Origin of the sequence: Aeromonas sp. LsrichE-8G, assembly GCF_022869435.1 — a bacterium.
GTDB lineage: Bacteria > Pseudomonadota > Gammaproteobacteria > Enterobacterales > Aeromonadaceae > Aeromonas > Aeromonas caviae.
Window position 1 is genome coordinate 1 of sequence record NZ_JALIHH010000069.1, and the last position, 56335, is coordinate 56335.

Genomic DNA, 56335 nt, shown 5'->3' on the forward strand with positions numbered 1-56335 from the left:
ATCCCAGGTCGTTTAGCTCAGCTGGGAGAGCACCTCCCTTACAAGGAGGGGGTCACTGGTTCGAGCCCAGTAACGACCACCATGCTTTAAAAAATGATTTCGATGGGTCGTTAGCTCAGTCGGTAGAGCAGTTGACTTTTAATCAATTGGTCGCTGGTTCGAATCCAGCACGACCCACCATCATTTCAGTCATATCCCAGGTCGTTTAGCTCAGCTGGGAGAGCACCTCCCTTACAAGGAGGGGGTCACTGGTTCGAGCCCAGTAACGACCACCATATTGAAAAGCCCGCAGCGATGCGGGCTTTTTCGTTTCCGTCTCCCATCAGGTTCGCAGTCGATCCAGCTCGCTTGCCAGGGTGGTGGCCGCCTGTTCCAGTGCCTCGCTCAGGCGCTGGCTGGCATTGGCCTCTTGTCCCAGGGTGGTGGCGGCGTCACCGATGCGCATCAGGTTCTGGTTGATGGTGTCGCTCACGGCACTCTGCTGCTCGGCGGCGGTCGCCACCTGGCTGATGTGATCATGGATCTGCTGGATCTGGGTGACCAACTGATTGAGTGCCTCGAAGGCCTGCTCCGTGCCTTCAACCGTGCTCACCGAGCGGGCGATCCCCGTGCTCATCAACTGCTGGCTACTGGTGACCTCGGTTTGCAGGCTGCCGATGAGCTGCCCTATCTCGTCGGTGGATGAGCGGGTCTTGTTGGCCAGCGCCCTCACCTCGTCCGCCACGACGGCAAAACCCCTGCCCATGTCGCCGGCCCGCGCCGCCTCGATGGCTGCGTTGAGGGCCAGCAGATTGGTCTGTTCGGCAATGGCCCGGATCACATCGAGGATGTGGCTGATATTGGTGCTGCGCTGGGCGACCTGGGCGACCGCCTTGTCGGCCTGATGCATGTCCTCGACCAGGGTATGGATCTCGCTGCGGGCCCTGCTCAATGTCTGCTGGGCCGTGCTGACATGGTGGGTCGCCGCTTCTGACTCCTGCGCCGCCTGTTCCGCATAGCCCGCCACGCTGACTGCCGTGGTGCTCATCTCGTGCATGGCGCTGACCACGCTCTCCAGCTCCAGGCTCTGATCATCCAGGCTGCTGCGCATGGCATCGGCCGTCTGCTTCATGCCCCTGGCCTGCTGATGCACCTGTTGCCCAATCTGCTTGCTGCCCTGCACCATGGCCCTCAGCTTGCCGAGGAAGGCATTGAGATGCCTGCCCAGCTCGATGAGCTCCTGGTGGGTGTCGATACGCATCTGCTGGGTCAGGTCGCCTTCATTGCTGGCGAGGTGGGAGACGTGGCGGCTGATGAGGGAGAGGGGCGCCGTGATGGTCTGGATGAACCAGACAAGCAGGCCCAGGGCCACCAGGGTGATGACAACGATGGCAACCAGCTGCTGCTGCTGGGTCGCCTGCAACAGGCTGCCGAGCTGCTGGCTGATGGTGTTGGCCTGGCTGAGGGCGAGGGCCTTGGGCACCTTGATCATCAGCCACCACTGGTTGTCGGCAGCCTCGATCCGTATGGGCTGCTGCAGGATGAAATCGCTGTCGGTATCGGCGGGGTGTCCATTCGGGGCAACCAGTCCGGCCTCTGTCAGGGGGCGCCCCAGTTTGTCCGAATGGCGGTTGCTGCCGACGATGAAGCCCATCTTGCTGACCAGGGTGACCTCGGCCTGGTTGTCATAGAGGCTCTTGCCTAGGTGCTCGGCCAGTTGCTGGAAGATGGGCAGGTTCATGTCGACCCCGGTGATCCCGGCAAACTTGCCATCCTTGAGGACGGGCACCGTCAGGCTGGTCATCAGCATCTTCTGGCCAGGGCTTATCTCGTAGAGGTAGGGTTCCATCAGACAGGGGCGACGAGTCTCGCGACCGCAGAGATACCACTCGCTGTTGCGAATGCCGAATTCATTGCGCGAGGTGTCGAACTTGGCGTCACTGGTGGCGGCATCTATGGTCTGCTGCGCGATGTTTCCGTTCTGTTCCCGGGTGAAGTAGACCTCGAGACTGCCCTTGCCGGCAACTGAATGGCTGGCGCCCGTCTGCCAGTCGGCGTCCTGTCCGTCGTAACCGTTGGGTTCGAACTGGGCGTAGATGGAGCTGATCCCGTTTGCCTGGCGCAGGCGGCTGCCAAGCAGGAGCTCCACTTGCTGGCGGCTCAGCCGCTGGTCCGGCTGGGCCATGCTTCCTTCAAGCTGCGCCGCCATGCCGAGCGGTATCTGATAGGCCTGCTGCAACTGGTCTTCGATCTGCACGGCATACCGCTCTGCCTGGAATTGCAGGGAACGGGAAACCTCCTGCTCCAGGGCGCCACGGGTCTGCGCCATGATGTCATCGCGCAGGCCGTTCAGCGAGGAGGACTGTATCCATGTCATGGCGACGCCACTGGCGAAAAAAAGTCCCAGCGTGAGCAACAACAACTTGGTCTTGAGCGAACGTTGTTTCATTCGACAACTCCTTTTGGCAAGAATGACAACGATATGGTCGGAGCGGGTCCTGACAGTTGTACTGTACTGGATTTGTTGATGGGTTTGTGCACGGCTTCTGGTTATAATTTTGGCCTTCCCGAGCGTTGATGGAACAGTCGCAATGAGCAATGCACTGAGCAGTATTCCGCCGGTAGTCGAGATGGACTACCCCTTCCCGGCCAAACCACAGCCCCTGACTCCCGAGCAGAAGGCGACCCTGATCGCCGAGATCAAGGTGCTGCTCGAGGCGCGCCAGGCCGTGCTGGTTGCCCATTACTACACGGATCCCGAGATCCAGGCCCTGGCAGAAGCCACCGGTGGCTTCGTGGGTGACTCCCTGGAGATGGCCCGCTTCGGTCGCGACCATGCGGCCCAGACCCTGATCGTGGCCGGTGTGCGCTTCATGGGAGAGACCTCCAAGATCCTGAGCCCCCACAAGCGGGTGCTGATGCCGACGCTGGAGGCCGAGTGCTCGCTTGATCTGGGTTGTCCCATCGACCAGTTCTCCGCCTTCTGCGATGCGCACCCCGATCACATCGTGGTGGTCTATGCCAATACCTCGGCAGCGGTGAAAGCACGGGCCGACTGGGTGGTCACCTCCAGTATTGCACTGGAGATCGTCGAACATCTGGACAGTCAGGGTCACAAGATCATCTGGGGCCCGGACCGCCACCTCGGCGCCTATATCGAGAAGAAGACAGGGGCCGAGATGCTGCGCTGGCAGGGTCACTGCATCGTGCACGACGAGTTCAAGGCCAAGGCGCTGCGCGAGCTCAAGGCCCAGAACCCGGATGCCGCCGTGCTGGTGCACCCGGAGTCCCCGGCCTCCGTCATCGAGCTGGCGGATGCGGTGGGTTCCACCAGCCAGCTCATCAAGGCCGCCAAAGAGCTGCCCCAGCAGAAACTGATCGTGGCGACCGATCGCGGCATCTTCTACAAGATGCAGCAGGCCTGCCCGGAGAAAGAGATGGTGGAGGCGCCCACCGGCGGTGATGGTGCCACCTGTCGCAGCTGCGCCCACTGCCCCTGGATGGCGATGAACGGCCTGGTGGCCATCAAGGAGGCCCTGACCGACGGTGCCGAGCGTCACGAGATCCATGTGGATGAGGCACTGCGTCTCAAAGCGCTTGTCCCGCTCGACCGCATGCTGGATTTCGCCGCCGAGCTCAAGCTGAAGACCCTGGGCAACGCTTGACTGACGCTGATGGCAAGATGCAAAGAGGGCTCCCGCGGGAGCCCTCTTTATTTATTCGTCATCTGTATCGTCAGATGATGACGGTGGAGAAGCTGTGCTCCTCGTCGGGCGGGACGGTGATCCCGTCCTCGGCGGTGATGGCCGCCTCGACACAGAGCATGGTGCGATAACCGTCGTCACTCATGTCGGCCATGGCCGCGGCGCCCTCCGCCCAGGGATTCCAGACCACCACGCTGTCGTGGTTGCCGTTGACCACCCGGGTGGTGCGCTCACCATCCTGCACGCTGACCATGGGATCGGGCTGGCGGTAGATGCGATCCATGGCTGCGGTGACGGTCAGCGCTCCCTGTTGCAGTTCGTTTCGGCCGGTCAGCTTGTCCAGATAGGGTTCGCCGAGGCCGGTCACGGTTACCGCTTCCGGCGCACTGATCTGCAGGTAGGTGTGCAGGGCGGCATTGTAGGTGAGCGTTGACTTGCCGGTGTTGCGGGTGGTCAGCACCAGGGAAAGCTCCTTGCCGACCAGTACGTCCAGCTCCAGCTCGAAGGCATGGGGCCAGAGCGTCCTGCTGGCATCGTTGTCACGCAGGGAGAGGTGGACGAGTGTGCCGTCCCCGTGATCGGAGACCCCATCCAGCGTCCACAGGCAGTTGCGTGCGAAGCCATGAGCCGGCTTGCCGCTGCCAACGCGAGCGGGGGAGGGGCCGAACCAGGGCCAGCAGAGGGGAATGCCGCCGCGAATGGGCTTGCTGCCATCCAGTATCGCCTTGTCGCTGAGCCAGAGAGAGGCCGGCTCACCATGGCGTTGGTAACGCAGCACATGGGCGCCAAACAGGCTTATCTCGGCCCTGGCGTGCTCATTGTCTATGGTCAGCAGGGGCAGGCCATCCTGGCTCAGGGTGCAGTGGGCAGTCAGCGTACGTGTCGGTGTCATAAAGGCTCCAGTGCTCGGGGACATTCAGAAAGGGTCCGTGATTCAGAATACAAAAAGGCGGCCATTGGCCGCCTTTTTTCAAGCTACGCGATTGCGCATCCCAAATTACTTGGAGATGTGAGCGATCAGGTCCAGAACCTTGCTGGAGTAGCCCATTTCGTTGTCGTACCAGGAGACGACTTTCACGAAGGTCTTGTTCAGCTGGATACCAGCCTTGGCATCGAACACGGAAGTCTGACGCTCACCCAGGAAGTCGGTGGAAACCACTTCGTCTTCGGTGTAGCCCAGCACGCCCTTCATGGCGCCTTCGGAGGCAGCCTTCATGGCCTGGCAGATTTCAGCGTAGGACGCTTCTTTCTTCAGGTTGACGGTCAGGTCAACAACGGACACGTCCGGAGTCGGAACGCGGAAGGCCATGCCGGTCAGCTTGCCGTTCAGTTCCGGGATGACCACGCCAACAGCCTTGGCAGCACCGGTAGAGGACGGGATGATGTTCTGAGCCGCACCGCGGCCACCGCGCCAGTCTTTGGCAGACGGACCATCAACGGTCTTCTGGGTAGCAGTGGTAGCGTGAACGGTGGTCATCAGGCCGGATTCGATACCGAAGGTATCGTTCAGAACCTTGGCGATGGGGGCCAGGCAGTTGGTGGTGCAGGAAGCGTTGGAAACGATGTCCTGGCCAGCGTAGGAGTCCTGGTTGACGCCCATGACGAACATCGGGGTAGCGTCTTTGGACGGGCCGGTCAGTACGACTTTCTTGGCACCGGCAGCGATGTGCTTGCGAGCGGTTTCGTCGGTCAGGAACAGACCGGTGGCTTCGGCAACAACGTCAACACCGATTTCGCCCCATTTCAGGTTGGCCGGGTCACGTTCAGCGGTAACACGTACGGTTTTGCCGTTGACGATCAGGTTGCCGTCTTTGACTTCAACAGTGCCCTTGAAGCGACCGTGAGTGGAGTCGTACTTCAGCATGTAAGCCATGTAGTCAACGTCGATCAGGTCGTTGATACCAACCACTTCGATGTCAGCACGCTCAGCGGCCAGACGGAAAACGAAACGACCGATACGGCCAAAACCGTTAATACCTACTTTGATAGTCATAATTGGTTACCTAACTGTTCAGTAGTCAAAGAAAATTCCGTTTGTAAATTTACTAGAACTCCCTCGCGAGTCAACCAACAATCTGCGCGAAATTGCGCTATATCATGAAAAACTGTGAAATTTATTTTCGGTTTATGTAACTGGCTACCAACTTTTGTTGAATGCATCATCAGCAAAGTCGGTGGCAGAGAACAACAATAGTGCCTGCCCGGTCACACATCCAGCCGGGGAGATATGTAAAAATGTGCGCGGTTTAGCATGGCCAAAGAGCCACTGTTCAAGTACCAACCATAAAAATTAATCACAAAATAGCGTAGACAGAATCCACAGCGGGAATTCTCAAACTATGACCACCCTGATTGAACAGCTGGCTGCCGCCAAAGGCATTGCCAGTGAGTATGTTGATGCCTGGGGCCAGCCGGCCCTGGTATCGGAAGAGAGCAAGGCCGCCATGCTGGGCGCCATGGGCTACCGCGTCGATGACGAGGCCGCCCTGTCCGAACAGCTTGAGCAGGAGCACCGCCAGCACTGGCTGCGCGCGCTGGATCCCGTGATGGTGGTACGCAGCGGCGACGCCGTTACTCTTGAGGTTCGCCTCCCCATCGAATTCGTCAACGATGCCCTCACCTGGCAGCTCCAGCAGGAGCAGGGTGCAGTGCTGTCCGGTCAACTCACTCCCATCGAGGGTGAGCTGGTCGGGGTGGCCGAGTTCGAGGAGATGGAGTGTCAGGCCTATCGCGTCACCCTGGATGTGCAGCCTGCGCTGGGTTATCACCAGCTCATCCTGCTGGAAGAGGGCAATGACGAGCCGCTGGCCACCATGCGTCTCATCGTCGCCCCCAAGTCCTGCTACAAGCAGGCGCCCATCGCCAATGGTCGCAAGGTGTGGGGCCCGAGCGTCCAGCTCTACTGCCTGCGCAGCCGCCACAACTGGGGCATCGGCGATTTCAGCGATCTCGGCCAGCTGGTTGAGAATGCCGCCGCCTGGGGAGCCCACTTCGTCGGTCTCAACCCCATTCATGCCCTCTATCCGGCGAACCCGGAGAGTGCCAGCCCTTACAGCCCCTCTTCCCGTCGCTGGCTCAACGTCGCCTATATCGATGTGGAAGCGGTGCCCGAATTCGTGGGCAACGATCGCCTGAAAGCGGAAGTGGCGAGCCCGGCCTTCCAGCAGCACCTCACCTCCCTGCGGGTCAAGGACAATGTGGATTACACCGGCGTCATCCAGACCAAGATCGGGATGCTGCGCCAGGTGTTCGACCAGGCCAGCTTCAGCGCCGAGCGTCAGGCTGCGTTCGATGCCTTCGTGGCTGCCGGCGGTGACAGCCTGCAACAGCAGGCAGCGTTTGACGCCCTGCAGGCCCATTTCTATGCCAAAGGCGAGAATGCCTGGGGCTGGCCGGTCTGGCCCGAGGCGCTGCGCGATTACCACAACCCCGAAGTGGCGGCCTGGATGGCCGAGCACCAGCAGGATGTGGCCTTCTATCTCTATCTGCAGTTCCTGGCTGACGAGCAGCTGGCCCGGGCCGATGCCCGCGCCAAGGCCGCCGGCATGGTGATGGGGATCTACCGGGATCTGGCGGTCGGCGTCTCCGAAGGCTCCACCGAGATCTGGGCAAACCGGGATCTCTACTGCCCGAAAGCCTCGGTCGGTGCACCGCCCGACATTCTCGGCCCCCTCGGCCAGAACTGGGGCCTGCCCCCCATGAACCCGAACCAGCTGTTCGAGGCCGCCTACCAGCCCATGGTGGATCTGTTCCGTGCCAACATGCGCTCCTGCGGCGCCCTGCGCATCGACCACGTGATGGCCTTGCTGCGCCTGTGGTGGGTGCCGCCCGGAGAGTCGGCCGCCAAGGGGGCCTACATCTATTATCCGGTGAACGATCTGCTGGGGATCCTGGCCCTCGAGTCTCATCGCAACCAGTGCCTGCTGATCGGCGAGGATCTGGGGACCGTGCCGGAGGGGATCGACGTGACCCTGAAAGAGAACGGCGTCCACTCCTACAAGGTGTTCTTCTTCGAGCGCTCCAAGGACGATGGTGGCTTCATCTCCCCGGCGCACTACGCCGAGCAGGCGATGTCCGCCCTGACCACCCACGACATGCCGACCCTCAAAGGCTTCTGGCACTGCGACGATCTGGCGCTGGGACGCGAACTGGGCCTGTACCCGGATGAAGACGTACTCAAGACCCTGTATGCTGATCGCCACCAGGCCAAGCAGCGGATCCTTGACAGCCTGCATGCTCATGGGGTCATCTCTGGCAATATCAGTCACGACGTGAACTGGGTCGGCATGAATACCGAGCTCAACCACGGTCTGCAACTGCACATGTCCCGCGGCAGCTGTGCCCTGTTCAGCACCCAGCTCGAAGACTGGCTGGAGATGGACAAGCCGGTCAACGTGCCGGGTACCAGCTACGAGTACCCCAACTGGCGTCGCAAGCTCTCCCGGGATCTGGAGGATATCTTCGCCGACGAGGCGCTCAAGAATCTGGCGGGCAAGATGAGCCGGGCCCGTGACGAGGCCAGCCGTTGAGCCTTGAACGCCAACATGTGACTCACTTTCATCCGCTTTGGCTTCGGCCGAAGCGGATGTTCAGCCATCAAAGGAAATGTCGATGCCCGTTGAACGTTTGGTTGCCGCCCGCTGTGCCGATCCCTTCTCCCATCTAGGCCTGCTGGCCAATCCGGATGGGCCAGGCCTGAAACTCACCGCCTGGTTGCCCGATGCACTCGAGGTCCGGGTCAGGGATCTCAAGTCAGGCAAGATAGTTGCCACCCTGACCGCCGCTGACGAAGCGGGCCTCTTTGAAACTGTTTTCACCCGCCGCAAGAATCCCTTCCCCTACCAGCTCATCGCGACCTACGCCGACGCCAGTGCCGACATCATCGACCCCTATCAGTTCCAGGCTGCCGCCTGGGAAGGGCTGGCGGAACTCACCTGGCAACCGGAAAACCTCTACCACACCCTCGGCGCCCAGTTGCGCACCGTGACGCACCTCGGCCAGCAGGTGGAAGGGGTACGCTTTGCCGTCTACGCGCCGAGCGCCACGGCGGTGAGCCTCATCGGCGATTTCAACTTCTGGGATGGCCGCCGTCACCCCATGCAGCGCAGCCAGTGCGGCCACTGGGTGCTATTCGTGCCGGGGCTCAAGGCCGGGGATCGCTACAAGTTCGAACTGAAAGACCCGGCGGGCAATCGCCTGCCCCACAAGAGCGACCCGGTGGGCTTCTACTGCGAGCAGTACCCCTCGTTCGCCTCCGTGGTCTATGACCACGGCCAGTACCAGTGGCAGGACGCCGACTGGCGCGAGAGTCAGCTCAATGACAAGCGCGAGCAGCCCCTTTCCATCTACGAGCTGCACGTGGGTTCCTGGAAGCGTCACTCCAACGGCGACAGCCTGAGCTGGCGCGAGCTGGCGGTGGAACTGGTGGATTACATCAAGGAGATGGAGTACACCCACATCGAGCTGCTGCCAGTCTCCGAGCATCCCTTCAGCGGCTCCTGGGGCTACCAGCCGGTGGGCATGTTCTCCCCCACCAGCCGCTACGGCACGGCCGACGATTTCAAATACTTCGTGGATCAGTGCCACCAGGCGGGGATCGGCGTGATTCTGGATTGGGTGCCCGCCCACTTCCCGTCCGATGCCCACGGCCTGGCCCGCTTCGACGGCACGCCGCTCTACGAGTACGAAGATCCGCGCCGTGGCTGGCACCCGGACTGGAACTCCTACATCTATGACTTCGGTCGCGACACCGTGCGCCAGTTCCTGGTGGCCAGCGCCCTGTTCTGGCTCGACAAGTTCCACATCGACGGCCTGCGGGTGGATGCGGTCGCCTCCATGCTCTATCTGGATTACTCCCGCAACGCCGGTGAGTGGGTGCCCAACGTCGATGGCGGTAACCACAACTACGAGGCGATCAGCCTCTTGAAGTGGACCAACGAGGAGGTGTACGGCAAGTACCCCCACGCCATGACCATCGCCGAGGAGTCCACCGCCTTTGCCGGGGTCTCCCGCCCCACCTTCCTTGGCGGCCTGGGGTTTGGCTTCAAGTGGAATATGGGCTGGATGCACGACACCCTCAGCTACATGCAAAAAGAGCCCATTCACCGTCGCTACCACCACAACGACATGACCTTCTCCATGGTGTACCACTATGACGAGAACTTCATTCTGTCCCTCTCCCATGACGAGGTGGTCCACGGCAAGCACTCCCTGCTCTACAAGATGCCGGGGGACGAGTGGCAGCAGGCCGCCAACCTGCGCGCCTACATGGGCTTCATGTATGCCCACCCCGGCAAAAAGCTCAACTTCATGGGCACCGAGATCGCCCAGAGCAACGAGTGGAATCATGATGCCCAGCTGCCCTGGCACCTGTTGCAGTACCCCAGGCACGGCGGCCAGCAGCGGCTGATCCGGGATCTCAACCACCTCTATCGTCATGAACCTGCCTTGTATCAGGCGGATTATGAACAGGCAGGTTTCCGCTGGCTGGATCACAACGATGCCGACAACAGCATCTTCGCCTGGCTGCGGGCCGACAAGCTGGGGGCCCATCCGCTGGTGGTGGCCTGCAACTTCACCCCGGTGCCGCGCATCGGTTACCGTCTCGGGGTGCCGGCTGCCGGTCGCTATCGGGTGGTGCTCAACACCGACAGCGAGCATTACTGGGGCAGCAACTATGATGTGGGTCTGGTCTTCGTCGCCGAGGCGACCCCCTGGCAGGGGATGGCACACAGCCTGGTGCTGGACTTGCCGCCGCTCGCGACCTTGTTCATCAAACAGGAGTCCTGATGTTTGAAATGGAAAACGGGGTAGATCACCCGCTTGGCGCCCGTCTGGACGAGACGGGCTGCCACTTCTGTGTCTGGGCTCCCCAATCGGACAAGGTGGAGCTCTGCCTGTTCGACGACGAGGAGCAAGAGCTGGCGCGTCTCCCCTTGCCCGGTCGGCGCGGCCAGTACTGGTTCGGCCACGTGCGCGGGGTCAAGGCCGGTCAGCGCTATGGCTACCGGGTGCATGGCGCTCCCCAGGAGGGGTTGCTGTTCGACCCGGACAAGCTGCTGATAGACCCCTACGCCCGGGCGCTCAGCCGTGCCACCCACTGGGACGATGCCCTTTACGAGGGGGACAGCGCGGCCATGGTGGGCAAGTCGGTGGTGGTGGACGATGCCTTCGACTGGCAGGGGGCCGGCAAGCCCGGCATCCCGCCGGAGCGGGTCGTGCTCTACGAGACCCACGTCAAAGGGTTCACCCGCCAGCACCCCGGCATCCCCAAGGCGTTGCAGGGCACCTATCTGGGCATCAGCCACCCGCTGATGATCGAGCATCTGCAGGGGCTGGGGGTGACCTCGGTCCAGCTGATGCCGGTGGCGGCCTTCATGTCCGAGCCCAGGCTCGAGCAGCTGGGGCTCACCAACTACTGGGGCTACAACCCCATCGCCTTCTTCGCGCCCGAACCGCGCTACGGGGCGAAGGATGCGGTGACCGAGTTCAAGACCATGGTGCGCGAGCTGCACCGGGCGGGACTCGAGGTGATCCTGGATGTGGTCTACAACCACACCGCGGAGTCGGGCTTCGACGGCCCCATGCTCTCCCTCAAGGGGTTTGACAACGCGGGCTACTACGCCTTCGAGTCGGGTGCCCATGGTCCGGATTACCATCGCCACGCCAACGTCACCGGCTGCGGCAACAGTGTCAATCTGGATCACCCCAACACCCTGCGGCTGGTGCTCGATGCCCTGCGCTACTGGGTCACCGAGATGCAGGTGGACGGTTTCCGCTTCGATCTGGCGGTCACCCTGGCGCGGGAAGCAGGGGAGTTCGATCCCATGAGCGCCTTCTTCAAGGCCATGATGGCGGATCCCGTGCTGGCGCGGGTCAGGCTCATCGCCGAACCCTGGGACATCGGCCCCTTCGGCTATCGTCTCGGCCAGTTTCCGAGCCAGTGGCTGGAGATCAACGATCGTTACCGCGACACGGTGCGCGCCTTCTGGCGCGGGGATGCGGGCAAGATGGGGGATTTTGCCACCCGTCTGGTGGGCTCGCGGGATCTCTTCCCGAAGAACTGGCGCTCCCCCCACACCAGCGTCAACTACCTCTGCTATCACGACGGCTTCACCCTCGAGGATCTGGTCTCCTACAACCAGCGCCACAACCAGGCCAACGGCGAGGACAACCGGGACGGCCACGGCAACAACCTCTCCAGCAACCACGGGGTGGAGGGGCCGACCCTGGACCCGCGCATCAACAACCTGCGCCAGCAGCAGAAGCGCAACCTCATCGCCACCCTGCTGCTGTCACAGGGGACGCCCCACTTCCTGGCCGGGGACGAGATGGGCCGCAGCCAGCTCGGCAACAACAACGCCTACTGTCAGGACAACCAGATAAGCTGGGTGAACTGGCAACTGCGTCCGGAGGACGAGCGGCTGCTCGCTTTCACCCGCCAGATGATGGCGCTGCGGGCGGAGTCCGGGGTCTTCTCCAACCTGCAACTGAGCGACGACGGCTGGAACGGCAAGGCGACCAGCTGTCACCAGGTGAACTGGTATCACCCGGACGGCCATCAGCTCACCGATCAGGACTGGCACGCCCCCATGGGGCAGGCGTTTGCCATGGACATCGGCATGATCGGCTGCACCGGGGAGCGCTGGTACGTGCTGTTCAACGCCAGCGACTATGACATCCAGTTCCGCCTGCCGCCGCCGGGGGAGGGCATGGAGTGGATCCAGACCATCGACACCGCCACCAACGACGGCCTGCCCTTCCTGCCGGACGACATCAAGCGGCAGGTGGCGGTGGGGCGTGCCCACTCCCTCAAGCTGCTGGAGCGGGTCGCCCTGCCGGCGGCGGTGCTGGCGAGTGAAGGGGTGGTGGCAGCGGATGTTGTCGCCGTGTTGCCAACGGGATCACAGTTCCCGCTGGCGGGGTAGAGCCAGGCGCCCTGACTGGGTATGCTGGGCACCGTTATCAGTGGTGAGGAGCCGGAATGAGCAGTAACAACCCTGAACAGTGGCGCGACAAGCTGAGTGCAGAGCAGTTCCACGTCTGCTGGGAGAAAGGGACCGAGCGTCCCTACAGCGGTGCACTGCTGCACAACCGCAAGAGCGGCGATTACCACTGCGTCTGCTGCAAGCAGGTGCTGTTCCACTCAGGCGCCAAGTTCGACGCGGGCTGCGGCTGGCCCTCGTTCGACCGGGCCATCGAGGGGACGGTGACCTACACCGAGGACAACAGCCACGGCATGAAGCGGGTGGAGATCACCTGCAGCCAGTGCGGCTCCCACCTCGGCCACGTCTTCCCCGACGGGCCGACCGAGACCGGCCAGCGCTACTGCGTCAACAGCCTGAGCCTGGATTTCGAGCCCGACGCCTGATCCCCGACACGACCAGCGGCGCCTCCCTTCGGAGGCGCCGCTTTTTTATCTCCCCCTGTCAGGTGCCGGGCTATGCCAGCGGCAGGTAGATGTCGGTGACCAGCTCATGGGTGGGCACCTCGTGTACAAAGTTGTGGTAGTGGAAGAAGAGCGGAAAATCCCGCAGCTCTTCGCCGCTGGCGGGCAGCCAGTCGCGGTAGAGCGCCCGGGCACAGTCGGCCAGGAGGTCGTGGGAGCCGTGGTGGCGTACCACGGCGCAGCGCCCGGCCGGGATGAGGGCATTCTTCACGCCCCATTCATTGTCCTCGGCGACGGGGGACTCGACGCTGCCACAGAGGGTAAAGCGAAACGCCGCACCCTCCGTCGTGGCGGGGTCGTCCGGCGCCAGACCATAGGTCCGGCTGGTGGCGACCGGGGAGCCGCCCGTGGCCTTGCGCCACTGGATGAAGCGCGCCGCGGTGTCGTTGATGCGCTCGGGCAGGCCCTGATGGGTCAGGGCGGCGACGGCGGTCTGCGGGAACTGGATGATGTCGACTCGCATGGGGTCAATCCTCTTTGTGGGGGGCCGTGGCAGGCAGCGATGCCAGTTGGCCCAGTCCGGGTGCTGCCTGAACTGGCTGGGCGTCAGGCCGAACGTCTGCTTGAAGGCGCGACTGAAAGATTCGCCATGCTGGAAGCCGGCATCGAGGGCGATATCAGTCACCTTGTCCAGAGGCGCGAATGCCAACCGGTAAGAGGCCTGCTTCAGCCGCAGCAGCTGGATGTAACGCCCCAGCGGCACGCCGCAGTAAGCGGCAAATTGCCGATGAAAGTGAAAGGGCGAAAAGTGCGCCACGGCGCTGAGCCGCTCCAGCGACAGGTCGTCGTCGAGATGGCGCTCGATGTGCTCTGTCACCGTTTGAAAGCGTCGGCGGTAGGCCTCTGTCTGGTTGTGATCCATGGTCTCTCCTCTGTGCTGCCCACTATCGGCCAACGGGCCCGAGCTGTCCTGACGGATCTTGCTCTCTTTGCCTCCCTTCGGGGAGAAGATCCACGACCGACAGCCCGGCGGGCGCTGCCTGACTTGTCGCGGGTTCGTCAGGCCAACAACAGGGCTGCCCCCGTCAGCAGGGCGGCGAGGGGCAGCACGGGGAGCCGTGGCACCCGCAGCAGGTAGAAGCCGACGGCGGCCAGCGCCAGATCGGTGGGGGAGAGCACGGCGCTCTGCCACACCGGCTGATAGAGGGCCGCCAGCAGCAGCCCCACCACGGCGGCGTTGATACCGGCCACGGCCCCCGCCAGACGGGGGCGGGCCAGCCAGTGCTGCCAGCAGGGGCCCAGCGCCCAGAGCAGCAAGAAACCCGGCAGGAAGAGCGCCAGGGTCGCCAGCAGCGCTCCGATGAGGGGAGTGGCGGGCAGCAGCACGGCGCCCAGGTAGGTGGCCAGGGTGAACATGGGGCCGGGTACCAGCTGGGCCAGGCCGTAGCCGGTCAGGAACTGCTGCTCGCTCAGGTGGTGACCCAGGCTCTCCTGCAACAGGGGCAGCACCACGTGACCACCTCCAAACACCAGGCTGCCTGCCCGGTAAAACTCGGCCAGCAACTGGCTGACGGGGCCGCTCGCCACCAGGGGCAGGCCGACGAACAGCAGGGCGAACAGCAGCAGGGTCGGCCAGTGAGGCTGGCGAGCAGGAGTGGACGCGAGGCCCTGACTCCCCGGGTGCGGCTCGCGCAAGGCACAGAGCAGGGCCGCGCCGAGCAGCATGGCGACCTGGGTCAGAAGCCCGGGGGCGCACCAGAGGGCGGCGGCGGTGGCCACCATGACCCCCTGTTGCAGTGCCGTCTTGCAGAACTGGCGGCTCATGGTGAGCACGGCATCCGCCACCACGACGAGCGCCAGCAGCTTGAGGCCGTGCAGGGCGGCGTCCAGCCAGAGGCTGCCCGCAAGCTGACCCAGACCGACGGCGGCCGCCAGCAACAGCAGGAAGGAGGGGAGGGTAAAGCCGACGAAGGCGGCCAGGGCGCCGCTGATGCCGGCGCGGTGGCGGCCGATGGCAAAGCCGAGCTGGCTGGAGGCCGGACCCGGCAGCAGTTGGCACAGGGCCAGCAACTGGGCGAACTCCGCCTGGCTCAGCCAGCCCAGCCGCTGGACAAAGGTGCGCTGAAAATAGCCGATATGGGCGGCCGGCCCGCCAAAACTGATGCACCCCAGCCACAAGAACTGCATGAATACCTGTCCCATCTTCCCCTCCTCGTCATCATCCTGGCCCGGATAATATGACAAAAAAGTGACAGTTTGGTGACGGTACGCCCTCCCGCGCTGCCTGCCATCAACAGGGGCTGGCGGGGGGCTGGTCGCCTCCGCCAGCAGACGAGAGGTACCGGGGTGACGCGCGGCAGCCTGCCGGTGAGGGTCAGGGGGCCGGTTGTGCCTGGGGCAGGTAGCATTGTCCCGCCAGCCAGCAGGCGATGGACTGGCGACTGGCATCGAAGTGAGGCTCGGGCAGAGTGTGCGGGTCGCACCAGCTCCAGCCCTCGCATTTTTCCGGCTCCAGCAGTTGCGGCTCCCCGTCCACCTCTGCCAGCAAGGTGACCGAGATGTAGTGCAGGCCGCTCTCGCGCCAGGTCTCCAGGTTGTTGGTGACGGCGATGACGCGAGGCTGGTGGATGACGAAGCCGGTCTCCTCCGCCACCTCCCGGATGGCTGCCGACTCGAAGGTCTCCCCCAATTCCAGATGACCGCCTGCGATGGACCAGTAGGGGGCATGGCTGCCCTTGCGCTTGCCAAGCAGTACCTGGCCCTGGCCATTGGTGAGAATGACGCCGACACCGACGCGGGGATAGGGGGTAGACATAGGGGAGGCTCCTTGCTGAGACGGCGGGGTGCGCCAGGGAAAACGGGCCTACCTTAGGGGGGATGGGCCCGTTGTGCAAGCCGCCTGTTCAAGGGCGATCGGATGCCGATTTTCCATCGCTTAAATGGATGGGTCTGGCGATATTCTATCTGTTAAATAGATGGGAAATGCCTCCGGATCAGGGCAGTCTGACCAGCATCTTGCCGGTATTGCGGCCCTGGAACAGTCCGATAAAGGCTTGCGGCATGCTGGCCAGCCCCTCGCTGACGGTCTCCTCGGCCTGGAGGGTGCCCGCCTCGAAGGCCGGCATGGCCTCGGCCAGGAACGCCCCGTAGTGTTGCCAGTGATCGGAGACCAGCAGCCCCTGCATCAGGATGCGCTTGCGGATCACCTGGGAGAGGTTGCGCGGGCCGCTGGCCTGGCCGTTGCTGTTGTACTGCTCGATGAGGCCGCACAGCACGATGCGCCCGTGCACCACCAGGTGGTTGAGGGCGGCATCCAGCATGGCGCCCCCCACGTTCTCGAAGTAGACGTGGATGCCTTCGGGGGCGAGGCGGGCCAGCTCGGCGTCGAGATCAGGGGTCTCCCGGTAGTTGATCACCGCATCGGCTCCCAGGGTCTTGAGGTAGGCGACCTTGTCGGCCGAGCCGGTGGAGCCGATGACCCTGGCCCCCGCCTGCTTGGCGAGCTGGACCGCCATGGTGCCGACCGCCCCGGAGGCTGCCGAGACCAGCAGGGTTTCACCGGCCTTCAGGTGTGCCACCTTGTGCAGGCCCGCCCAGGCGGTCATGCCCGGCATGCCGAGGGCGCCGAGGAAGCGCTGGGGCGGCAGGGTGGTGTCGGGCAGGCGGGTGAGCTGGGCGGCGTTTGCCACGAAGGCATCCCGCCAGCCCAGCATGCTGCTCACCTTGTCCCCCACCTTGAAATCGGGGTGGCGCGATGCCTGTACCGTGCCGATGGCGCCGCCGTCGAGGGGACCGTTGAGGGGGAAGGGAGGAACGTAGCTTTTTGCCTCGCTCATGCGGCCGCGCATGTAGGGGTCCACCGACAGCCACTGGTTGGCGACCTGCACCTCTCCCTCCTGCAGGGCGGGCAGGGGCACGTCCCGGAGGGCGAAGTCCTCCAGGGTGGGGAGACCGGTGGGGCGACGCAGCAGTTGGATTTGATGGCTGATGGCATTCATGGGCATTCTCCGGCAGTGGGGCCGCGCGTCGGGCGGCGGCCTGGCATTTTTGTTTGTGTGCAAACTAAAATCAGGGTAGTCCTGAACGCGGGGGCTGGCAACTGTTTTGTGTGCAAACTATTCAGCCCCGAAGTTGATGGGGTATACTGCCCCCCTTGTCGTCAGCGAGGTCCTCCATGAGCGAATTGAAAAAGCAGGTCTGTTTTGCCCTCTACAGCGCCTCCAATGCGGTGATGCGTGCCTATCGGCCGCTGCTGGACAAGCTGGATCTCACCTATACCCAGTACCTGGTGATGCTCTCGCTCTGGGCCCGGGACGAGGTCAGCCTCAAGGAGATAGGGCAGGAGACCGGACTGGATGCGGGCACCCTGACCCCCATCGTCAAGCGGCTGGAGAGCAAGGGGTGGCTGACCCGAACCGTCTCCCACGAGGATGAGCGGCAAAAGTGCATCAGTCTGACCGAGGCGGGACGCCAGTTGCAGCAGGAGGTCAGGGAGTGCTGTCTGGCGGACAGCTTGCGCAATCAGGTGGATCTGGCCGATGCTGAGTTGGCCCAGCTCAAGCAGCTTTGCGATCGCGTGGCGGCGCAGCTGGGGCGCTGATCCCTTTTCCCGTCAGGAGTGACCCGATGAAACCCATGCAATCCCTGCTGCCTCTGTTTGCCATCCTGCTGTGCGCCTGCGCCGATACCTCCTATCCCCGTTCCGAGCTGCAGATCGACGATGCCGATGCCTGGCAGGCCATCTGCAAGGACGGGGTCCGGGTGCGGGCGGTCACCGACGAGGGGATCTGTGCGGATCACCGCGGGGTGGCCATGTGGACAAATAAACCAAGGGCTGCACGGATGGCAGAAGAAGCGGCCAAGTAGTGTGACCTGTACGACATAAAATGACATGACCGGCCATGGGGCCGGTTTTTTTCGCGATCTTGCCAGCACTTTGGCACCTTGTTCATGGTGCACTCATTTTTCTCTTCCCATACTGGCCCTCAAGGTAGCAAACCAACAGGAGAGAGAGATGCAATCATCCATCGTCGGGCTCTCCATTCTGTGGGGGCTGGCCAGCTTTGGTGTTCAGGGGGATTTCATCGAGAGCCGTGATACCGCCTCCCCCTCCTGGCAGGCCGAGTCCAGAGTGGAGATGGAAGGGTACTTGATGGAGTCGTTGGGCGCCGATCGCTGGGTGTTCGACAACGGCAGCGAGAGCCTGGAAATATCTCTGCCTAAAGGGCAGTGGGTGTCGACCGGTGAGCGGCTGCGGCTGCGTGGCGAACCCCTGCAGGAGCAGAGCGGCTGGTTGCTGCAGGTGCAGGACGTCAGCCAGGTCGAGGCATGACGAGGCGTTCGCCACCTGGCGGCGCGAGGGCGCCCGGGGGCGGTGTTGACCGCGAATGCCCTTGATAGCAGAGACAAGAAGAGGAGGCCCGGGCCTCCTCTTGCTTTTGGTGCTCCCCGGATGAGGGGTGGGTCAGCCCAGGTGGTTGAGGGGCAGGGCGGTCTTGTGCTTGATGCGGCGCAGCACGAAGCTTGAACGCACCCCGGTCACGCCGGAGATGTGGGTCAGCTTGTCCAGCAGGAAGTGCTGGTAGTGCTCCATGTCCCGCACCACCACCTTGAGCTGGTAATCCGCATCGTTGCCGGTGATGAGGTCGCACTCCAGCACCTCGGGCAGATCCTTGACGGCGCGATCGAAGTTCTCGAACCGCTCCGGAGTGTGCCTGTCCATGGAAATGTGAATGTAGGCGGTGAGGGTCAGCCCCAGTTGGCGGGCATTGAGCAGGGTGACATGGGTATCGATGAGACCGGCATCCTCCAGCGCCTTGACCCGGCGCGAGCAGGGGGAGGGAGAGAGCCCGACCAGCTCGGCCAGCTCCAGGTTGCTGATGCGGCCATTTTCCTGCATCAGCTCCAGAATATGCCTGTCTATACGATCAAGTTTCAGCATTCTCCGTACCTCTTCGCAATTACTAATCCACTTTTCCTAGATTAAGGGTGAACTATTGCAAAAACAACTGAAAATACCTGCTACTTCACAACCACTCACCGCATCGCGGGGAGTACCATGGTTACATCTTCCGGTGGCAAGACAGGCGCCCGACCAGGCACCTGTGGTGAAGGACCTTACCGGGTCAAGAGCCCCATCAGCCGTTCGACCTTATCGGGAAACAACGGGCTGGAACGAGAGCACCCCCTCCCCGAAGGCAACAAAGCAGGCATCCCGGCGCCTGCTTTGTTGTTTTTGCGTTCCGCCCGCTCAGGGGCGGGGCGGCCGGATGCGATAGAGACAGCGGCTGTCCCCCTCCAGCAGATACTGCTCCCGCTCCACCTCGGCCGGCGCCAGCAACCGGCGAAACAGCGCCAGCTCGCTGCGGCAAAAGCCCCGACAGGCCCTGGCCGCACTGCAGATGGGGCAGTGACTCTCCCACCACAGCCAGCTGCCGTCCTCCTCCTGCGACATGTCCGCCATATACCCCTCCTGGGTGCGCAGCGCCTTGAGCGTCATCAGCCTGTCTGCCAGCGCCGGCTGGGTCAGCCTGGATTCATAGCGTGCCTGCATCTGCTGCTCCCGCCGCGTGATGAGCTGCTCCATGCCCGCGTCGCCAAACACCTGCCGGATGTCGTCGATCAGTTGCAGGGTCAGATCGCCATGGGTGTCGGGGAAGCGTTGCCAGGCCTGGTCGGTGAGGTGCCACAGGCGCACCGGGCGACCACGGCCGCGGGCCTCGTCACTAAACCCCACCCAGCCCTCGGACTCCAGGGCCATCAGGTGCTGGCGCGCCCCCATGGACGTCATCTGCAACTGGTCGCCGAGTTCGGCGGCGCTCTGGGGGCCGCGGGTTTTCAGCAGATAGAGGATCTTGTCGGTACTGGCGTTCATGGGGGCTCCGGTGGTGGGTATCGGTGCGGTGACCGCCTGGATGAGGTCATTATGGGTAGCAGGGCGATTTAAATCAACAATCTGCTTTACTTAATGGACGACCCCTCACAATATAAATAAACCGATAACTTTATTTAATGAGGCGAAGATGGAAGGGATCAAGGGACAGGTGACCCTCTGGGTATTGGTGATGACGGTGACGCTGGCGGTGGCGGGGTTCAGCCTGCCTTCCCCCGTCCTGGCGCCGCTGCTGCTGGATCCGGCCCAGGGCATGCTGACGCCACAGGCGTCGGACTGGAGCCGCAAGGTGTGGCTTGGCGTCATCATGGGGCTCTATCCGTTGTTTCAACTGCTGGGGGCCCCCTTGCTTGGCCGCCTCTCCGATCGCCATGGGCGCAAGCCGGTGCTGACACTCTGTCTGGTGGGGGTGCTGGCGGGGTATGTGCTGATGGCCCTCGGCATCGCCTGGCGTTCCCTGCCGCTCTTGCTGCTGAGCCGGGTGGTGGAGGGCTTCTTCAACGGCGACATCGCCATCGTGCAGGCGATGGCGGCGGACATGAGCACGGCCAGGACCAAGGCCCGCAACTTCGCCCGCATCAACATCGGCATGAACCTGGGCTGGGTGGTGGGCCCCATGATCGGAGGCTATGCGGCCGTGGTCTCGGGGGATTACAGCCTGGCGGCCTGGCTGGCGGTGGGGATGACGGTGATCAACCTGCTGCTGGTGCTCTGGCTGCTGCCCAATCGTCCCCCGGTGCCGGCGACCCGGGATGAGGCTCCCCTCTCGACCCGCCAACTGCTGCTGCAACCTCGTCTCCTGCCCTACTTTGCCTTGACCCTGGCAAGCTACGGGGCGGTGCAGCTCTACTTCACCTACTTCAATGTCTGGCTGGTGGAGCGGCTGGCATGGGATCCGGTGCAACTGGCCCAGGCCGCCGTGCTGGTGAGTGTGCCCATGATGCTGGGCTCCTGGATCGGTGAGCAGTTGGCACGGCACTGGCGCGGCAGCTCCCTTGGCATCGTCGGCCACCTGGTGATGGCGGCGGGCATGCTGATGTTCATCCTGCCGACCCAGTGGTGGGGGCTCGCGCTCACCTTCATCCCGGCGGGCATCGGCATGAGCCTGGGGGAGCTGGCCACCTCGGTGGCGGTCTCCAACCGCAGCCATGCCAGCCAGCAGGGGCAGGCGATGGGGCTCTACCGCGGTCTGGCGGTGGGCAGCGAGATCCTGGCGGTGGTGCTGGGCAGCCTGGTGCTGCTGGCGGGGACCGAGTGGCCCTTCTACCTGGCCGGCCTCTGCGGCGTGATCTGTGCCCTCGGTTTCTACGGATTGCGCAGACGGGCGGACAGGCGAAACGCCGTGGCCGGGTGCGCCGAGGCGGGCTGACGAAGGGCGCGGGGATCACAGTTCGGCGACGGGATGGCGGGCCGGACTTGCATCGCGGCGCCGAGTCTGGGACGGTATGGCTCTTTGCTCCGCTGTTCCCGCCCCCCGGCGAGCGCGTCTCCCATCATGGGCCTTGCGATGCCCAGTCCGCATTCCCGGCGGTGAGATGTGTCGTCATGGCACTGGAAACGGGAGGGGATGGCGCCGCACCCGTCTCGACATTCTTGGAGGTGATATGAGTCGTTATCAGGCCATTGCATTGGACATGGACGGTACCCTGCTGAACCGGGATCACAAGATCTCGTCCGCTACCCGGGCTGCCCTGGCCCAGGCCCGGGCCCACGACATCAAGGTGCTGCTGGTGACGGGTCGCCACTTCATGACGGCCCGTCCCTTCCACCACGAGCTGGCCCTCGACACCCCCATCATCTGCAGCAACGGTGCCTACCTCTATGATCCGGTGCAGGAGAGGATCCTCGCCGGGGATCCCCTGGCCGTGGCGCCTCTCACCACCCTGCTGGAGGAGGTGCAGGCCCAGCAGATGGGGGCGCTGTTCCACCTGGGGGACGGCATCGGCTACCTGGGCTGCGAGGAGCACGTGGGCCGGATGCGGCGCTGGTCGGCAACCCAGCCGGATCACCTCAAGGTCTCCCTGCTGCCCGCCGAGGATATCGAGTCCTGGTTGCAGTCCCCCATCTGGAAGCTGGAGTTGTTCAACCAGGATCCCGGCCGGTTGCACCGTTTCGTCGGGGAGGTGGTGGAGAGACTGCCCTTCACCCGTGACTGGGCGGCCCCCTATGCGGTGGAGCTGGTGCAGCCAGGTTGCAGCAAGGGCAACCGGCTGGCCCAGTGGGCGGCGAGCGAGGGGATCGCCATGGAGAACCTGGTGGCCTTTGGCGACAACAACAACGACATCAGCATGTTCGAGCAGGTGGGGCTGGCGGTGGCCATGGGCAATGCGGCGCCCCAGATCCAGGCCCATGCAGACCGGGTCACCGCGGATCACAACGAGGATGGCATCGCCCTGGCGTTGCAGCGCTGGGTCCTGCCCGCCTGAGGGGAAAAACAGTCTGCGGCATAAACAGAAAGGGGCCATGTCGGCCCCTTTTTGTCAGCTCCCGAAGGAGAACTGGATCACCCGATCCGGGAAGCGCAGCCGGTTGTAGTCCCGGTACACCCCTTCGTAGTGACGGATGGCGCGCTCGCGCTGGGCACGGTAGTAGTCGCGCTGGCGGCTGTCGCTCTCGCCCCGGATCTGCTGATCCAGCTGGTGGATGCTCCGCTCGGTGCGCTCCAGCTCCTGCTGCAATTCGCCGAGGCGCTGCTCCAGCAGGTACTCCTTGCGGCCGCGCTCGAACTGGGTGAGGAAGCTGGTGTCGTTGGGGCAGACCCCCAGGTATTCGCTCCCTTCCCGTCCCTTGCTGTAGGCAAGCTCGGGGATGCAATAGAGCTCCAGCCCCTTGGCGTAGCCGCGCTGCCACTCCGCCTCATCCACCCTGAGGCCGTACTCCCCGCAGGTCTTCTGATAGTCGCGGGTGGCGCTTCGGGTCTTGCCCTGCTCCCCGTCCTGATAGCCCTGGTTGTACCAGCTCATGGCACGGCACTCCTCCTCCGAGAGGGAACTGCACCCGGCGAGCAGGAAGGGAAGGGTCAACAACAGGATCTTGGGGGACATGAGGGGGCTCCGACAGCAAAGGGGGTGGGGCATTCTAGAAGAGGAGGCCCGTCCGGGACAAGCACCGGGCGAGGGGGCCGTATCATGATGTTTTTATCAGTATTTTCAAGCCGTTGTAGACGGGCTTCCGGCAGCCTTTTCTTGCCGGGGGAGGCAGGGTAAACTGCGCCTACTTTTAACTGGCATGTAACATAAAAACAATGAAAGTCCTGACCGTCGATTATCGCTCCCCCGATGCGGCCGAGCGCTTCACCGAATCCCTGCGCACCACCGGCTTCGGAGTGCTGACTCACCACCCCATCCCGAAGGAGCTGGTGCAGTCCATCTATGACAACTGGTATCGCTTCTTCATGAGCGAACAGAAGCAGGATTTCCTGTTCAATCGCGAGACCCAGGACGGCTACTTCCCGCCCTCGGTGTCCGAGGTGGCCAAGGGCCACAGCCAGAAGGACATCAAGGAGTACTTCCACATCTATCCCTGGGGCCAGATGCCGGCAGAGCTGAAAGAGCAGGCGATGGAGTACTACCGCCTCGCCAACGATCTGGCCGCCGAGCTGCTGGGCTGGGTGGAGCAGCACACCCCGGGTGACATCGCCGCCCACTACAGCTGCCCGCTCTCCTCCATGATCGAAGAGAGCCACAAGACCCTGCTGCGGGTGCTGCACTACCCGCCCTTCGACGGCACCGAGGAGCCGGGCGCCATCCGTGCCGCCGCCCATGAAGACATCAACCTGCTGACCATTCTGCCCGCCTCCAACGAGCCGGGCCTGCAGGTGAAAGGTTCAGACGGGGAGTGGATGGACGTGCCCTGCGATTTCGGCACCCTCATCATCAACATCGGTGACATGCTGCAGGAGGCCTCCCGCGGCTACTACCCCTCCACCACCCACAGGGTCATCAACCCGACCGGGGGCAGTGCCGCCAAGTCCCGCATCTCCTTGCCGCTCTTCTTGCACCCCCGTCCGGATGTGGTGCTCTCGGAGCGTCACACCGCCCACAGCTATCTGATGGAGCGGTTGCGGGAGCTGGGGGTCATCTAATCCCGCCAGACCCGGGCAGACAACAAACCGGAGCATCCCCGCTCCGGTTTTTATTTTGTGGCGCGATTGGTGGATTATCCGAACTTTATTGGTTAATGATGCTAAAAACTGAGTTTTATATCGGATATACGCCGAGTGATTGCGCGCCCGCGGGCGTACTCTGAGCGCCATTTCGTGCCTCGCTGGCAGGCCCTTCCCGTGGAGTTCTTATGAAGCAGCCCCAATGGTCATCCCGGCTCGGTTACATCCTGGCCGCCGCAGGTTCCGCGGTCGGTCTCGGCGCCATCTGGAAGTTCCCTTATGTCACCGCCGCCAACGGTGGCGGCGCCTTCCTGCTGGTCTTTCTGTTGTTCAGCTTCACCCTGGGGGTGGCGGTGCTGATGGGGGAGACCTTGATCGGCAGCCTGACCCGGCGCGGGGTGGTGGGCGCCTTTGGTGAACTGATGGGCAGGCGCTGGCGCTGGGTCGGTGCCATGGGCTTGCTGTGCAGCCTGCTCATCTTCTGTTTCTACAGCGTGGTGGGCGGCTGGACCCTGGGGTACACGGGCATGGCCCTGGCGGGGGAGCTGCAACAGGGGGACGGCGCGGCACTGACCGCCCGTTTCAACGACTACGTCGGTGATCCGCTCTGGCCGGTGCTGACCCACCTGCTGTTTGCCGGCTTGACCTGGTGGTTCGTGCGGGGCGGCGTGCAACAAGGGGTGGAGCGCACCCTGCGCTGGATGATGCCGGCCCTCTTCATCATGATCTTGCTGCTGGTGGCCTTCGGCCTCACCCTGCCGGGCGCCATGGGCGGGGTGCGCCACTTCCTGATGCCCGATTTCAGCAAGCTCGGCATGTCGGGTGTGCTGGACGCCATGGGGCTGGCCTTTTTCTCCCTCTCCATCGGCCTTGGCATCCACACCACCTATGGCGCCTACCTGCCTTCCAGCGAAGGGGTCGGTCGCTCCAGCCTCTGGGTAGTGCTGCTGGCGAGCGTCATCGCCGTGCTGGCGGGCCTGATGATCTTCCCGGTACTGGCGGCGACCGGTATTGACCCGGCCTCGGGCCCGGGCCTCACCTTCATGACCATGCCGGCGGTGTTCCAGCAACTGCCCTTCGGCCAGGGGCTGGCGGTGGTGTTCTTCTCCCTGCTGGTGGTGGCGGCGCTCTCCTCCTCCATCTCCCTGCTGGAGCACTTGCAGTGCTTCCTGTGCGAGAGCCTGGGCTGGTCCCGCCGCGCGGCGTGCAACCTGGTCATTGCCCTGGTGATGGCGGGTGGCATCCCGGTGAGCCTGTCGTTCGGTCCCTGGGCCACCCTGACCCTGTTTGGCAAGAACATCTTCGAGTTGCTGGACTTCATCACCTCCAACCTGATGATGCCCCTGTTCGGGCTGGCCCTGACGCTGCTGCTGGGCTGGCGGCTCGGTCGCCAGGCGCTGCCCGAAGGGCTGGCTCCCCACTGGCGGGCACTGCTGATGGGCTGCTGGCGCTGGCTGGCTCCCCTGCTCATTGGCGGCATTCTGGTGCGCGGCCTGGTGTAGGGAGGCTTGGTCATCTCTGCCACTCCCCGGCCGGGCTGGCCGGGGAGTGGGGTGGCAGGATTGACTCTTTATAAAAATCTGTTAATTAAAAATTAACAGAGTAACTGTCTGAAATTTCGATATTTTATTTTGGTTAAATCTGTTTTTGGTTCTGTTTTAGACTATTTCCTGTCAACTTCTCTTGCCATGGTTTAGGCTGTGGCTCCTTTTTACCGTGCAGGCGTCGCCCTCCCATGTCACCCCTTATCGCTCTCTGTGGCCGATTTAGCCCCTTCCTGGAGAGGTGACCTTGCAGGTGTCGTTTGTCTGACTGTTCATTGCCAAGGTCGCCCTCAGGCGGCCTTTTTTGTTGCGGCGCACACCGCGTCTAGCCATGGAGTATCGAACTGATGTTGTCTTGCCCGGAGGTTGTATGAGCCAGGTTCAGTGGTCTTCCCGTATTGGTCATGTGCTGGCGGCCGCCGGCTCGGCGATCGGCCTTGGCGCCATCTGGAAGTTTCCCTATGTGACAGCCACCAACGGTGGCGGTGCCTTCCTGCTGGTGTTCCTGCTCTTCAGCTTCACCCTGGGGGTCGCGGTGCTGGTGGGGGAGACCCTGCTCGGCAGCCGCAGCCAGCGCGGCGTGCTCGGCGCCTTCCACAAGCTGGTGGGGCCGAACTGGCGCTGGATGGGTTACATGGGGATCCTGTGTGGCTTCTTCATCTACAGCTTCTACAGCGTGGTGGGGGGCTGGACCGTGGGCTATGCAGCCCTGGCCGTGGGCGGCGAGCTCAACCTGAGTGAGGCGAGCACCCTCACCGCACTCTTTACCGGTTATGTGAGCGATCCCCTCTGGCCGGCCCTCACCCATCTCGTCTTCGCCGGGCTCACCTGGTGGTTCGTGCAGGGAGGGCTGCAACAGGGGGTGGAGCGGGCGCTGCGCTGGATGATGCCGGCCCTGTTCGTGATGATGCTGCTCCTGGTGGTGACCGGGCTCTCCATGCCGGGGGCCATGGCCGGGGTACGCCAGTTCCTGATGCCCGACTTTTCCCACCTGACGGGGCAGGGGGTGCTCGACGCCCTGGGGCTGGCGTTCTTCTCCCTCTCCATTGGCCTCGGGGTACACACCACCTATGGCGCCTACCTGCCGAGCAGTGACGGGGCGCTGCGCTCCGGGGTCTGGGTGGTCACCCTGGCGAGCTGCATCTCGGTGCTGGCGGGGCTGATGATCTTCCCGGTGCTGGCCTCCACCGGCATCGATCCTGCCGCCGGCCCCGGCCTCACCTTCATGACCATGCCGGCGGTGTTCAACCACCTGCCGTTCGGTCAGGGGCTGGCGGTGATCTTCTTCCTGCTGCTGCTGGTGGCGGCGCTCTCCTCCTCCATCTCCATGCTGGAGCACCTGGTGCGCTTCACCACCGAGGAGTGGGGCTGGTCGCGCCGCAATGCCTGCCGGGTCCTGACCCTGCTCATCATGGCCTGCGGCATTCCGGTCAGTCTGTCGTTCGGGCCCTGGGCTGACTACACCCTGTTTGGCAAGACCCTGTTCGATCTGCTGGATTACCTCACCTCCAACCTGATGATGCCCCTGTTCGGTCTGGTGCTGACCCTGCTGCTTGGCTGGAAGCTGGGGGACAGTATTGTGCCTGCGGATCTCTCGCCGCTGATGCGTGGTGCGCTGCTCTGGTGCTGGCGGCTGGTCGCCCCCCTGCTGATCGCGGGGATCCTGGTGCGGGGCTTGTTGTAACGCACCTGCCAGGGCGGCATGCACCGCCCTGGATGGCTATAGGCCCTGATGGGGACCGAGGGGCGGCAGTTTGGGGGCTAGGTGGGATCTCACCTGTTGCAGGGTCTCCCGATAGGCGTTCCCATGGTGTTCCAGGAAGGCGGCACTGTGGTTGAGACGCTGCTCCAGCCTGTCCACCAGGCGGGCCACCGCCGGGGCCGCCATGCCGGCGGGCCAGCACTGGGTCAGCAATACCAGCAGTTGCCAGGCATCCCCCGCCTGGGCCGGGAATCGCTCCTGCAGGGTCAGAGCACTCTGCACGGCGAGCTGGAGCTGACCCGTGGTCATGGCCCGTTGCCGCTCCTCGCGCAGCTGGGTCAGCAGCTGCTCCCGCTGCGCCAGTTGCCGCGCCAGATCGTCGACCACCTGCAAAATGAGCCCCTGCAACAGCGGGGTCTGTGCCACCGGCCCCTGATATTGGCCGAGCTGGGCCAGATAACGCTGGGCATGGTGGGGAAGCCCGCAGAACTGGCTGACGGCCACCCCGAGCAACTGGTTGAGGTGATTGTCCCGCGCCGCCTCCGGCGGGTGCTTGGCCAGCAGCATCAAGGCGTCATCGAATCGATAATCCAGACCCAGCATCAGGGCGCGCAGCAGCCCCTCCTCGTGGGCCCGCAGGGTCACGGCCTGCTGGCCGAGCTCCTCCAGGGCCTGCTGCAGCCCATGAACTCTGGCCTCTCCCGGTGGATGCCAGAGCACCGCCAGGGTCGCATCCAGCAGGCAGCGTTCGACAGAGTGGCGAAACGTCTGTTTGGGGAAGTAGCGCAGGATGAAATCGCTGGCCTGCGCCAGCACCTGACCTTCATCCCTTCGCAGTAAGGCCAGCAAAATGGCCACCTGGCGCCACTGCGGCTGCCAGGGGCAGCGTTGGAGCAAGCCTGACAAGGTTTCCCAGGCCGGATCCCACTGCGCCTCGTGCAGTTGGCAGGCGAGAACCAGCGCCTGATGGATGACGGGGGGCAGTCGCTCCCGGTTGCGGGCCAGATCCTTGTGGGCGCTCTCCACCCGGTTCAGCCCGAGCAGAGCCTGGTTCAGTCCCTGGCGTGGCCACCAGGCATCGTGCTCCGTGGTGCAGATGGCGTAGTGCTGGGCGGCCTGCACCCGTTCCCCGGCTTGCAGCAGCATGTAGCCCTTTACCCTGTCCATCTGTGCTTCCAGCCCCTTGTGGCTGGCGTGCCGGTAAAGCAGATCCTCGCACTGGGCGCAGGCGCTGCGCCACTCCCTGAGCGTCATGGGGGTGGCCAGGGGGCGGGTCACCGTGGTCAGTGCCAGCAGCGCTTGCAGGCTGTGCGCCAACTGCTCCGTGGTGAAGGGCACGGCCAGACGCAGGGCGAAATAGAGGTCGGAGGGGGGGAACTGGCCGGTGTCCTCGTCCTGCTCCAGCAGCAGGAGCACGCAGCCGGGCGCGAGCAGGCCCAGGTGGTGTGCTTCATGCAGCAGCCTGACTCCCTCGTGGGCCTGGTGGTGATACTGGCGGCAAAGAATGGCATCGAAGGCGTGCTGGCGCAGCAGGGCGGGCAGGCTTGCAATCTCTTTGCAGTGGAACAGCTCGGTGGGGGGCAGCCCCAGATCACTCAGTCCCTGGGTGAGGGTCGAGCCCATCATGGCATCGTCTTCGATGAGGAGGATCTGCATCTTTGACGCTCCTTCGCCGGTCGGGGGGGCGAGGTTGGATTCAAAGTTAGCCTCCACTCTCCCGCGAGAGCCAGAGGGGGTCAATACCCCACCTGGGTCAGGAATGGCTCAGTGCCAGCCTTGGGCAGGGCAAAGAAAGCATCACTGAAGGCCGGGCCCCCTGGCCGAGAAGGGGCAGTCCCGCTGGGGGACTCGCAGCTCCCCGGCTCCCGACTCTCCCTGCCAGGCGAGCTCGAGCTGGCCCAGGCGCCCGAGGCGGCGCAGCTCGAACTCGTAGCGCAGGCAGGGGTTGTCGGTGGGCAGCTGTGTCATTCCGGCGGGCAGCCGGTAGTCGTAGCGCAGCAGGGGGCCATCTTGCAGCCGGCTTTGCACGGGCACCAGTCCCTCCGCCGTCGGTGCGGGGGCCTTGAGATAGCGGCGCAGCGCCACCGGGGCGTCGATGGCTTTTTGATAGTGAAGGCCGTTCATGGCTGCCAACTCCTCCTCCAGCCGCGTCAGCTCCCCCTCCAGCCCGCTCAGGGCGGCGCCAAGCTGTTGATGGGCCGGGGAGGCGCAGCCTCCCAGCAGCAGGGTCGCGATCAGCAGGGCGGGACGGACGGCAGACATGAAGGTTCCTCGGGTGCCAGGGTCAATGACTATAGCAGGGGATTGGTGGGCGGCGTGCCCCTCAGCAGCCCGGCGAGGCGCTCCAGCCCTTCGGCGACGCGGGCGTCGGTGGCGGGCTGACTCAGGCTGAGGCGTACTCCCTGCGGGGCGGCAAACTGGCCGGCGGCGAAGTGTTCTCCGCTGGCGACCCCCACGTCAAGGGCGTTGGCGGCCTCCGCAAACTCCTGGCTGCGCCAGGGCTCGGGCAGCGGCAGCCAGGCGTGCATGGACCCCGGCTGCCAGCGCGCTCCCGGCAACAGGTGGTGCAGGAGCTCACCCCGGCGCGCCAGGATTTTTCGCTGGTGTTCGATGAGCGGCATGATCTGGCGCTGGCTCACCAGTTTGCAGGCCAGCTCGATGAGCAGCGGACTCACCATCCAGCTCGACAGCCGCATCGCCTGGGCGAAGCCGTTGCGAAGGGCGGGAGGGGACAACACGAAGCCGACCCGCAGGCCGCCGCAGGCGATCTTGGCGAGACTGCCGAGGTAGATGACCCGCTCCGGTGCCAGGTTGACCAGGGGAGGGAGCGCACTTTCGGGCAGCAGGCCGTTGACGTCATCCTCGACGATCAGCAGATCGTGGCGACGGGCGATGGCGACGATGGCGTCGCGTCGCGCCAGGCTCATGGTGGCCGTGGTGGGGTTTTGCAGGGTGGGGGTGAGGTAGAGCAGCTTGGCCCGGCGGGTACGGCACGCGGCATCCAGCGCCTCTGGCAGCAGTCCCTCCTCATCCATCGCCAGTCCCACCACCTGATTCTTGAGCTGGCGTGCATTGCCCAGCATGCCGGGGTAGCTCAGTCCCTCGCAAAACAGGGTCTCTCCCACGCAGCCGGTGGCCAGCAGGGCCAGCATGATGCCGTGCTGGGCACCATGGCTGAACAGCAGGCGATCTTCGCTCGCCGTGATGCCCTGCTCGGCGAGCCAGTCGACGAACAGCTGGCGCTGTGCGGGGCGTCCCGCCTCCTTGTCATAACCGAGCAGGCCGTTGAGATCCCCCTGCGCCAGCTCGGTGAGCAGGGGCCTGATGATGGCGCCCCTGTCCAGCTGGACCGGGAGGTTCTGCCACAACTCGATGCGCTGGCTGTCTTCATTGCGGATCACCCATTCGTTGGCGGGATCCGCCGCTCCCCTGACCCAGGTGCCGTGCCCGACCCGGGCCGCCAGCAGGCCCCGTCGCTCCGCCTCGGTGTAGGCGCGGGTGACGGTGCCCACGGTGACCCCCAGCTTATCTGCCAGGGCCCTGTGGGTCGGCAGCCGGGTCTCGGGTGAGAGGATGCCGGTGGCGATGGCCTGCTCGATGGCCTTGACCAGTTTGAGGTAGAGGGGCCCCTCGAAAGGGGTGAGGTCGGGAGTCCAGATTGTCATGGTGACAATAAATCCATTGATCCAAGATTGTCCGCAATATAGCGTGATTATCAGCCTATACACAACCAACAAGCACACATTGTATCGGTACAATGTGGCGAGAAAGGAGTCTCCCCATGACCATCGAATGGTATGCCACCCTGTTTGGCTTCGCCCTGCTCACCTGCGGCACGCCAGGGCCGAACAACCTGATGTTGACGGCGTCCGGTGCCAACTTCGGCGTGCGTCGCACCCTGCCCCATCTCATCGGGGTGGCGGTGGGCCAGCCTGTGCTGCAACTGGTGCTGGCGCTCGGCTTCTATCCGCTGTTCGAGCGCTGGCCCCTGCTCAAGCTGAGCCTGCAGGTGCTGGGCAGCCTTTACCTGCTGTGGCTGGCGTGGCGCATCGCGGTGGCAGGCGCCCCCGGAGATCCCGCCAGCCGTGCCCGCCCCTTGACCCTGCTTGAAGGGCTGGGCTTCCAGTTCCTCAATCCCAAGGCGTGGATGATGGGGATCTCGGCCATCAGTCTGTTCAGCCTGCCGGGGAGCGACTACTGGCCGAGCATGTGGGGCATCATGAGTGTCTTCCCCATGGCGGGGTTCCCGGTCTGCTTCGCCTGGGTGATGTTTGGCCATCAGCTCAGCCGCTGGATCAACTCGGACAAGGGGTGGCGTCGTCTCAACGGCAGCCTGGGTGCCTTGACCGCCCTGTGCGTGGTGATGCTCTGGTATTAACAGCACCTTGATTTTTCATGCAAAGAAAATGCATTGCTGACCTTGTCGTCAGGGCGTCGGCTCTGCATATTAGGAGGCTTGCCGTATCTGAACGAGGTTGAGATGGATCTGAACTGGTTGCTCCCCCTGGCGGGCTTTGCCCTTATCACCTGTGGCACGCCGGGCCCCAACAACATGCTGCTCACCAGTGCCGGTGCCGCCCAGGGGTTTCGCCGCTCCGTGCCTCTGCTGGTGGGGGTGGTGGGGGGCATCAACCTGATGATCCTGGCCACGGCCCTGGGGCTCGGGGTGGTGTTCGAGCGTCTGCCCCTGCTGCACGACGGCCTCAAGCTGGTGGGGTCGGCCTACCTGCTCTGGCTGGCCTGGAAGGTGGCCAACGCCAGTGGCCCGGCGGAGGGGAACCGGCCGCTCATCCCGGCCCATCAGGGGGCCATGCTGCAACTGCTGAACCCCAAGGCCTGGATGATGGCGCTCTCCGCCATCAGCGGCTTCACCCTGGCGGGGGAGGCTTACTGGCCGTCCGCAGGCTGGGTGCTCGGCATTTTCTTCGTGACCGGCCTCTATACCGGTGCCTTCTGGGTGCTGTTCGGTGCCCAGGTGCGCCGCCTCATCCGCACCGCCACCGGCTGGCGTCGTTTCAATCTGGGCATGGGGCTCGCTACGGCGGCCTGCGTGCTGATGATCTGGGTTTAGGCCTCGGCCTGAGCCTTTACCGGCTGTCTTGTTGGCCCTTCGGGGCCTTTTTTATTGCCGGGGCGGTGCAATCAAACGCGCCCCCTGAGGGATTGCGGCATTGGTTTGCACCATCGGGTGACATAAGGAGATCCCATGAAATGTATCGGTCTGCTGGGTGGCATGAGCTGGGAGTCCACCGTCAGCTATTACCAGGCCCTCAACCGGGGGGTTCGCGAGCGGCTCGGCGGTCTGCATTCGGCGCGGGTGTTGCTGAGCAGCGTGGATTTTGCCGGGATAGAGCGGTTGCAGCACGCCGGTGACTGGCCCGCCACCGCCCGTCTGCTGGCGGCCGAGGCCAGGGCCATCCAGGCCGGTGGTGCCGATTTCCTGCTGATCGGGACCAACACCATGCACAAGGTGGCGCCGGAGATCGAGGCCGCTATCGACATTCCCCTGCTCCACATCGCCGATGCCACGGCCCATCGCCTCCAGGCCGACGGGGTGACCCGGGTGGGTTTGCTCGGCACCCGCTTCACCATGGAGCAGGATTTCTACAAGGGGCGGCTCCAGGAGCGCTTCGGGCTGGAGGTGCTGGTGCCTGATGACGCTGCACGGGAGCGGGTGCACCGCATCATCTATGACGAGCTCTGCCTCGGCGATATTCGCGAGTCGTCTCAGGCCGAGTATCTGGCCATCATCGCCGATCTGGCACAGACCGGTGCCCAGGCGGTGATCCTGGGTTGCACCGAGATCGCCCTGCTGGTGGGGGCGTGCCAGGCCGCCGTGCCTCTCTATGACACCACCGCCATCCACGCCGAAGCCGCGGTGACGCTGGCCCTTGCCTGATGTGGTGCGGGCGGGGTGAGGGGGCGCCCCTCTCGGCGCCCCGCCTGTTTTTTCCTCCTTTCATAACTGTGAGTCAGCCTTCATTTCAGCAGGGCTGAAGCCGTTTTTATTGTCAATCGGCTCACATTTCCTCTTTTTGTCTCTTGAGTCCGGGGCATCAGACGCCTAGTTTTCGATCACTGAAACGATTCAGCTTTCACAAAAACAAGAGACACGAGGATATATCCATGTTGAAGAAACTCTCCATTGCCGTGCTGCTCGCCCTGGGCGCCACCGCGGGTCACGCCGCCGAATTTCTGCTGACCGACTCCCAGCAAGGGCTGGATGTGGGGGACTGGAAGATCACCAGCGAGAAGCTCGGTATCAAGAGCCCGGTTCCCTTCACCATCGAGAAGAAACGCCTGCACGGCGGCCGCCAGGAAGGGGTGGATCTGCTCATCGTCGACAACGGCGTCATGAAAATCACCCTGGTGCCGACCCGCGGCATGGGGATCAAGGAGGTCAAGGCGGCGGATCTGCGCCTCGGCTGGGATTCACCGGTCAGGGAGGTGGTCAATCCCGCCTTCATCGATCTCGAGAGCCGTGGCGGCCTCGGCTGGCTCGACGGCTTCAACGAGATGCTGGTGCGCTGCGGCTACGAGTGGACGGGTCATCCCGGAGTGGATGACGACGGCCGCCTCAAGAGCCTGCATGGCCGGGTGCAGAACATTCCCGCCTCCGTGGTCAGCGTGACCGTGGACGAAGAGCCGCCCTATGCCATCCACGTGCTGGGCCGGGTGGACGAGCGCACCTTCAAGATGAGCGAACTGGTCACCTGGACCCAGCTGAGCGTGGTGCCCGGTCAGGCGGAGTTTGCCCTGCAGGACAAGCTGACCAACCACGCGGACTACGAGAACGAGTACCAGATCATCTATCACGGCAACTTCGGGGCCCCCATTCTGGAGGAGGGAGCCAGGGTGAGCACGCCGGTGAAGCAGATCTCCCCGTTCAATGACTACGCGAAGGCCGGACTCAAGGGCTGGCAAACCTATCTGGGGCCCACCAAGGGCTTCGACGAGATGGTGTTCAACCTGGTGCCCTACAGCGACGCCGACGGCAATACCTTGGCAGTGCTGAACAACCGGGCCGGCAACGCCGGAGTGGCGGTGGGCTACAACACCCGACAGCTGCCGGTGCTGACCCTGTGGAAGAACACCGACACCCGGGCCCAGGGCTATGTGACCGGCATCGAACCCGGTACCAGCTATGCCTACAGCACCAAGTACCAGCGCCCGCTCGGGCTGGTCCCCAAGATCCAGCCGGGGGAGACCAAGACCTTCGATCTGACCTATCGCCTGCTGCAAAATGCCGACGAGGTGAAGCAGGCCCTGGCCCAGGTGGAGAAGATCCAGGGCGGTCGGGCCACCGAGCTGCGCGAGCAACCCCTGGTCAAGCTGCCATAAGGGAGAGACGCCCAGCAAAAAGCCGCTCCATGAGCGGCTTTTTCATATCAGGCCCGTCGATCAGACGTGGCTGTACATGGCTTCTATCTCGCGCTGGTACTTGGCCTCGATGATCTTGCGGCGCAGCTTCATGGTGGGGGTGATCTCCCCGAGCTCCATGGAGAAGGCGCTCGGCAGCAGGGTGAACTTCTTCACCTGCTCGAATTTGGCCAGCTCCTTTTGCAGATCCTGAATGCGGGCCTCGAAGAACTCCATCACTCGGGAGTGGCGCAGCAGCTCGGTCTTGCACTGGTACTGCAGGTTGATGGAGCGGGCGTACTCCTCCAGGGACTCGAAGCAGGGCACGATGAGCGCCGACACGAAGTGGCGGGCATCGGCGACGATGGCAATCTGCTCGATGAAGCGATCCTTGCCGAGGGTCCCCTCCACCAGTTGCGGCGCCACGTACTTGCCGTTGGAGGTCTTCATCAGCTCCTTCAAGCGCTCGGTGAAGTAGATGTTGCCCTCGTCATCCAGCTCGCCTGCATCGCCGGTGCGCAGGAAGCCATCCTCGGTCATCACCTCGGCGGTGGCCTCCGGCTTGTTGTAGTAGCCACGCATCACGGTGGGGGCGCGCACCAGCAGTTCGTTGTTCTCGCCGAGTTTAACCTCGATGCCGTTTAGCGCCGTGCCGATGGAGCCCAGCCTGAACTGGGTGTCTTCATAGCAGCAGACGGTGGCGGTGGTCTCGGTCATGCCGTAGCCGTACTTGAGGTTGAGCCCCATGGCCTGGAAGAAGAGATTCACCTCGTCCGCGAGACGGGCGCCCGCCACCGGCAGGAAGCGGGTACGACCGCCGAAACGGGCGCGCAGTTTGCGAAACACCAGGCGCTCGGCAAGCCAGAGCTGGCCATAGAGCAGGGGAGAGGCGGACTTGCCCGCCTGACGGGTGGCGACCATCTGCTTGCCCACCCGGGTGGCCCAGCCGAACAGGGCGCGGCGCAGGCGCGGCGCCTGGGCGACCTTGGCCTGGATCATGGCGTAGGCCTTCTCGTAGAGGCGGGGCACGGCGCACATCACGGTGGGCTTCACCTCGCCGATGACATCCATCACCTTCTGCGGGTCGCGAATGTAGACGTTCTCGGCGCCGCAATAGAGCACGTAGTAGCTCCAGGCACGCTCGAACACATGACTCAGCGGCAGCATGCAGAGGGAGACATCCTGCTCGCTGAGGTCGAGGCGAGCGTCATGCATCTCGAAGCAGGCGGCCATGTTGGCGAAATCGAGCATGACCCCCTTGGGTTCGCCCGTGGTGCCCGAGGTGTAGATGAGGGTCAGCAGGTCGTCCATGCGGTAGTGGCGCTCGCGCTCGCGCAGCACCAGCTCGCTGGGTGGGTGGTTGCCGGAGACGAGGAAGGTCTGGAAGTGGCTGGCAGCGGCGCAGCCGCGCAGATCGACGGTGCCGTCCAGGGCGACGATGTGGCTTATCTCGCCGCTGTCGATGAGGTGCAGCGCCTGATCGAACTGGGGCTGCTCCCCCACGAACAGCATCCTGATGCCGGCATCCTTGACGATGTAGCGCAGCTGATCGAGGGTGCTGGTGGGGTAGATGGGCACGCTGACGCCGCGGGCGGCCAGGATGCCGAGGTCGGCCTGGGTCCACTCGGGCATGTTGCGGGCATAGATGCCGACCATCTCGCCGGACTGGTGGCCCGCCCGGATCAGTCCCTGAGCGCAATAATCCATGGCCTGACCCAGGGTGCGCCAGCCGATGGCGCGCCACTGGCCATCCTGCTGGACGCGCAGGGCGGCCTTGTTGCCAAGGCGGGCAATACGCTCACGCATCACTCTAACCAGATGAAACTGCGACATCTCACGCATCCTCAAGTAACAGTTGTGCGCCCGCAGGGGCACCAAAATCGGGGCTGGAGTTTAAACTCTAACATTACAGCTTACAAGTGTGCGCCATTTGTCCTGGATCACAAAGTCGTCAACCAGATGAGAGTGAGGCATGATAGGGGGCAGGGATCGGATTCATTCAGGGAGTTGCACCATGAATATCGGGATCAAGAGCCTGTTCACCGGCGTGTTGCTGCTGTTGGCGGGGGCAGGCGCCCTCTGGTATCTGCTGGGGGGCGCGGGGGAGCAGGATAATCCCTGGCTGAGTGGCGCCGAGGGCTATGAGCAGGCGCAGCGGCTGGCGCTGAGGGAAGGATACCCCTTGCTCTACGTGATCGAGCGCGCCAAGTGCCGACGCTGCAAGGCGCTGAATACCAGGCTGTGGCGTGCCCCCGAGATGCAATCCGCCCTGGCGGGGCTGGTGAAGGTGCGACTCAACCCGGATGCGGGGGATGGCAGCGAGCACATTCTGCGCCGCTTCCCCCAGGTTGCGACGGCCCCTGGCATTTATGTCCAGCGACCGGGTGAGCCGCTTCGCCCCATCAAGATCGCGGTGGATATCGAACAGATCTGGATGCCCGGTGTCACCTACGGCCGCGGCTTCTTCATGCCCCTCTCGGGAGCCGCCTTCGAGGCCGTGCTGAGGGTGACCCTGAGCCTGGAAGACCCCTCCATCGACAACGCGCCCCTGCCCTGAGGGGGGAAGCGAAGCGGGGGAGTCAGGGAGGTCAGAGGGGGGCGCCCGCTGACGGCGGTCTGCTGTGGGTTGTCAGCCGAAGTCGAACAGACGGGACATCAGCACGGCATCCTCCCTCTCCTGCCCGGTGCCGTAGTAGTCGGCGCGGCGGCAATATTCTGCAAACCCCTCGCTCTCGTAGAGGTTGATGGCGGTGCGGTTGCCAGCCCTGACCTCCAGGAACCAGGCCTCGGCCTTGCCGGCCTTGCTGCGGACCAGGTACTCCCTGAGCAGCGCCCGCCCCAGCCCCTTGCCCTGAAAATCGGGGTGCACGCAGAGATTCATCAGGGAGCTGTCTCCCGCCACCAGATCCGAGATGTAGAAACCGGCCGGTCGTCCGTCCACCAGCATCAGGCCGTTGAGATAGCGCGGCCCGAAGCAGGAGAGCAGGTTGGCCTGGCTCCAGGGCTCCTGGTGGGCGGCCTGCTCGATGGGGTAGATGGCTTCGAAGTCCGATTCGAGCAGGGGGCGAAAGTGGGGCAAGAGGTCAGACATGGTCACTCCGGACGGGATTCAGGCTTGCGATGGACACCATGGCCGTGCCATGGTCGTGAGCATCAAGGGGTGTGGCGCTGCCGGCACTGCTGCCAGAGGGCGCGCTTGTGCGCCCCATCGGGCTTGAGCGGGCAGACCAGGGCATCGGGCCAGCGAGGGTCCGGCGCCGTCAGCCAGAGCAGGGGCGAAGTGGCCCCCGCGGGCAGGGAAGGCATCTCGGACAGCAGGGAGACCTCGTCGGTGCCAAGGCCGAGCCAGCGGCAGATGTCCCCGAGCAGGGAGGGCGCGGGCAGCGTCTCTGCCAGCAGCCAGAGCTTGCCGGTCGGCAGAGGGGCAGTCTCCTGCGGGGCCAGCACCTCGTCGGCGGGCGTGTTTGCCGGCTGCGCGGCGCCGTCGGGGCTGGTGCCTCCCGCCAGGAGTCGGCCTCTTTGTTGCCAGAGGGGGATGCCCATGCGGGCCAGGATGCGCTGGCGCAGCGGGTCCAGCAGGGGATCTTGCATGGCGAAGGCTCACTCTTGATCTGCGTTGGGGTAAATAATGATGCGCAGAGTACACTCTCGCGGGATTTGCTGCACCCCGGACGTGCGCTTTTCGCCCTGTGGCGATGGCAAACGAGCGCCTCCCCGGGGGCAGAGATGACAGACAATGAGAGTGGGGCGGGGCCAGAGGCCGGACCCCGTCACCACGGATGACCTATTAGCTTCGGAACTGTGCCTATGCCGCCTTTAGCCCAGAATACTGTTCGTGCCACCCCCATTCATGAGCGTCTGCCACGGCTCCTTTCCGCCCTTGGTGAGGGACTGTATGAGCGCCAGGATGCCCTGCGGCTCGGCCTGCTGGCGGCCCTGAGTGGCGAGAGCGTCTTTCTGCTGGGCCCCCCGGGCATCGCCAAGAGCCTGATCGCGCGGCGCCTCAAGCTGGCGTTTCAGGATGCCCGCCATTTCGAATACCTGATGACCCGTTTCAGTACGCCGGAGGAGGTGTTCGGCCCCCTCTCCATCCAGGCGCTCAAGGAGGATGGCAAGTACCTGCGGTTGACCAGCGGCTACCTGCCGGAGGCCGAGGTGGTCTTCCTCGACGAGATCTGGAAGGCGGGCCCCGCCATCCTCAACACCCTGCTCACCGCCATCAACGAGCGGCAGTTTCGCAACGGCGACAGCCAGCACCCCATTCCCATGCGGCTGCTGGTCACCGCCTCGAACGAGCTGCCGGCCCCGGACAGCGGGCTGGAGGCGCTCTACGACCGCATGCTGGTGCGGGTCTGGATGGACAGGGTGCAGGAGAAATCCAACTTCCAGGCCATGCTGGCGAGCGATGGCCAGTCCCATCAGAACCTGACCCCCTCGGTGCAGATTCGGGGGGAAGAGTACGACGCCTGGCAGGATGCCATCGAGCAGGTGCGCCTGCCGGACGCCTGTTTCGAACTCATCTACCAGCTACGCCAGCAGCTCGACAGTCAGCTCGGGCACGGCTGCTATGTCTCGGATCGGCGCTGGAAGAAGGCGGTGCGGCTCATCAAGGCGAGCGCCTTCTTCAATGGCCGCGACGAGGTGGCTCCCCTGGATCTGCTGCTGTTCAAGGATTGCCTCTGGCACGACGAGGCTTCCCGCACCGCGCTGCTGGAGATGATCGGCGAGTTTTCCCGCCTCTACGGCTACCAGCAACTGGCGCTGACCCGGGAGCTGCTCTCCCTGCGCGAGCAGTTCAAGCAGTTGCAGGGGGCGGTCGCCCTGCGCATCGGCTGCAAGGCGGTCAAGCGCAAGCAGTGGTTCGGCCGCCGCGCCCGCGGCACCGAACTGCCGCTGGCCAACGCCAGGCCGTTCGGCAAGCTGGTGCACTTCCAGCTGCTCACCCCGGCGCCCCTGGATGGCAGCGATCCCGAGCGCCTCACCGGCACCCTCACCTTCGATCGCACCCTGCTTTCTCACTGGCACCCCACCGGGGAGGCGCTGGTGGGCTGGCCCCTCGGCAACCCCAAGGAGGGGCACTACGAGCTGGTGCTGGACGAGCAGTTGCGGCTGCACGTGCTGGATATCCAGCGCCAGCCCGTGCCACTGATGCTGGTGGAGCGCACCCCCATCCCCGAGGTGGTGATGGCCCCCTGGCTGTCGGCCCTGGACGACCTGACGGGCCAGGTGAACCGGGTGCTGCAAAATCTCAAGGGTCAGCGCAACCTGTTCGACCGTCACCAGCCCCATCTGTTCGTGGGGGACAACTGGCTGCGTCAGGTGGAGGACAGCTTCTTCGTGCTGAGCCGGGACCTGGAGCGGCTGGGGGCCGAGCTGCAGCAGTGGCGGGATCGTCTGCCTCTTCTCGATGCACAGGGGTGACGTCGCGCCTGACGTGGGATTGGTGAAATAAACAGGATGAAAAACATGTTTCGTCAGCATGATACTCCATCACATCTCAACGCCCGGGGTGGCCCATGCTAGAGATCGGCATGATGGACCTGGGGCTGCTCATGGGGGAGGGGGAGCTGGCGGGGGAGATGGCGCTGCTGCTTGCCTCCACCCCCAAGATCTCCGAGTTCCTCAAGCGCTCGCCCCTGCAGGGGAAGCTGCTCAGAAAGCGCATCCAGACCTGGAGCGAACAGCTTGGGGAGGAGATGCGCCACAAGCCGGTGCCGGTGGCTCTCGAGCGGGAATACCTGCTCTATCAGGCCCACCGGCAACTGCCCCTGCCGGAGCTGGTGGGGCGCCTGCCCGCCTTGCTGGAAGCCCTTGAGCAGCACAGCCCCTTCGCGGGGGATGCCCGCAGCCTGGTGCGCCAGATAGTGGCCCAGCCCACCGAGGGGCTGCGCCAGCTCTTCATCGAGAAGTGGCGCGCCAGCCTGGTGGGCAGCCTGTTGCAGTTGCAGCAGCAGATAGCGGAGGCGGAGCGGGAGAAGCAGCGCCAGGAGATAGAGGATCAACTGCTGGCCAACCGGACCCTGGCCGATGCCCTGGATCCGCACCAGATCTCCGCCGGGGGGCTCTGGGATCTGGCCCAGGGGAGCTGGCACAAGCGCAGCCTGGCGCTGGTGAAGCAGTACGCCGGCATGTTGCAGCAGGAGCCTTTGCTCGCGGAGATCGCCGCCCTGCTTGGGCGCAGCGAGCGGGAGCGGCGCAGCGAGGACAGGACGCTGCCGCCGGTGCCTGTGCACGAGCTGGAGGAGGTGCAAAGTGACGATGTGCCCGACGATCTGGTGGGGGTGCACCCGGCCAGCGATCTGATGCGCCTCCTGCCGAGCGAGGCGGTGATGCTGGCGCTGCCGGAGCTGGAGCTGGAGTTCTATCGCCGTTATCTGGAGCGGCGCCTGCTGAGCTACCAGTCGCGGGGCACCCTGCCGCGCCAGCGTCTGATGCTGCGCTCCCCCGAGCAGGGAGGGCAGGAGGTGCAGCCGCGTGGCCCTTTCATCGTCTGCGTCGATACGTCAGGTTCCATGGGGGGCTATCCGGAGGAGTGTGCCAAGGCGCTGTTTCTCGCCCTGCTCAAAGGGGCGATGGAGGAGAAGCGGGGCTGCTATCTGATGCTCTTCTCCACCGAGGTGGCGACCCTGGAGATCACCGCCGACACCGGGCTTGAGAAGGCGGAGCGCTTTCTCTCCATGAGTTTTCACGGGGGGACCGATCTGGTGCCCTGCCTGGAGCAGGCCCTGACCCAGCTTGAACAACCCGCCTTTGCCAAGGCCGACGTGCTGGTGATCTCCGACTTCATCGCCCAGAACCTGCCCCACGCCCTGCTCGAGCGGATGAACCGGCGACGGGCGCAGCAGACACGCTTCCATGCGGTCGCCATGTCCCGTCACGCCAAGGCGGCCATTTTGCGGGTGTTCGACAACAGCTGGCTGCTCGATTGCGGCCTGCGTGGACGCCTGCTGCGGCGCTGGCAGCGCCATTGAGGGCGCTCAGGCTCAGAGCGTGGGCCTGTGGTAGAGGCCCCGTTCGTTGACCTGCTCCTGATCCAGCAGCGGCTGACCGCTTGGCTGGGCAATGTAAAAACCCCGCTTGCCGCTGCGCTTGACCCTGTACATGGCCTGATCCGCCCGGGCCAGTGCTGCGCCGAAATCGTCCTGGGGCCGGATGGCCGCAATCCCCATGCTCAGTCCCACCGAGGCGTCCCCGTTGGGCAGCTCGAAGGGGGTGGCGATGGCATCGATGCACTGGCGGGCGAGGTGGCTGGTGCGGGGATCGTCGCACGCCCAGGGCAGCAGCAGCACGAACTCGTCCCCGCCGATGCGTCCCAGCCGTACCTCCTCGCCGCAGCAGTGGCGAAGGCGCTGGGCAAGGGAGACCAGCAGTTCGTCACCTGCCCGGTGGCCCAGGTTGTCGTTCACCAGCTTGAAGTCATCGAGATCGATGAAACAGATGGCCTGGTACTCCCCGGGAAAGTGGCGGTGCAGCGCGGTGCGGTTGAACAGGCCGGTGAGGGGATCCCGGTGGGCAAGCTGGGCGAGCTGCTGCTCGTACTCCTTCTCGTGGGTGATGTCGATGTGGGTGCCCATCACCCGGACGGGGTTGCCCTGATCATCCCGCTCCACCACCCGGCCCCGGTCCAGCACCCAAGTGGTCTTGCCATCCTTGGCGATCATGCGGTGCATCGCCTGATAAAACGGGCTCTTGCCCTCCAAATGATCGAAGAAGGCCTGCAGCACCTGCTCCCTGTCCTCCGGGTGCAGGTGGGCGCGCCAGACGTCGAAGTGGGCCGACAGCTCCTTGGGCTGGTAACCGAGCATGGAGCCCCAGCGCCGGTTGAAGATGATGAGTTTGCCGGTGGGCACATGGTTCTGCCAGATGCACAGGCCGGTGCCATCCATGGCTGCGTCCAGCTTCTCCCGCGCGTCATCCGCGATGCGTTTGAGACGCTCGTTCTCCAGCAACAACCTGTCGTAAGCCTCCCTCAGCTCCTCGTAGGTCATTCCTCATCCCTTCCCCTGTTCGAAAGCATATATAGTCGATGCACTCTCTCCTTCTGTAAAGAAGGGGATAGGGGAGGCTCTTGTTCGATATGAGGAGTTTTCTCACCCTCTGGCGGCTGTGCGCCCAGAGTCTGTGGGGATATGATGACAGCGGTGAGCGCGGCGTCCGGCCAGTGAAGAGGAGAAAATGTCCGCATGAAGATCCTGATGGGAGGTGGTCTGTTGCTGGGGGTTGCCCTGGCCCAGGCGACGCCACTGGCTGGGGACGAGTTGCAACTGGCGTTGCAGCGACTGGAAGAGTCGACGATGCCGGTGCAGGTGTTTCGCGAGCGCGTCGCCGCCCTGACTGCCGGATAGGCACACTATCCGCCCGAGGTGCAGGGCCGCCTTGCCCGGCTGCAGTGCTGGGCCCTGCGGGGTGAACGGGACGAGGAGTTTCGCCGCGCGGTGGCGTTTGCCGAGCAGGAGCAGGAGCTGGCGCAGGCCCGTGCCCGCAAGGACAGGGTCACCGAGGTAGGGTTGCTCGCCTGCCGCGGGTATCACCAGCAACTGCTCGGCAACATGGCCGGGGCCGGGGAGGATTACGACGCCGCCCTGACCCTGGTTCGCCGGCTCGGGGATGAGCGCCAGCGTGCCGACATCCTGAGTCTGCGGGGGGAGATGTACTCCTACCAGGGGGAGCTGGCGGAGGGGCTGATGGATCTCATCGATGCCCACCAGCGCTACGAGGCGCTCGGGCTGGAGGCCAAGGGGCGCGAGGGGCTCGCCAATATTGCCAATGCCTATCGCAGGATGGGGCTCTATGAGCGGGCCGAGAGCTACTTCAACGAGCTGGAACACGACTACCGGCAGCTCGGGGACGAGGAGCACCTGGTGGACATTCACAGCCAGCAGGGGCTCCTCTACATCGACACCGAAGAGTACGACAAGGCGCTGCCCCTGATGGCCGAAGCGGAGCGTTACTATCTGGGGTCAAAGCAGGAAGGAGTACTGGCCTGGAGCCGGATCGAGCTGGCCACCATCCTGCAGAAACAGGGCAAGCCGGACCAGGCCATGATCAAGCTCGATCAGGCGGCAGCCTCCCTTCATCAGGGGGAGGGGGCGGACAGCGTCACCCTGGGCCACTGGCACCTCGTCATGGCCGAGGTCCTCGAGGCCCTGAACCGACCCGGCGAGGCGCTGCGGCACCTGGACGAGGCCGAGCCTATCTTTACCCGGGTGCATAACCTGCGCTTCCTCGCCCGGGTGCATGAGACACGGGCCCGGGTGCTGGAGCGTCAGGGGCATATCCAGTCGGCCCTCACCAGCCTCAAGACCTATGTCGAGACCCGCCAGGCCCTCGAGCTCAGATTGCGGGAACAGCGCTCCTTGCAGATGCGTTTCGAGTTCGATCTCGCCCGCAAGGAGCTGGAAAACCAGACCCTCAGGTCCCAGCAGCAGTTGCAGGCGGAGAAACTCAAGCAGTTGCAGGAGCGGCGCTACTGGCAATACCTGGTGGTGGCCCTGCTGCTGGTGGTGATGGGTACCCTGGTGGTGCACCAGCGCGGGCGCACCCGCAAGATGCAGCGTCTCGCCATGACGGACGAACTGACCGGCATCCACAACCGGCGCCAGATCCAGGCCAAGGGGCGCAAATGGTTCACCCAGGCGCGGGAGGAGGGCAACCCCCTGTGCGTGCTGCTGCTGGATGTGGATCACTTCAAGAAGGTGAACGACCAGCTGGGCCACCACGTGGGTGACAGGGTGCTCACCGCCGTGGCCCAGTGCATCGAGGAGCAGTTGCGCAGCCTCGACAGGGTGGGGCGCAACGGCGGTGAGGAGTTTCTGGTGCTGCTGCCGGATACCCTCCTGAACGAGGCCGTCGAGGTGGCGGAGCGGATCCGCTAGGCTGTCGCCCGTCTCGAGATTGAGGGGGTGCCTGCGGATCACCCCATTCGCATCAGCATCGGCTGTGCCCAGTACAAACCCGAGGATGACAACCTGGGCGAGCTGGCGCGCCGGGCCGACGAGGCCATGTACGAGGCCAAGCTGGCGGGGCGCAACCGGGTGATGACGGCCCGGTGAGGCCGACCCCGGGCCCCCGTGATAGCGGGCTGGGTATTTTTCACTCGCGCGGGTATAATGCCGCGCAATTTTGCTTTGATCCGGGGCCAGACCCATGTAATGCAACGCGCTTCTCCTGTCTCCACCGGCGGTCACTGACCCGCCCGCGTGGTGTCGTTGTCTGCATGGGCGCCCTGATTCCAAGGTGCTGTCCCGCATTTTTCCCACGGTGGCTCCAGGCCGCCGCTCAATAGAAGAACGTCGAATTATGTCAGCTGAATTTCTGAGTGAAGTCTCCAAGAGACGCACTTTTGCGATCATCTCGCACCCGGATGCGGGTAAAACCACCATCACCGAAAAGGTCCTGCTGTTCGGACAGGCCATTCAGCGCGCCGGTACCGTCAAGGGCCGTGGCTCGGGCCAGCACGCCAAATCCGACTGGATGGAGATGGAGAAGCAGCGCGGTATCTCCATCACCACCTCCGTGATGCAGTTCCCCTACGCCGACTGCCTGGTCAACCTGCTCGACACCCCGGGTCACGAGGACTTCTCCGAAGATACCTACCGTACCCTCACGGCGGTCGACTGCTGCCTGATGGTCATCGACGCCGCCAAGGGTGTTGAAGACCGGACCCGCAAGCTGATGGAAGTGACCCGTCTGCGGGATACCCCCATCCTCACCTTCATGAACAAGCTGGACCGCGAAGTGCGCGACCCGATGGAGGTCATGGACGAGGTGGAGCGCGAGCTCAACATCATGTGCGCCCCCATCACCTGGCCCATCGGCTGTGGCAAATCCTTCAAGGGGGTCTATCACCTCTACAAGGACGAGACCTACCTGTATCAGAGTGGTCAGGGCCACACCATCCAGGAGAAGCGGGTGGTCAAGGGGTTGAACAACCCCGAGCTGGATGCCGCCATCGGCGAAGATCTGGCTGCCCAGCTGCGTGGCGAGCTGGAGCTGGTGCAGGGCGCCTCTCCCGAGTTCGATCACGATGCCTTCATCGCCGGCGAGATGACCCCGGTCTTCTTCGGGACCGCCCTCGGCAACTTCGGTGTCGACCACATGCTGGATGGCCTGACCGACTGGGCGCCAGCCCCCATGCCGCGCAAGGCCGAGAGCCGCGAAGTGGTGGCGACCGAGGAGAAGTTCTCCGGTTTCGTGTTCAAGATCCAGGCGAACATGGACCCGAAACACCGCGACCGTATCGCCTTTATGCGTATCGTGTCAGGTACTTACAGCAAGGGCATGAAGATGCGCCACGTGCGCATCGGCAAGGACGTGAACATCTCCGACGCCGTCACCTTCATGGCCGGTGACCGTGAACAGGCGGTCGAGGCATGTGCCGGCGACATCATCGGTCTGCACAACCACGGCACCATCCAGATCGGCGATACCTTCACCCAGGGTGAAGATCTCAAGTTCACCGGCATCCCGAACTTCGCGCCGGAACTGTTCCGCCGCATCCGCCTGCGTGACCCCCTCAAGCAGAAGCAGCTGCTCAAGGGGCTGGTGCAGCTCTCCGAAGAGGGGGCGGTGCAGGTGTTCCGTCCGCTCATCAGCAACGACCTCATCGTCGGTGCGGTCGGTGTGCTGCAGTTCGACGTGGTGGTCTCGCGCCTCAAGAGCGAGTACAACGTCGAGGCCATCTACGAGGCGGTCAACGTCGCCACCGCCCGCTGGGTGGAAGGGACCGACGTCAAGAAGTTCGAGGAGTTCAAGCGCAAGAACGAGGTCAACCTGGCCCTCGATGGCGGTGACAACCTCACCTACATCGCGCCGACCATGGTCAACCTGCGCCTGGCACAGGAGCGTCACCCGGACGTTCACTTCCGCCAGACCCGCGAACACTGATCACCCCGCCCGCACCCAGCGGGTGGCTGATGACCAGAGAGACCCCGCTTCGGCGGGGTTTTTTGTTATGGGGCGTGTCATTGGAAGGGGCGTAGATCCCCATCCGGGGCTTGATGAGTGAATAAAAACAAAGGATAAGTGATTTAAATTTCACTCATGGAGAGAGACATGTCCGTCACCCAACCCGTAGAGGCGCAGTTTGCCGCCTACAATGCCCACGATCTCGACGCCTTCGTGGCCTGCTTTGCCCCGGTTTTCAAAGGCTATCGCATGCCGACCGAGACGCCGAGCACAGTCGGCAAGGGAGCGCTGCGAACCTTCTATGCGCAGCACAGATTCAACAACCCGCTGCTCAAGGCCGAGCTGCTGTCACGCACCGTCTTGGGCAACAAGGTGTTTGATCACGAGCTGATCCACGGCCTCTCCCCCGAGCCCATCGAGAGCGTGGCGGTGTTCGAGGTGAAGGAGGGTCTTATCCAGACCGCCTGGTTCTATTTCCCTTCCTGAGCGCCGCGACACGGGCCTGCCGGCGACAAAGCTGGTATAAGAGAAAGTTCCCTGCGGGCATCCCCTGGTCTGCCCGCGTCTGGACAATAACAAGGAGTACACCATGCTTGGACGCATCACCCACCTCTTCCCGCTTTGGGCCCTGCTGTTTTCCCTGCTGGCCTACTGGCAGCCCGAGCCCTTCGTCGGCCTCAAGGGCCAGATAGTGCCGCTGCTGACCATCATCATGCTGGCCATGGGGCTGACCCTCAAACCCCAGAACTTCCTCGACGTGGTGCGCAACAAGAAGGCCATCGGCCTCGGGCTGGTATTGCAGTTCAGCGTGATGCCGCTGGCCGCTCTGCTGGTCAGCCTGTTGCTGGGCTTTGATGCCGAGTTGACCGTGGGCATGGTGCTGGTGGGCAGCGTCGCCGGTGGCACCTCTTCCAACGTGATGTGCTATCTGGCCAAGGGCGATGTGGCTCTCTCCATCACCATGACAGCTCTCTCCACCCTGCTCGGGGTCTTCGTCACCCCCCTGCTGGTGCAGCTGCTGGCTGGCAAGAGCGTCGACGTGCCGGTGCTGGACATGCTGCTGAGCCTGGTGAAGATAGTGCTGATCCCCGTGGTGTTCGGGGTGGTTGCCAATGTCTTCCTCCACTCCCTGACGGCACGTATCGAGCCCGTGCTGCCGCTCGTCTCCATGGCCGCCATCGTCATGATCATCGCCATCGTGGTCGCCCTCAACGCAGGGCAGTTCGCCAGCATCGGCCCCATCGTGGCGCTGGCGGTGATCCTGCACAACGGCATCGGCATTGCGGCGGGCTACTGGGTCAGTCGCTGGCTGGGCTTTGAGGAGCGGATCTGCCGCACCGTGGCCTTCGAAGTGGGGTTGCAGAATTCTGGCCTCGCCACGGCGCTGGCCATGAAGTTCTTCACTCCCGCCTCGGCCATGGCTGGTACCCTCTTCTCGGTCTGGCACAACCTGTCCGGCTCGCTGCTGGCCGGGGTCTGGGCCAAGCGGCCGCTTTCCCGGCCTGCTGGTACCCTGGAGCAGCGCGCTGGCTGATCAGGGGGCGACAGATGAAACAACAAGGGGCCATGGGCCCCTTGTTGTTGTTTGAGCTAGTCGAGCGCCAGCACCATGCAGATCTCGCAGGCGTCGTGGCCCGTGCAGCCAAGGGGCCCCGGCAGGTGTTCGAAGCCCAGGGATTCATAGAGGGCGGTGGCTTCCCGCAGCACGGCGGTGGTCTCCAGATAGCAGCGCTGGTAACCCAGGGCGCGAGCCTCGGCCAGCGCCTGCAAGACCAGCCGCCGTCCCAGGCCCAGCCCCCGCAGGGCGGGCAGGAAGTACATCTTCTGCAGCTCGCACACATCCGGTGCCCCCGCCAGCGGCGCTATGCCGCCCCCGCCAAGAATGGTGCCGTCTGGTCCCTCAATCACCCAGTAGCGGCTGCGTTCCCCCTGATAGGTCTCGTGGAGAAAATCGAGGTTGGGATCCGCCACCCCGTACCCCTTGTCGGCGGTGAGGCCGTATTCGGCGGAGACGGCGCGCACCACGGCGGCGATCCGGGGATTGTCGGCCGGGGTGATGGGGCGGATGACGAAGCCCTGCTGGCGGCGGGCGCGGGAGAGGGCGCTGCGATAGAGCCGCATGCCCTCCCAGATCTGCTCGCACTCGGCGGGGGAGAGTTGGGCCAGGGCCCCCGCCATGGTCTCGTCCATCTGCCGGTGCAGCTCCTCAAGCTGTGCCTTGCCCAGCTCGGTGAGGCTCGCCTCCTTGCTGCGCCCGTCAGAGGGGTGGGGTTGCCAGGCGATCAGCTCCCGCTCGGCGAGGCGGGCCAGGGGGCGGCTGGCGTTGGATTTGTCGATGCGAAGGCGCTCGGCAAGCTGCTGGTTGGTGGCGGGACCGTTCTCCAGCTCGATGAGCAGGTGGGCCTCCAGGGGGCTCAGGGCCAGCGAGCCGCACTGCTGGGAGAGCATGCCGAGTTCGCGTACCAGTTCCCTCGACAGGGCGCGCAGGGGGCGGGGATCCATGGGGTTTTCTCCTTGTGGTGGCATTTGGTTGTTATGCGCAACCAATACCATCTTTTGGTTGTTGATGACAACCATTTACGTGAAAAAGGGCGAAAGACAGGCAGAAAAAAGGGCCCGGGAGAGGGCCCAAACATTGGAAACCCGCGCGGGGGCGCGGATCCCATCCTTGGTCAGGCAAGGCGCCGGCGAGGGTTAGACCAGCTCGGCCAGCATGGTGTCGGCATAGGGCACCAGGGCGTCGCCCTGTTTCACCTTGGCGAGGTAGTCCGGGTTGGCGATGAGGGGGCGACCGATGGCGACGAGGTCGAAGCGGTCTGCCTCGATGGCCTCTAGCGCGGTCTCGGCGCTGTAGTTGCCCACCCCCACCAGGTGGCCGTCGTAGCGGGCACGCAGGTAGTCGGAGGCGCGGCCGTCCAGGTAGTCGAAGGTGAGGCTGTCATCGAAGATACCCAGGTGCAGATAGGCCAGAGTGCGCTGGTTCAGCTCGGCCAGCAGGTGGTCGAACACGGCGCGATCCCGGGCATCCCCCTCCAGGTGCACATAGGCACCGGGGGAGAGGCGCAGGCCCACCCGATCCCCGCCGATGCGGGCATTGATGGCATCCATCACCTCCAGTGCGAAGCGGCTCATGTTCTCGGGGCTGCCGCCGTAGTTATCGGTGCGCAGGTTGCTGGCGTGGTGCAGGAACTGATCGATGAGGTAGCCGTTGGCACCGTGGATCTCCACCCCGTCAAAGCCCGCTTCGATGGCGTTGGCGGCGGCCTGGGCGTAATCCTCAACCAGCTGGGCGATTTCGCTTTCGGTCAGGGCGCGCGGCACCTGATAGACCAGTTCGCGCATGCGCGGCACCGTGCCCTCATGGGCGACGGCAGAGGGGGCCAGCACTTCGGCGTGGTGGAAGAAGGGGTGGGAGAGACGACCCACGTGCCACAGCTGGGCGAAGATCTTGCCGCCGTTGGCATGCACGGCGCCGGTCACTTTCTTCCAGCCGGCGATCTGCTCGGCGCTGTAGAGCCCCGGGGTATTGGGGTAGCCCTGACCGTCCGGACGGATGATGGTGGCTTCGGAGATGATGAGGCCGATGTCGGCGCGGCGGCCGTAGTAGGCGGCCATCTGTTCGGTGGGCACCAGACCCGGGCCCGCCATGCAGCGGGTGAGGGGGGCCATCATGAAACGGTTCGCGAGGGTGAGGGTGTCGTTGAGGCGATAGGGCTGAAACAGGGTATTCATGATCGTCTGTCCTGAGGGAGTGATTCTTGAACGGGCATTCAAGACGTTTTTTGGTTTGCGTGCAAGTATTTTTTGAGCAAGCATTCAACATGGATTGACGGGGGAGGCTGGGGTAAACTTGCCGCCCTGTTTTTTCCGTCCCGCGGGACCTTGCCACCGGAGACCCCATGCGCAGCGCCGAATACGATCGGGATGCCGTCTTGCGAAACGCCATGGAAGCCTTTCGCGCCAAAGGCTATGCCAAGACCACCATGCAGGAGCTGGTGGCCGCAACCGGCCTGCACCCGGGCAGCCTCTATGCCGCCTTTGGCAACAAACGCGGCCTGCTGCTGGCGGCGGTCGATCACTATGTGGCAGAGAAGGGAGCCCTGCGCCGTCGCTGCCTGGCACAGCCCAGCCCGCTGGCGGGGCTGCACGCCTTCCTCGAGCAGGTGGTGGACGATGCCCTGCAGGGCTCCTGCCTGCTGACCCGCACCCTGATGGAGCTGGCGGAGCAGGACGAGGAGCTGCACCTTCGCTTCAAGGCCATCTACGGCGAGCTGGAACAGGATCTGGCCGGGCAGCTGGCCCTGGCAAAGGCGCAGGGAGAGCTGGCAAAAGAGGGGGACATCCCCACCCTGACCGCCTTCTTGCAGGTCCATATCCAGGGACTGGTCACCTTCGCCCAGTGCCACCCAGACCGCCCTCTGCTGGCCGGTGTCGTCGCCCGGATGATGAGCGCCCTGCGGGCGTGATGGCGAAGATGTAAACAACAAAGGCTCCCGCGGGAGCCTTTGTTGTTGCTGGGGATGCCACACGCCGCCGGGTTGTTTGCTCCCTTCTCCCCTTGCGGGAGTCATGGTTGTTGCTGGGGATGCCACACGCCGCCGGGTTGTTTGCTCCCTTCTCCCGCTCATCTACAAAAGAATGGGAGAAGGGCTGGGGATAAGGGGAGGGCTCTGCTCAGCGCAATGAGAGCCAAATATGGGCCAGTAAGGCCTCCATCCGACTCAACACATCGTTATTCCACACCCTGATCACCCGAAAGCCCTGCTGATTGAGGTAGGCCGTTCTTGCGCCATCATGTTGCCGCCCTGCCGGTTCGTTGTGCTGCGATCCATCGACCTCGATGATCAACCTCTGCTCAAGAGAGATGAAATCGACAATGTAGGGCCCGATGGGCATCTGGCGACGGAATTTCACCCCGGCCAGACGGCGGTCGCGCAATTGCAGCCACAGCTTCTGTTCGGCAAGGGTGGCTTCTCGCCTCATGCGCCTGGCAAATGGATGGGTTCTCATGGTGCCTATCCAGAGCTGTTTGACCCTATTAGATATAGCCATTCCCCGGTCTGGTGACTGAGTGGGTGGCGTCCCCTCACCCTGACCCTCTCCCAGAGGGAGAGGGGACAGATCGAGTGACAGTTGTCATTTTGTTGGTCATCTCGGGGCCATCGTGGTGTGGTGTGACATTGAACTGATGAATCGATAGGTCGATGTGCTGGTGGGATGTATTCCGCCCTAGCAGACAGGTTGTTTGCGATGCTGCCAGTGGCGCAGATCCGCTCCCTTCTCCCCTTGCGGGAGAAGGGTTGGGGATGAGGGAGGGGAGTCACACGCCGTCGGGTTATTCAGGAGTCACCAGCTCTTTCATCAGATGCTTGAGCCACACCTGGGCCGGCTGCTGCGCATGCTGCTTTGGTATGCCAGCCGCTGCCGCTTAGCCCGAATTCACCAGGTCCTTCATCAATGCCTTCAACCAGATCAACGCCGGTTGCTGGGCGTGGACCGGGTGCCAGACGCAGTTGAGGTGATAGTCCGGCACGTCGTCGGGCAGGGGCAGGCTTTTCAGCGGCCAGTGGCTGGCGAGCAGCTCGGCCACCATGCTGGGCAGTACCAAGAGGTGGTCGCTCTGGCTCACGATGGCGGCGGCGGACATATAGCTCTGGCTGTTGACCGAGATGGTGCGGCTATGGCCCAGGCTCTGCAAATAGCGGTCGAGGCTCGCCTCCGAGGTGCCGAGCGGCGAGTGGAACACATGGGGCATCTCGATTAGCTGGTCGAGGGTGATGCGCTCCTCCTCCAGCTCCAGGGTGGCGCGCACCAGCCCGGCCAGGGGTTCGGTGAGCCAGGTCTCCTTGCCCAGATACCCCGGTACCTGCATGTACTCGTCAAACCCCAGCACCAGGTCGATTTCGCCGCTCGCCAGCTCGGCTTCGGGCAGGGTATCGCGCAGGATGCGGATTTCGATGGTGACGCCGGGGGCCAGCTTCCTGAGGCGCTGGATAAGGGGCGGGATCAGCACGCACTCCACGTAATCTGTGGTGCAGAGCACGAAGCGCCGCTTCGACTGGCTCGGCTCGAACTCTTCTTCCTCGGTGAGCTGCTGCTCCAGCAGCCGCAGCGCCTGCTGCACCCCGAGATGCAGCCGCTGGGCACGCGGGGTCGGCAGCATCCCCTGCGGGGTGCGTACCAAAAGCGGGTCGCCGAGAAAGGTGCGCAGCCGGTTAAGGGAGTGGCTCATGGCTGGCTGGCTGATAAAGAGCGCTTCGGCGGCGCGGGTGACGCTGCCCTGCGTCATCAGGGCGTCAAACGCGAGCAGCAGATTGAGGTCGAGCTGGTGCAGTTTCATGGGGGGATTATTCGCCGTGTTTATGGGACAATCCATCCTATTCATTTGATGGATGGGGGCGCAACGTCTTAATCTGCGACCCACTCTTATTTTTCCGGGTTCCCGCGCCGCATCTGGCGTAAACGGGGGCCTCAATCCATGCAAGGAGCCTTGCGATGAGCATCAAGACCATTAACTCCACGCCGGCCGCCGACGGCTTCACCATGCCCGCCGAGTGGGCGCACCAGCAGGCCGTCTGGATGATCTGGCCGTTTCGCCCGGACAACTGGCGCGTAGCCGGTCGCTTCGCGCAAGAGACCTTCGCCAAGGTGGCGGATGCCATCGGTGGCGCCACCCCGGTCTTTATGGGGGTACCGGCCCAGTTTATGGAGCAGGCCCGCGCCATCATGCCCGCTCACGTCACTCTGGTCGAGATGAACAGCGATGACTGCTGGGCTCGCGATACCGGCCCGACCATCGTCACCAACGCGGCCGGCGAGTGCCGTGGGGTGGATTGGGGCTTCAACGCCTGGGGCGGTCACAAGGGCGGTCTCTACTACCCGTGGAATCAGGATGAGGAAGTGGCAGCCCAGATGCTGACCCAACACGGCATGGCTCGCTACGATGCGCCGCTGATTCTGGAAGGGGGCTCCATCCACGTTGATGGCGAAGGCACCTGCCTGACCACCGCCGAGTGCCTGCTCAACGAAAACCGCAACCCGCACCTGACCAAAGCGCAGATCGAAGCTCACCTGCGCGACTATCTGGGCGTCACCCGCTTTATCTGGCTGGACGAAGGCGTCTATATGGACGAAACCGACGGCCACATCGACAACATGTGCTGCTTCGTGCGTCCGGGTGAAGTGGCGCTGCACTGGACTGATGACCAGAACGATCCCCAGTACGCCCGCTCCGTGGCCGCCCTCAAGGTGCTGGAAGCGGCGGTGGATGCCAAGGGTCGCAAGCTGAAAGTGTGGAAGCTGCCCCAGCCGGGCCCGCTGTTCTGCACCGAAGAGGAGTCTGCCGGTGTCGAGAGCGGCAGCGGTGTGCCGCGCGAGGCAGAAGGCCGTCTGGCCGGTTCCTATGTGAACTTCCTGATCACCAACGATCGCATCGTCTACCCGCTGCTGGATGCCGCCACCGATGGCGAAGCCCAGCGCATTCTGGAAGAGATCTTCCCGGAGCACACCGTGATCGGCGTACCGGCTCGCGAGATCCTGCTGGGCGGTGGCAATATCCACTGTATTACCCAGCAGATCCCTTCAGGTCAGTAAACTGGTCGAAGAATGTAGAAATTCAAAACCCCACGCCGTGGGGTTTTCTCTCTTGATGGTGTGATGGTCGCAGGCGCTGATGCGGCGATCATCATGACAAACAGTCACCCTTTTACAGGAGATCCCCATGATCGAAGTGACCGAGGTTTCCATTGCCGAGCTGCGTGCCGCGCTCGAATCAGGCCGCACCACAGCAGTCGAACTGGTCAAGGCCTATCTGGCCCGTATCGAGGCCTACAACGGCCCCGAGACTGCCACCAAACTCAACGCCGTGGTGGTCGCCAATCCCGATGCGCTGAAAGAAGCCGAGGCTTCCGATGCCCGCCGCGCCCGTGGCGAGACCCTGAGCCCGCTCGACGGCATCCCCTACACCGCCAAAGACAGCTATCTGGTCAAGGGGCTGACCGCCGCCTCCGGCAGCCCGGCCTTCAAGGATCTGGTGGCCCAGCGCGATGCCTTTACCGTGGAACGGCTGCGCGCCGCCGGTGCCATCTGCCTTGGCAAAACCAATATGCCGCCGATGGCCAATGGCGGCATGCAGCGCGGCGTCTATGGCCGTGCCGAGAGCCCCTACAACGCGGACTACCTGACCGCGCCCTTTGCCTCCGGCTCCTCCAACGGTGCCGGTACTGCCACCGCCGCCAGTTTCGCTGCCTTTGGTCTGGCGGAAGAGACCTGGTCGAGCGGCCGGGGTCCTGCCTCCAACAACGGCCTGTGTGCCTACACCCCATCCCGTGGCGTGATTTCGGTGCGTGGCAACTGGCCGCTGACCCCGACCATGGACGTCGTCGTGCCCTATGCCCGCACCATGAATGATTTGCTGGAAGTGCTGGATGTGGTGGTCGCCGACGATGCCGACACTCGCGGTGATCTGTGGCGCATGCAGCCCTGGGTGCAACTGCCCAAGGCCTCCGAAGTGCGTCCGGCTTCCTATCTGGAGCTGGCTGCCAAGCCCGATGCCCTCAAGGGCAAGCGCCTCGGCGTGCCACGCATGTTTATCAACAAGGATGAACTGGCCGGCACCAGCGAGCACCCCGGCATCGGCGGCCCGACCGGTCAGCGTATCCATACCCGCGACTCCGTGATTGCCCTCTGGGAAGAGGCGCGCAAGGCGCTGGAAGCCGCGGGCGCAGAAGTCATCGAAGTGGACTTCCCGCTGGTCTCCAACTGCGAAGGGGACAGACCCGGCGCGCCGACCGTGTTCAATCGCGGCATCGTGAGCCCGGAGTTTCTCAATGACGAGCTGTGGGAGCTCTCCGGCTGGGCATTTGACGACTTCCTGCGCGCCAACGGCGATCCCAAGTTGAACAAACTTGAAGATGTCGATGGGCCGAAGATCTTCCCCCACGATCCGGGCACCCTGCCGAACCGCGAGGGCGATCTGGCGGCGGGCATGGACGAGTACGTCAAGATGGCCAAGCGCGGTCTCAAGCGTTTCGACGAGATTGCCTCTGTGCCGGACGGCCTGCGTGGTCTGGAGAAGACCCGCAAGCTGGATCTGGAAGAGTGGATGGACGGGCTCAAGCTCGACGCCGTGCTGTTCCCGACCGTCGCCGACGTCGCCCCGGCTGACGCGGACGTGAATCCGGCCTCCGCCGATATCGCCTGGAGCAACGGCATCTGGGTTGCCAACGGCAACCTCGCTATTCGCCACCTCGGCGTGCCGACCGTCACCGTCCCCATGGGCGTCATGACCGATATCGGTATGCCGGTGGGCCTGACCTTCGCCGGTCGCGCCTATGACGACAACAACCTGCTGCGCGTCGCCTCGGCCTTCGAGTCCACCGGCAGCAAGCGCCAGGTGCCGCCGCGCACGCCGCCGTTGGAGTGATTGGTGTTGTGGGTTAAATCTCTCGGGTTCGTCCGAATATAATGAAAAAACCACCCATTATGCGGGTGGTTTTTTATTATCTATATTGGCTTGTTTTTATTTAAAGATATTAATTGCAACCCTCTAAATTTTTGCTGTGGTCAATGCTGTTATCAATAGTTAACTTAGTCGCATTTCTAATGATGCATTCTATTGCTGTGTTATTTCTGTCGTTCTTATCTATAAAAGAAAATTTTGTGGTGATAATGTATCAGGTGGTTAACTGTTGAGTAGTATTTGTAAATGTCTGTTCGTGGTGTTTATTTGTACGTCGTAGCACATTTTTATGGTA

Annotated in this window: 48 protein-coding genes, 3 tRNA genes and 1 pseudogene; 31 read left to right on the forward strand and 21 right to left on the reverse strand. The window is 63.8% G+C overall.

Translation table 11 applies throughout. The annotated features are described in order from the left end of the window. The first annotated feature begins 6 nt into the window (after positions 1–6). The 3 genes from MUW49_RS12355 to MUW49_RS12365 all read left to right on the forward strand — a co-directional run bounded on the left by MUW49_RS12355 (position 7) and on the right by MUW49_RS12365 (position 275). A tRNA-Val gene (locus MUW49_RS12355) sits at positions 7–82 on the forward strand. 22 nt (positions 83–104) lie between these two features. Continuing rightward, a tRNA-Lys gene (locus MUW49_RS12360) sits at positions 105–180 on the forward strand. 19 nt (positions 181–199) lie between these two features. After that, a tRNA-Val gene (locus MUW49_RS12365) sits at positions 200–275 on the forward strand. 47 nt (positions 276–322) lie between these two features. On the opposite strand, the gene MUW49_RS12370 is transcribed toward MUW49_RS12365, so the two are convergent. Next, complete coding sequence (locus MUW49_RS12370) at positions 323–2428, reverse strand: methyl-accepting chemotaxis protein (RefSeq protein WP_201872661.1); 2106 nt, start codon at positions 2426–2428, stop codon at positions 323–325. 142 nt (positions 2429–2570) lie between these two features. On the opposite strand from MUW49_RS12370, the gene nadA reads away from it, so the two are divergent. Beyond that, positions 2571–3644: a quinolinate synthase NadA gene (gene nadA / locus MUW49_RS12375; protein WP_201872660.1), complete on the forward strand. Its 1074-nt coding sequence runs from the start codon at positions 2571–2573 to the stop codon at positions 3642–3644. A 70-nt stretch (positions 3645–3714) separates the two neighbouring features. On the opposite strand, the gene MUW49_RS12380 is transcribed toward nadA, so the two are convergent. Both MUW49_RS12380 and gap read right to left on the reverse strand, forming a co-directional pair. After that, the gene (locus MUW49_RS12380; protein ID WP_201872659.1) at positions 3715–4575 is read right to left on the reverse strand and encodes a D-hexose-6-phosphate mutarotase; all 861 of its coding nucleotides are present in this window, start codon (positions 4573–4575) and stop codon (positions 3715–3717) included. A gap of 105 nt (positions 4576–4680) precedes the next feature. Next, positions 4681–5676 (reverse strand): type I glyceraldehyde-3-phosphate dehydrogenase, encoded by a 996-nt coding sequence (gene gap, locus MUW49_RS12385; protein WP_010672882.1) that lies wholly within the window; start codon positions 5674–5676, stop codon positions 4681–4683. A gap of 346 nt (positions 5677–6022) precedes the next feature. Between gap and malQ the strand changes: the two genes are divergently transcribed. From malQ to msrB, 4 genes are all read left to right on the forward strand, one after another. Then, positions 6023–8212 carry a 4-alpha-glucanotransferase gene (malQ, locus tag MUW49_RS12390; protein ID WP_119196986.1) on the forward strand — a complete coding sequence of 730 codons (2190 nt, stop codon included), beginning with the start codon at positions 6023–6025 and terminating at the stop codon, positions 8210–8212. Between the two features lie 82 nt (positions 8213–8294). Next, entirely contained in the window at positions 8295–10472 is a 2178-nt protein-coding gene (glgB, locus tag MUW49_RS12395) for a 1,4-alpha-glucan branching protein GlgB (protein ID WP_221365829.1), read from the forward strand. After that, entirely contained in the window at positions 10472–12610 is a 2139-nt protein-coding gene (glgX, locus tag MUW49_RS12400; RefSeq protein ID WP_244812840.1) for a glycogen debranching protein GlgX, read from the forward strand. The genes glgB and glgX overlap by 1 nt, the downstream gene beginning before the upstream one ends. A 56-nt stretch (positions 12611–12666) precedes the next feature. Further along, positions 12667–13053 (forward strand): peptide-methionine (R)-S-oxide reductase MsrB, encoded by a 387-nt coding sequence (msrB, locus tag MUW49_RS12405; RefSeq protein ID WP_010672886.1) that lies wholly within the window; start codon positions 12667–12669, stop codon positions 13051–13053. A gap of 70 nt (positions 13054–13123) precedes the next feature. On the opposite strand, the gene MUW49_RS12410 is transcribed toward msrB, so the two are convergent. The 4 genes from MUW49_RS12410 to MUW49_RS12425 all read right to left on the reverse strand — a co-directional run bounded on the left by MUW49_RS12410 (position 13124) and on the right by MUW49_RS12425 (position 17069). Continuing rightward, positions 13124–13993 carry an AraC family transcriptional regulator gene (locus MUW49_RS12410; RefSeq protein WP_041214532.1) on the reverse strand — a complete coding sequence of 290 codons (870 nt, stop codon included), beginning with the start codon at positions 13991–13993 and terminating at the stop codon, positions 13124–13126. A 137-nt stretch (positions 13994–14130) separates the two neighbouring features. Beyond that, a complete protein-coding gene (gene chrA / locus MUW49_RS12415; RefSeq protein WP_210538379.1) occupies positions 14131–15273 on the reverse strand; it encodes a chromate efflux transporter in 1143 nt (380 codons plus the stop codon). A 172-nt stretch (positions 15274–15445) separates the two neighbouring features. Beyond that, positions 15446–15886, reverse strand: a complete 441-nt coding sequence (locus tag MUW49_RS12420) for an NUDIX hydrolase (protein ID WP_104455281.1) — start codon at positions 15884–15886, stop codon at positions 15446–15448. A gap of 178 nt (positions 15887–16064) precedes the next feature. Further along, a complete protein-coding gene (locus tag MUW49_RS12425; RefSeq protein WP_049635933.1) occupies positions 16065–17069 on the reverse strand; it encodes an NADP-dependent oxidoreductase in 1005 nt (334 codons plus the stop codon). 176 nt (positions 17070–17245) lie between these two features. On the opposite strand from MUW49_RS12425, the gene MUW49_RS12430 reads away from it, so the two are divergent. The 3 genes from MUW49_RS12430 (at position 17246) to MUW49_RS12440 (ending at position 18403) form a co-directional block, all read left to right on the forward strand. Continuing rightward, the gene (locus tag MUW49_RS12430) at positions 17246–17671 is read left to right on the forward strand and encodes a MarR family transcriptional regulator (RefSeq protein ID WP_029313694.1); all 426 of its coding nucleotides are present in this window, start codon (positions 17246–17248) and stop codon (positions 17669–17671) included. Between the two features lie 35 nt (positions 17672–17706). Beyond that, a complete protein-coding gene (locus MUW49_RS12435; protein WP_029313696.1) occupies positions 17707–17937 on the forward strand; it encodes a hypothetical protein in 231 nt (76 codons plus the stop codon). Between the two features lie 148 nt (positions 17938–18085). Then, positions 18086–18403: a hypothetical protein gene (locus MUW49_RS12440; RefSeq protein ID WP_041211026.1), complete on the forward strand. Its 318-nt coding sequence runs from the start codon at positions 18086–18088 to the stop codon at positions 18401–18403. A gap of 132 nt (positions 18404–18535) precedes the next feature. Here the strand turns inward: MUW49_RS12440 and MUW49_RS12445 are convergent, their stop codons facing one another. Both MUW49_RS12445 and MUW49_RS12450 read right to left on the reverse strand, forming a co-directional pair. Then, entirely contained in the window at positions 18536–19012 is a 477-nt protein-coding gene (locus MUW49_RS12445) for an Lrp/AsnC family transcriptional regulator (RefSeq protein ID WP_010672894.1), read from the reverse strand. 309 nt (positions 19013–19321) lie between these two features. Continuing rightward, a complete protein-coding gene (locus MUW49_RS12450) occupies positions 19322–19945 on the reverse strand; it encodes a metalloregulator ArsR/SmtB family transcription factor (protein WP_041214535.1) in 624 nt (207 codons plus the stop codon). A 148-nt stretch (positions 19946–20093) separates the two neighbouring features. Between MUW49_RS12450 and MUW49_RS12455 the strand changes: the two genes are divergently transcribed. Both MUW49_RS12455 and MUW49_RS12460 read left to right on the forward strand, forming a co-directional pair. Beyond that, on the forward strand, positions 20094–21332 hold the full coding sequence (locus MUW49_RS12455; protein WP_039039394.1) for an MFS transporter: 1239 nt from the start codon (positions 20094–20096) through the stop codon (positions 21330–21332). Between the two features lie 235 nt (positions 21333–21567). After that, positions 21568–22389, forward strand: coding sequence for a Cof-type HAD-IIB family hydrolase (locus tag MUW49_RS12460; protein WP_109112599.1), 822 nt, complete (start codon positions 21568–21570; stop codon positions 22387–22389). Positions 22390–22443: 54 nt separating this feature from the next. Here MUW49_RS12460 and MUW49_RS12465 read toward each other — a convergent pair whose 3' ends face one another. Next, entirely contained in the window at positions 22444–23007 is a 564-nt protein-coding gene (locus tag MUW49_RS12465) for a DUF2799 domain-containing protein (RefSeq protein WP_042015786.1), read from the reverse strand. A gap of 200 nt (positions 23008–23207) precedes the next feature. Between MUW49_RS12465 and MUW49_RS12470 the strand changes: the two genes are divergently transcribed. From MUW49_RS12470 to MUW49_RS12480, 3 genes are all read left to right on the forward strand, one after another. Next, positions 23208–24047: a 2OG-Fe(II) oxygenase family protein gene (locus MUW49_RS12470; protein WP_010672899.1), complete on the forward strand. Its 840-nt coding sequence runs from the start codon at positions 23208–23210 to the stop codon at positions 24045–24047. Positions 24048–24256: 209 nt separating this feature from the next. After that, positions 24257–25570: a sodium-dependent transporter gene (locus MUW49_RS12475; RefSeq protein WP_109112598.1), complete on the forward strand. Its 1314-nt coding sequence runs from the start codon at positions 24257–24259 to the stop codon at positions 25568–25570. Between the two features lie 412 nt (positions 25571–25982). Beyond that, positions 25983–27296: a sodium-dependent transporter gene (locus MUW49_RS12480; RefSeq protein ID WP_041211033.1), complete on the forward strand. Its 1314-nt coding sequence runs from the start codon at positions 25983–25985 to the stop codon at positions 27294–27296. A gap of 36 nt (positions 27297–27332) precedes the next feature. Here the strand turns inward: MUW49_RS12480 and MUW49_RS12485 are convergent, their stop codons facing one another. The 3 genes from MUW49_RS12485 to MUW49_RS12495 form a co-directional block, all read right to left on the reverse strand. Beyond that, positions 27333–28970 (reverse strand): hypothetical protein, encoded by a 1638-nt coding sequence (locus tag MUW49_RS12485; protein WP_210538377.1) that lies wholly within the window; start codon positions 28968–28970, stop codon positions 27333–27335. Between the two features lie 141 nt (positions 28971–29111). Beyond that, positions 29112–29576 carry a hypothetical protein gene (locus tag MUW49_RS12490; RefSeq protein ID WP_041211035.1) on the reverse strand — a complete coding sequence of 155 codons (465 nt, stop codon included), beginning with the start codon at positions 29574–29576 and terminating at the stop codon, positions 29112–29114. Positions 29577–29605: 29 nt separating this feature from the next. After that, positions 29606–30979, reverse strand: a complete 1374-nt coding sequence (locus tag MUW49_RS12495) for a PLP-dependent aminotransferase family protein (RefSeq protein WP_161470179.1) — start codon at positions 30977–30979, stop codon at positions 29606–29608. Positions 30980–31095: 116 nt separating this feature from the next. On the opposite strand from MUW49_RS12495, the gene MUW49_RS12500 reads away from it, so the two are divergent. The 4 genes from MUW49_RS12500 (at position 31096) to MUW49_RS12515 (ending at position 34655) form a co-directional block, all read left to right on the forward strand. Beyond that, on the forward strand, positions 31096–31692 hold the full coding sequence (locus tag MUW49_RS12500; protein WP_039039402.1) for a LysE family translocator: 597 nt from the start codon (positions 31096–31098) through the stop codon (positions 31690–31692). Between the two features lie 102 nt (positions 31693–31794). Further along, positions 31795–32385 (forward strand): LysE family translocator, encoded by a 591-nt coding sequence (locus MUW49_RS12505; RefSeq protein WP_010672906.1) that lies wholly within the window; start codon positions 31795–31797, stop codon positions 32383–32385. Between the two features lie 135 nt (positions 32386–32520). Then, entirely contained in the window at positions 32521–33213 is a 693-nt protein-coding gene (locus MUW49_RS12510) for an aspartate/glutamate racemase family protein (RefSeq protein ID WP_043155387.1), read from the forward strand. A 227-nt stretch (positions 33214–33440) separates the two neighbouring features. Further along, on the forward strand, positions 33441–34655 hold the full coding sequence (locus MUW49_RS12515) for an aldose 1-epimerase family protein (protein WP_043155385.1): 1215 nt from the start codon (positions 33441–33443) through the stop codon (positions 34653–34655). 60 nt (positions 34656–34715) lie between these two features. Here the strand turns inward: MUW49_RS12515 and MUW49_RS12520 are convergent, their stop codons facing one another. Continuing rightward, entirely contained in the window at positions 34716–36506 is a 1791-nt protein-coding gene (locus MUW49_RS12520; protein WP_161470180.1) for a long-chain fatty acid--CoA ligase, read from the reverse strand. 181 nt (positions 36507–36687) lie between these two features. On the opposite strand from MUW49_RS12520, the gene MUW49_RS12525 reads away from it, so the two are divergent. Beyond that, complete coding sequence (locus tag MUW49_RS12525) at positions 36688–37230, forward strand: hypothetical protein (protein ID WP_042016521.1); 543 nt, start codon at positions 36688–36690, stop codon at positions 37228–37230. A gap of 72 nt (positions 37231–37302) precedes the next feature. On the opposite strand, the gene rimI is transcribed toward MUW49_RS12525, so the two are convergent. Beyond that, positions 37303–37752: a ribosomal protein S18-alanine N-acetyltransferase gene (rimI, locus tag MUW49_RS12530; protein WP_113978432.1), complete on the reverse strand. Its 450-nt coding sequence runs from the start codon at positions 37750–37752 to the stop codon at positions 37303–37305. Positions 37753–37826: 74 nt separating this feature from the next. Further along, entirely contained in the window at positions 37827–38264 is a 438-nt protein-coding gene (locus MUW49_RS12535) for a DNA polymerase III subunit psi (protein WP_049635924.1), read from the reverse strand. Positions 38265–38480: 216 nt separating this feature from the next. Here MUW49_RS12535 and MUW49_RS12540 point away from each other — a divergent pair, with 216 nt between their 5' ends. Continuing rightward, positions 38481–40094, forward strand: coding sequence for an ATPase RavA domain-containing protein (locus MUW49_RS12540; protein WP_041211041.1), 1614 nt, complete (start codon positions 38481–38483; stop codon positions 40092–40094). A gap of 95 nt (positions 40095–40189) precedes the next feature. Next, entirely contained in the window at positions 40190–41644 is a 1455-nt protein-coding gene (viaA, locus tag MUW49_RS12545; RefSeq protein WP_043155380.1) for an ATPase RavA stimulator ViaA, read from the forward strand. A gap of 12 nt (positions 41645–41656) precedes the next feature. On the opposite strand, the gene MUW49_RS12550 is transcribed toward viaA, so the two are convergent. Continuing rightward, positions 41657–42661 (reverse strand): sensor domain-containing diguanylate cyclase, encoded by a 1005-nt coding sequence (locus MUW49_RS12550; protein ID WP_039039409.1) that lies wholly within the window; start codon positions 42659–42661, stop codon positions 41657–41659. A gap of 195 nt (positions 42662–42856) precedes the next feature. On the opposite strand from MUW49_RS12550, the gene MUW49_RS12555 reads away from it, so the two are divergent. The 5 genes and pseudogenes from MUW49_RS12555 (at position 42857) to MUW49_RS12575 (ending at position 48114) form a co-directional block, all read left to right on the forward strand. Continuing rightward, the gene (locus tag MUW49_RS12555) at positions 42857–43018 is read left to right on the forward strand and encodes a hypothetical protein (RefSeq protein ID WP_244812841.1); all 162 of its coding nucleotides are present in this window, start codon (positions 42857–42859) and stop codon (positions 43016–43018) included. A gap of 435 nt (positions 43019–43453) precedes the next feature. Beyond that, a pseudogene (locus MUW49_RS22075) lies at positions 43454–44725 on the forward strand (diguanylate cyclase). 244 nt (positions 44726–44969) lie between these two features. Continuing rightward, a complete protein-coding gene (gene prfC, locus MUW49_RS12565) occupies positions 44970–46559 on the forward strand; it encodes a peptide chain release factor 3 (RefSeq protein WP_103255304.1) in 1590 nt (529 codons plus the stop codon). 168 nt (positions 46560–46727) lie between these two features. After that, a complete protein-coding gene (locus tag MUW49_RS12570; RefSeq protein WP_244812842.1) occupies positions 46728–47066 on the forward strand; it encodes a nuclear transport factor 2 family protein in 339 nt (112 codons plus the stop codon). A 103-nt stretch (positions 47067–47169) separates the two neighbouring features. Next, positions 47170–48114: a bile acid:sodium symporter family protein gene (locus tag MUW49_RS12575; RefSeq protein ID WP_052815963.1), complete on the forward strand. Its 945-nt coding sequence runs from the start codon at positions 47170–47172 to the stop codon at positions 48112–48114. Between the two features lie 56 nt (positions 48115–48170). Here the strand turns inward: MUW49_RS12575 and MUW49_RS12580 are convergent, their stop codons facing one another. Both MUW49_RS12580 and MUW49_RS12585 read right to left on the reverse strand, forming a co-directional pair. After that, on the reverse strand, positions 48171–49082 hold the full coding sequence (locus MUW49_RS12580) for a GNAT family N-acetyltransferase (RefSeq protein ID WP_244812843.1): 912 nt from the start codon (positions 49080–49082) through the stop codon (positions 48171–48173). Positions 49083–49274: 192 nt separating this feature from the next. Beyond that, a complete protein-coding gene (locus MUW49_RS12585) occupies positions 49275–50312 on the reverse strand; it encodes an alkene reductase (protein ID WP_244812844.1) in 1038 nt (345 codons plus the stop codon). Positions 50313–50479: 167 nt separating this feature from the next. Between MUW49_RS12585 and MUW49_RS12590 the strand changes: the two genes are divergently transcribed. Then, on the forward strand, positions 50480–51046 hold the full coding sequence (locus tag MUW49_RS12590) for a TetR/AcrR family transcriptional regulator (RefSeq protein ID WP_010672924.1): 567 nt from the start codon (positions 50480–50482) through the stop codon (positions 51044–51046). A gap of 208 nt (positions 51047–51254) precedes the next feature. Here MUW49_RS12590 and MUW49_RS12595 read toward each other — a convergent pair whose 3' ends face one another. Together MUW49_RS12595 and MUW49_RS12600 are read right to left on the reverse strand one after the other, a co-directional pair. Then, a complete protein-coding gene (locus tag MUW49_RS12595; RefSeq protein WP_244812845.1) occupies positions 51255–51590 on the reverse strand; it encodes an endonuclease domain-containing protein in 336 nt (111 codons plus the stop codon). A gap of 418 nt (positions 51591–52008) precedes the next feature. Further along, positions 52009–52920: a LysR family transcriptional regulator gene (locus MUW49_RS12600; RefSeq protein ID WP_201872771.1), complete on the reverse strand. Its 912-nt coding sequence runs from the start codon at positions 52918–52920 to the stop codon at positions 52009–52011. 155 nt (positions 52921–53075) lie between these two features. Between MUW49_RS12600 and aguA the strand changes: the two genes are divergently transcribed. Together aguA and MUW49_RS12610 are read left to right on the forward strand one after the other, a co-directional pair. Further along, entirely contained in the window at positions 53076–54173 is a 1098-nt protein-coding gene (gene aguA / locus MUW49_RS12605; RefSeq protein WP_171865564.1) for an agmatine deiminase, read from the forward strand. Between the two features lie 127 nt (positions 54174–54300). Beyond that, positions 54301–56004, forward strand: coding sequence for an amidase (locus MUW49_RS12610; protein WP_244812846.1), 1704 nt, complete (start codon positions 54301–54303; stop codon positions 56002–56004). The last annotated feature ends 331 nt before the right edge of the window (positions 56005–56335 follow it).

Bases quoted from the DNA above. Each gene is read 5' to 3' on its own strand.
- MUW49_RS12585 (WP_244812844.1), bottom strand. From the start codon at position 50,312: ATGAATACCCTGTTTCAGCCCTATCGCCTCAACGACACCCTCACCCTC.
- MUW49_RS12465 (WP_042015786.1), bottom strand. From the start codon at position 23,007: ATGTCCCCCAAGATCCTGTTGTTGACCCTTCCCTTCCTGCTCGCCGGG.
- chrA (WP_210538379.1), bottom strand. From the start codon at position 15,273: ATGGGACAGGTATTCATGCAGTTCTTGTGGCTGGGGTGCATCAGTTTT.
- MUW49_RS12485 (WP_210538377.1), bottom strand. From the start codon at position 28,970: ATGCAGATCCTCCTCATCGAAGACGATGCCATGATGGGCTCGACCCTC.
- MUW49_RS12590 (WP_010672924.1), top strand. From the start codon at position 50,480: ATGCGCAGCGCCGAATACGATCGGGATGCCGTCTTGCGAAACGCCATG.
- MUW49_RS12370 (WP_201872661.1), bottom strand. From the start codon at position 2,428: ATGAAACAACGTTCGCTCAAGACCAAGTTGTTGTTGCTCACGCTGGGA.
- viaA (WP_043155380.1), top strand. From the start codon at position 40,190: ATGCTAGAGATCGGCATGATGGACCTGGGGCTGCTCATGGGGGAGGGG.
- msrB (WP_010672886.1), top strand. From the start codon at position 12,667: ATGAGCAGTAACAACCCTGAACAGTGGCGCGACAAGCTGAGTGCAGAG.
- MUW49_RS12440 (WP_041211026.1), top strand. From the start codon at position 18,086: ATGCAATCATCCATCGTCGGGCTCTCCATTCTGTGGGGGCTGGCCAGC.
- MUW49_RS12445 (WP_010672894.1), bottom strand. From the start codon at position 19,012: ATGCTGAAACTTGATCGTATAGACAGGCATATTCTGGAGCTGATGCAG.
- MUW49_RS12495 (WP_161470179.1), bottom strand. From the start codon at position 30,979: ATGACAATCTGGACTCCCGACCTCACCCCTTTCGAGGGGCCCCTCTAC.
- MUW49_RS12510 (WP_043155387.1), top strand. From the start codon at position 32,521: ATGAAATGTATCGGTCTGCTGGGTGGCATGAGCTGGGAGTCCACCGTC.
- MUW49_RS12420 (WP_104455281.1), bottom strand. From the start codon at position 15,886: ATGTCTACCCCCTATCCCCGCGTCGGTGTCGGCGTCATTCTCACCAAT.
- MUW49_RS12475 (WP_109112598.1), top strand. From the start codon at position 24,257: ATGAAGCAGCCCCAATGGTCATCCCGGCTCGGTTACATCCTGGCCGCC.
- MUW49_RS12430 (WP_029313694.1), top strand. From the start codon at position 17,246: ATGAGCGAATTGAAAAAGCAGGTCTGTTTTGCCCTCTACAGCGCCTCC.
- MUW49_RS12425 (WP_049635933.1), bottom strand. From the start codon at position 17,069: ATGAATGCCATCAGCCATCAAATCCAACTGCTGCGTCGCCCCACCGGT.
- MUW49_RS12600 (WP_201872771.1), bottom strand. From the start codon at position 52,920: ATGAAACTGCACCAGCTCGACCTCAATCTGCTGCTCGCGTTTGACGCC.
- MUW49_RS12575 (WP_052815963.1), top strand. From the start codon at position 47,170: ATGCTTGGACGCATCACCCACCTCTTCCCGCTTTGGGCCCTGCTGTTT.
- MUW49_RS12480 (WP_041211033.1), top strand. From the start codon at position 25,983: ATGAGCCAGGTTCAGTGGTCTTCCCGTATTGGTCATGTGCTGGCGGCC.
- MUW49_RS12380 (WP_201872659.1), bottom strand. From the start codon at position 4,575: ATGACACCGACACGTACGCTGACTGCCCACTGCACCCTGAGCCAGGAT.
- gap (WP_010672882.1), bottom strand. From the start codon at position 5,676: ATGACTATCAAAGTAGGTATTAACGGTTTTGGCCGTATCGGTCGTTTC.
- MUW49_RS12580 (WP_244812843.1), bottom strand. From the start codon at position 49,082: ATGGATCCCCGCCCCCTGCGCGCCCTGTCGAGGGAACTGGTACGCGAA.
- aguA (WP_171865564.1), top strand. From the start codon at position 53,076: ATGAGCATCAAGACCATTAACTCCACGCCGGCCGCCGACGGCTTCACC.
- MUW49_RS12610 (WP_244812846.1), top strand. From the start codon at position 54,301: ATGATCGAAGTGACCGAGGTTTCCATTGCCGAGCTGCGTGCCGCGCTC.
- glgX (WP_244812840.1), top strand. From the start codon at position 10,472: ATGTTTGAAATGGAAAACGGGGTAGATCACCCGCTTGGCGCCCGTCTG.
- MUW49_RS12570 (WP_244812842.1), top strand. From the start codon at position 46,728: ATGTCCGTCACCCAACCCGTAGAGGCGCAGTTTGCCGCCTACAATGCC.
- MUW49_RS12535 (WP_049635924.1), bottom strand. From the start codon at position 38,264: ATGCAAGATCCCCTGCTGGACCCGCTGCGCCAGCGCATCCTGGCCCGC.
- MUW49_RS12555 (WP_244812841.1), top strand. From the start codon at position 42,857: ATGAAGATCCTGATGGGAGGTGGTCTGTTGCTGGGGGTTGCCCTGGCC.
- MUW49_RS12595 (WP_244812845.1), bottom strand. From the start codon at position 51,590: ATGAGAACCCATCCATTTGCCAGGCGCATGAGGCGAGAAGCCACCCTT.
- MUW49_RS12410 (WP_041214532.1), bottom strand. From the start codon at position 13,993: ATGGATCACAACCAGACAGAGGCCTACCGCCGACGCTTTCAAACGGTG.
- MUW49_RS12455 (WP_039039394.1), top strand. From the start codon at position 20,094: ATGGAAGGGATCAAGGGACAGGTGACCCTCTGGGTATTGGTGATGACG.
- MUW49_RS12515 (WP_043155385.1), top strand. From the start codon at position 33,441: ATGTTGAAGAAACTCTCCATTGCCGTGCTGCTCGCCCTGGGCGCCACC.
- MUW49_RS12450 (WP_041214535.1), bottom strand. From the start codon at position 19,945: ATGAACGCCAGTACCGACAAGATCCTCTATCTGCTGAAAACCCGCGGC.
- MUW49_RS12520 (WP_161470180.1), bottom strand. From the start codon at position 36,506: ATGTCGCAGTTTCATCTGGTTAGAGTGATGCGTGAGCGTATTGCCCGC.
- MUW49_RS12470 (WP_010672899.1), top strand. From the start codon at position 23,208: ATGAAAGTCCTGACCGTCGATTATCGCTCCCCCGATGCGGCCGAGCGC.
- nadA (WP_201872660.1), top strand. From the start codon at position 2,571: ATGAGCAATGCACTGAGCAGTATTCCGCCGGTAGTCGAGATGGACTAC.
- MUW49_RS12505 (WP_010672906.1), top strand. From the start codon at position 31,795: ATGGATCTGAACTGGTTGCTCCCCCTGGCGGGCTTTGCCCTTATCACC.
- glgB (WP_221365829.1), top strand. From the start codon at position 8,295: ATGCCCGTTGAACGTTTGGTTGCCGCCCGCTGTGCCGATCCCTTCTCC.
- MUW49_RS12540 (WP_041211041.1), top strand. From the start codon at position 38,481: ATGCCGCCTTTAGCCCAGAATACTGTTCGTGCCACCCCCATTCATGAG.
- MUW49_RS12435 (WP_029313696.1), top strand. From the start codon at position 17,707: ATGCAATCCCTGCTGCCTCTGTTTGCCATCCTGCTGTGCGCCTGCGCC.
- malQ (WP_119196986.1), top strand. From the start codon at position 6,023: ATGACCACCCTGATTGAACAGCTGGCTGCCGCCAAAGGCATTGCCAGT.
- MUW49_RS12490 (WP_041211035.1), bottom strand. From the start codon at position 29,576: ATGTCTGCCGTCCGTCCCGCCCTGCTGATCGCGACCCTGCTGCTGGGA.
- MUW49_RS12525 (WP_042016521.1), top strand. From the start codon at position 36,688: ATGAATATCGGGATCAAGAGCCTGTTCACCGGCGTGTTGCTGCTGTTG.
- MUW49_RS12500 (WP_039039402.1), top strand. From the start codon at position 31,096: ATGACCATCGAATGGTATGCCACCCTGTTTGGCTTCGCCCTGCTCACC.
- MUW49_RS12550 (WP_039039409.1), bottom strand. From the start codon at position 42,661: ATGACCTACGAGGAGCTGAGGGAGGCTTACGACAGGTTGTTGCTGGAG.
- MUW49_RS12460 (WP_109112599.1), top strand. From the start codon at position 21,568: ATGAGTCGTTATCAGGCCATTGCATTGGACATGGACGGTACCCTGCTG.